Annotated in this window: 55 protein-coding genes, 1 tRNA gene and 1 pseudogene (1 of these 57 running past the window's edge); 21 read left to right on the forward strand and 36 right to left on the reverse strand. The window is 71.4% G+C overall.

Annotated features, from left to right (window positions below):
- A protein-coding gene (locus tag AC0665_RS13975) for a DEAD/DEAH box helicase (protein ID WP_478603483.1) crosses the window boundary here: on the forward strand, nt 1-887 show its final stretch. 1,681 nt of this gene lie to the left of the window's left edge; 887 of the gene's 2,568 nt are visible here — the last part of the coding sequence; its start codon lies off the left edge, out of view; its stop codon occupies nt 885-887.
- Between the two features lie 40 nt (nt 888-927).
- On the opposite strand, the pseudogene AC0665_RS13980 reads toward AC0665_RS13975, so the two are convergent.
- The 7 genes and pseudogenes from AC0665_RS13980 to ssd all read right to left on the reverse strand — a co-directional run.
- A pseudogene (locus tag AC0665_RS13980) lies at nt 928-1,278 on the reverse strand (Rv3654c family TadE-like protein); the annotation flags it as partial.
- Between the two features lie 83 nt (nt 1,279-1,361).
- Complete coding sequence (locus AC0665_RS13985) at nt 1,362-1,721, reverse strand: TadE family type IV pilus minor pilin (protein ID WP_468634983.1); 360 nt, start codon at nt 1,719-1,721, stop codon at nt 1,362-1,364.
- Nucleotides 1,708-1,917 (reverse strand): DUF4244 domain-containing protein, encoded by a 210-nt coding sequence (locus AC0665_RS13990; RefSeq protein WP_363117696.1) that lies wholly within the window; start codon nt 1,915-1,917, stop codon nt 1,708-1,710. The genes AC0665_RS13985 and AC0665_RS13990 overlap by 14 nt, the downstream gene beginning before the upstream one ends.
- Before the next feature lie 81 nt (nt 1,918-1,998).
- Nucleotides 1,999-2,790, reverse strand: coding sequence for a type II secretion system F family protein (locus AC0665_RS13995; protein WP_478603480.1), 792 nt, complete (start codon nt 2,788-2,790; stop codon nt 1,999-2,001).
- Nucleotides 2,787-3,659: a type II secretion system F family protein gene (locus AC0665_RS14000; protein WP_478705075.1), complete on the reverse strand. Its 873-nt coding sequence runs from the start codon at nt 3,657-3,659 to the stop codon at nt 2,787-2,789. The genes AC0665_RS13995 and AC0665_RS14000 overlap by 4 nt, the downstream gene beginning before the upstream one ends.
- Entirely contained in the window at nt 3,643-4,875 is a 1,233-nt protein-coding gene (locus AC0665_RS14005; RefSeq protein ID WP_468408562.1) for a TadA family conjugal transfer-associated ATPase, read from the reverse strand. Before AC0665_RS14005 ends, AC0665_RS14000 begins: the two co-directional genes overlap by 17 nt.
- Nucleotides 4,872-5,984 (reverse strand): septum site-determining protein Ssd, encoded by a 1,113-nt coding sequence (gene ssd, locus AC0665_RS14010; protein WP_478603474.1) that lies wholly within the window; start codon nt 5,982-5,984, stop codon nt 4,872-4,874. The genes AC0665_RS14005 and ssd overlap by 4 nt, the downstream gene beginning before the upstream one ends.
- A 573-nt stretch (nt 5,985-6,557) precedes the next feature.
- On the opposite strand from ssd, the gene AC0665_RS14015 reads away from it, so the two are divergent.
- Complete coding sequence (locus AC0665_RS14015) at nt 6,558-7,391, forward strand: HAD family hydrolase (RefSeq protein WP_363117560.1); 834 nt, start codon at nt 6,558-6,560, stop codon at nt 7,389-7,391.
- Between the two features lie 336 nt (nt 7,392-7,727).
- Here AC0665_RS14015 and AC0665_RS14020 read toward each other — a convergent pair whose 3' ends face one another.
- Both AC0665_RS14020 and AC0665_RS14025 read right to left on the reverse strand, forming a co-directional pair.
- Nucleotides 7,728-8,552 carry a Fic family protein gene (locus AC0665_RS14020; RefSeq protein ID WP_478508249.1) on the reverse strand — a complete coding sequence of 275 codons (825 nt, stop codon included), beginning with the start codon at nt 8,550-8,552 and terminating at the stop codon, nt 7,728-7,730.
- 90 nt (nt 8,553-8,642) lie between these two features.
- Entirely contained in the window at nt 8,643-9,908 is a 1,266-nt protein-coding gene (locus AC0665_RS14025; protein ID WP_468634972.1) for a polysaccharide deacetylase family protein, read from the reverse strand.
- Between the two features lie 291 nt (nt 9,909-10,199).
- On the opposite strand from AC0665_RS14025, the gene AC0665_RS14030 reads away from it, so the two are divergent.
- From AC0665_RS14030 to AC0665_RS14055, 6 genes are all read left to right on the forward strand, one after another.
- Complete coding sequence (locus AC0665_RS14030; protein ID WP_478603469.1) at nt 10,200-12,569, forward strand: bifunctional SulP family inorganic anion transporter/carbonic anhydrase; 2,370 nt, start codon at nt 10,200-10,202, stop codon at nt 12,567-12,569.
- Between the two features lie 486 nt (nt 12,570-13,055).
- Entirely contained in the window at nt 13,056-15,011 is a 1,956-nt protein-coding gene (acs, locus tag AC0665_RS14035; RefSeq protein ID WP_478603467.1) for an acetate--CoA ligase, read from the forward strand.
- Nucleotides 15,012-15,208: 197 nt separating this feature from the next.
- The gene (gene nhaA / locus AC0665_RS14040) at nt 15,209-16,645 is read left to right on the forward strand and encodes a Na+/H+ antiporter NhaA (RefSeq protein WP_478603465.1); all 1,437 of its coding nucleotides are present in this window, start codon (nt 15,209-15,211) and stop codon (nt 16,643-16,645) included.
- 121 nt (nt 16,646-16,766) lie between these two features.
- The gene (locus tag AC0665_RS14045) at nt 16,767-17,255 is read left to right on the forward strand and encodes a phage holin family protein (protein WP_363117554.1); all 489 of its coding nucleotides are present in this window, start codon (nt 16,767-16,769) and stop codon (nt 17,253-17,255) included.
- On the forward strand, nt 17,252-18,190 hold the full coding sequence (locus AC0665_RS14050; RefSeq protein ID WP_478508252.1) for an alpha/beta fold hydrolase: 939 nt from the start codon (nt 17,252-17,254) through the stop codon (nt 18,188-18,190). The genes AC0665_RS14045 and AC0665_RS14050 overlap by 4 nt, the downstream gene beginning before the upstream one ends.
- A 128-nt stretch (nt 18,191-18,318) precedes the next feature.
- Complete coding sequence (locus tag AC0665_RS14055) at nt 18,319-18,501, forward strand: hypothetical protein (RefSeq protein ID WP_468408546.1); 183 nt, start codon at nt 18,319-18,321, stop codon at nt 18,499-18,501.
- Between the two features lie 62 nt (nt 18,502-18,563).
- Here AC0665_RS14055 and AC0665_RS14060 read toward each other — a convergent pair whose 3' ends face one another.
- The 3 genes from AC0665_RS14060 to nth all read right to left on the reverse strand — a co-directional run bounded on the left by AC0665_RS14060 (nt 18,564) and on the right by nth (nt 21,763).
- On the reverse strand, nt 18,564-19,763 hold the full coding sequence (locus AC0665_RS14060; RefSeq protein WP_478705076.1) for a MarP family serine protease: 1,200 nt from the start codon (nt 19,761-19,763) through the stop codon (nt 18,564-18,566).
- A gap of 13 nt (nt 19,764-19,776) precedes the next feature.
- Nucleotides 19,777-20,472, reverse strand: coding sequence for an NUDIX hydrolase (locus AC0665_RS14065; RefSeq protein ID WP_468408542.1), 696 nt, complete (start codon nt 20,470-20,472; stop codon nt 19,777-19,779).
- A 223-nt stretch (nt 20,473-20,695) separates the two neighbouring features.
- Entirely contained in the window at nt 20,696-21,763 is a 1,068-nt protein-coding gene (nth, locus tag AC0665_RS14070) for an endonuclease III (RefSeq protein ID WP_478603462.1), read from the reverse strand.
- Between the two features lie 401 nt (nt 21,764-22,164).
- On the opposite strand from nth, the gene AC0665_RS14075 reads away from it, so the two are divergent.
- Both AC0665_RS14075 and AC0665_RS14080 read left to right on the forward strand, forming a co-directional pair.
- Entirely contained in the window at nt 22,165-22,839 is a 675-nt protein-coding gene (locus tag AC0665_RS14075; RefSeq protein WP_010031945.1) for a Crp/Fnr family transcriptional regulator, read from the forward strand.
- 163 nt (nt 22,840-23,002) lie between these two features.
- Complete coding sequence (locus tag AC0665_RS14080; protein WP_478603459.1) at nt 23,003-23,833, forward strand: nucleotidyltransferase; 831 nt, start codon at nt 23,003-23,005, stop codon at nt 23,831-23,833.
- Here AC0665_RS14080 and AC0665_RS14085 read toward each other — a convergent pair.
- The 4 genes from AC0665_RS14085 to AC0665_RS14100 form a co-directional block, all read right to left on the reverse strand.
- Nucleotides 23,830-24,660 carry an MBL fold metallo-hydrolase gene (locus tag AC0665_RS14085; RefSeq protein ID WP_363117547.1) on the reverse strand — a complete coding sequence of 277 codons (831 nt, stop codon included), beginning with the start codon at nt 24,658-24,660 and terminating at the stop codon, nt 23,830-23,832. The genes AC0665_RS14080 and AC0665_RS14085 overlap by 4 nt on opposite strands.
- Entirely contained in the window at nt 24,657-25,526 is an 870-nt protein-coding gene (locus AC0665_RS14090; RefSeq protein ID WP_363117545.1) for an NUDIX hydrolase, read from the reverse strand. Before AC0665_RS14090 ends, AC0665_RS14085 begins: the two co-directional genes overlap by 4 nt.
- A gap of 82 nt (nt 25,527-25,608) precedes the next feature.
- Nucleotides 25,609-26,070, reverse strand: coding sequence for a RidA family protein (locus AC0665_RS14095; RefSeq protein ID WP_363117543.1), 462 nt, complete (start codon nt 26,068-26,070; stop codon nt 25,609-25,611).
- Nucleotides 26,070-26,228 carry a Sp36 family protein gene (locus AC0665_RS14100; RefSeq protein ID WP_093708112.1) on the reverse strand — a complete coding sequence of 53 codons (159 nt, stop codon included), beginning with the start codon at nt 26,226-26,228 and terminating at the stop codon, nt 26,070-26,072. The genes AC0665_RS14095 and AC0665_RS14100 overlap by 1 nt, the downstream gene beginning before the upstream one ends.
- 129 nt (nt 26,229-26,357) lie before the next feature.
- Between AC0665_RS14100 and bagA the strand changes: the two genes are divergently transcribed.
- Nucleotides 26,358-27,335 carry an ATPase BagA gene (gene bagA, locus AC0665_RS14105; protein WP_468408534.1) on the forward strand — a complete coding sequence of 326 codons (978 nt, stop codon included), beginning with the start codon at nt 26,358-26,360 and terminating at the stop codon, nt 27,333-27,335.
- Nucleotides 27,336-27,384: 49 nt separating this feature from the next.
- Entirely contained in the window at nt 27,385-28,833 is a 1,449-nt protein-coding gene (bagB, locus tag AC0665_RS14110; protein ID WP_478508257.1) for an ATPase BagB, read from the forward strand.
- A 128-nt stretch (nt 28,834-28,961) separates the two neighbouring features.
- On the opposite strand, the gene wblA is transcribed toward bagB, so the two are convergent.
- Complete coding sequence (wblA, locus tag AC0665_RS14115; RefSeq protein WP_352115483.1) at nt 28,962-29,300, reverse strand: transcriptional regulator WblA; 339 nt, start codon at nt 29,298-29,300, stop codon at nt 28,962-28,964.
- 754 nt (nt 29,301-30,054) lie between these two features.
- Here wblA and AC0665_RS14120 point away from each other — a divergent pair.
- Complete coding sequence (locus AC0665_RS14120) at nt 30,055-32,355, forward strand: transglycosylase domain-containing protein (RefSeq protein ID WP_478603455.1); 2,301 nt, start codon at nt 30,055-30,057, stop codon at nt 32,353-32,355.
- 78 nt (nt 32,356-32,433) lie between these two features.
- Here AC0665_RS14120 and AC0665_RS14125 read toward each other — a convergent pair whose 3' ends face one another.
- The gene (locus AC0665_RS14125) at nt 32,434-32,898 is read right to left on the reverse strand and encodes a GatB/YqeY domain-containing protein (protein ID WP_468408528.1); all 465 of its coding nucleotides are present in this window, start codon (nt 32,896-32,898) and stop codon (nt 32,434-32,436) included.
- Nucleotides 32,899-33,083: 185 nt separating this feature from the next.
- Between AC0665_RS14125 and AC0665_RS14130 the strand changes: the two genes are divergently transcribed.
- The 3 genes from AC0665_RS14130 (at nt 33,084) to AC0665_RS14140 (ending at nt 35,011) form a co-directional block, all read left to right on the forward strand.
- Nucleotides 33,084-34,022 carry a metallophosphoesterase gene (locus tag AC0665_RS14130; protein ID WP_478603453.1) on the forward strand — a complete coding sequence of 313 codons (939 nt, stop codon included), beginning with the start codon at nt 33,084-33,086 and terminating at the stop codon, nt 34,020-34,022.
- A gap of 100 nt (nt 34,023-34,122) precedes the next feature.
- Nucleotides 34,123-34,890, forward strand: coding sequence for a Pr6Pr family membrane protein (locus AC0665_RS14135; RefSeq protein ID WP_478705077.1), 768 nt, complete (start codon nt 34,123-34,125; stop codon nt 34,888-34,890).
- A gap of 47 nt (nt 34,891-34,937) precedes the next feature.
- A tRNA-Pro gene (locus tag AC0665_RS14140) sits at nt 34,938-35,011 on the forward strand.
- 77 nt (nt 35,012-35,088) lie between these two features.
- Here the strand turns inward: AC0665_RS14140 and AC0665_RS14145 are convergent.
- The 11 genes from AC0665_RS14145 to AC0665_RS14195 all read right to left on the reverse strand — a co-directional run bounded on the left by AC0665_RS14145 (nt 35,089) and on the right by AC0665_RS14195 (nt 41,478).
- Nucleotides 35,089-36,255, reverse strand: coding sequence for a site-specific integrase (locus AC0665_RS14145; RefSeq protein WP_478705078.1), 1,167 nt, complete (start codon nt 36,253-36,255; stop codon nt 35,089-35,091).
- Complete coding sequence (locus AC0665_RS14150) at nt 36,255-36,443, reverse strand: helix-turn-helix domain-containing protein (protein ID WP_366708916.1); 189 nt, start codon at nt 36,441-36,443, stop codon at nt 36,255-36,257. The genes AC0665_RS14145 and AC0665_RS14150 overlap by 1 nt, the downstream gene beginning before the upstream one ends.
- A complete protein-coding gene (gene repSA / locus AC0665_RS14155; protein ID WP_478705079.1) occupies nt 36,440-37,816 on the reverse strand; it encodes a replication initiator protein RepSA in 1,377 nt (458 codons plus the stop codon). The genes AC0665_RS14150 and repSA overlap by 4 nt, the downstream gene beginning before the upstream one ends.
- Nucleotides 37,809-37,994, reverse strand: coding sequence for a hypothetical protein (locus AC0665_RS14160; RefSeq protein WP_478705080.1), 186 nt, complete (start codon nt 37,992-37,994; stop codon nt 37,809-37,811). Before AC0665_RS14160 ends, repSA begins: the two co-directional genes overlap by 8 nt.
- Before the next feature lie 88 nt (nt 37,995-38,082).
- The gene (locus AC0665_RS14165; protein ID WP_478705081.1) at nt 38,083-38,406 is read right to left on the reverse strand and encodes a SpdD-like protein; all 324 of its coding nucleotides are present in this window, start codon (nt 38,404-38,406) and stop codon (nt 38,083-38,085) included.
- Between the two features lie 25 nt (nt 38,407-38,431).
- The gene (locus tag AC0665_RS14170) at nt 38,432-38,587 is read right to left on the reverse strand and encodes a hypothetical protein (RefSeq protein WP_107059969.1); all 156 of its coding nucleotides are present in this window, start codon (nt 38,585-38,587) and stop codon (nt 38,432-38,434) included.
- 9 nt (nt 38,588-38,596) lie between these two features.
- Nucleotides 38,597-38,788, reverse strand: a complete 192-nt coding sequence (locus tag AC0665_RS14175; protein ID WP_031108984.1) for a mobile element transfer protein — start codon at nt 38,786-38,788, stop codon at nt 38,597-38,599.
- A gap of 1 nt (nt 38,789) precedes the next feature.
- On the reverse strand, nt 38,790-38,984 hold the full coding sequence (locus tag AC0665_RS14180; protein WP_478705082.1) for a hypothetical protein: 195 nt from the start codon (nt 38,982-38,984) through the stop codon (nt 38,790-38,792).
- Nucleotides 38,985-39,003: 19 nt separating this feature from the next.
- Complete coding sequence (locus tag AC0665_RS14185; RefSeq protein WP_478705083.1) at nt 39,004-39,684, reverse strand: DUF2637 domain-containing protein; 681 nt, start codon at nt 39,682-39,684, stop codon at nt 39,004-39,006.
- An 82-nt stretch (nt 39,685-39,766) separates the two neighbouring features.
- Complete coding sequence (locus tag AC0665_RS14190) at nt 39,767-41,122, reverse strand: FtsK/SpoIIIE domain-containing protein (RefSeq protein WP_478705084.1); 1,356 nt, start codon at nt 41,120-41,122, stop codon at nt 39,767-39,769.
- 2 nt (nt 41,123-41,124) lie between these two features.
- Entirely contained in the window at nt 41,125-41,478 is a 354-nt protein-coding gene (locus AC0665_RS14195; RefSeq protein ID WP_261681690.1) for an SCO3933 family regulatory protein, read from the reverse strand.
- Nucleotides 41,479-41,638: 160 nt separating this feature from the next.
- Here AC0665_RS14195 and AC0665_RS14200 point away from each other — a divergent pair, with 160 nt between their 5' ends.
- Both AC0665_RS14200 and AC0665_RS14205 read left to right on the forward strand, forming a co-directional pair.
- Nucleotides 41,639-42,370, forward strand: coding sequence for an XRE family transcriptional regulator (locus AC0665_RS14200; RefSeq protein ID WP_478705085.1), 732 nt, complete (start codon nt 41,639-41,641; stop codon nt 42,368-42,370).
- Nucleotides 42,371-42,462: 92 nt separating this feature from the next.
- Nucleotides 42,463-42,933: an NUDIX hydrolase gene (locus tag AC0665_RS14205; RefSeq protein WP_261681688.1), complete on the forward strand. Its 471-nt coding sequence runs from the start codon at nt 42,463-42,465 to the stop codon at nt 42,931-42,933.
- On the opposite strand, the gene AC0665_RS14210 is transcribed toward AC0665_RS14205, so the two are convergent.
- Together AC0665_RS14210 and AC0665_RS14215 are read right to left on the reverse strand one after the other, a co-directional pair.
- Nucleotides 42,921-43,481, reverse strand: coding sequence for an HD domain-containing protein (locus tag AC0665_RS14210; RefSeq protein ID WP_478705086.1), 561 nt, complete (start codon nt 43,479-43,481; stop codon nt 42,921-42,923). The two genes, AC0665_RS14205 and AC0665_RS14210, sit on opposite strands and share 13 nt — an antisense overlap.
- A 433-nt stretch (nt 43,482-43,914) precedes the next feature.
- Complete coding sequence (locus AC0665_RS14215; protein ID WP_478705087.1) at nt 43,915-44,622, reverse strand: hypothetical protein; 708 nt, start codon at nt 44,620-44,622, stop codon at nt 43,915-43,917.
- 1,151 nt (nt 44,623-45,773) lie between these two features.
- Here AC0665_RS14215 and AC0665_RS14220 point away from each other — a divergent pair.
- Entirely contained in the window at nt 45,774-46,301 is a 528-nt protein-coding gene (locus tag AC0665_RS14220; protein ID WP_478603405.1) for a hypothetical protein, read from the forward strand.
- 73 nt (nt 46,302-46,374) lie between these two features.
- Here AC0665_RS14220 and AC0665_RS14225 read toward each other — a convergent pair whose 3' ends face one another.
- From AC0665_RS14225 to AC0665_RS14235, 3 genes are all read right to left on the reverse strand, one after another.
- Nucleotides 46,375-46,785 carry a Pycsar system effector family protein gene (locus AC0665_RS14225; protein ID WP_363117534.1) on the reverse strand — a complete coding sequence of 137 codons (411 nt, stop codon included), beginning with the start codon at nt 46,783-46,785 and terminating at the stop codon, nt 46,375-46,377.
- 64 nt (nt 46,786-46,849) lie between these two features.
- The gene (locus AC0665_RS14230) at nt 46,850-47,560 is read right to left on the reverse strand and encodes a TIGR03943 family putative permease subunit (protein ID WP_478705088.1); all 711 of its coding nucleotides are present in this window, start codon (nt 47,558-47,560) and stop codon (nt 46,850-46,852) included.
- Nucleotides 47,557-48,555, reverse strand: coding sequence for a permease (locus tag AC0665_RS14235; protein WP_478705248.1), 999 nt, complete (start codon nt 48,553-48,555; stop codon nt 47,557-47,559). Before AC0665_RS14235 ends, AC0665_RS14230 begins: the two co-directional genes overlap by 4 nt.
- A 334-nt stretch (nt 48,556-48,889) precedes the next feature.
- Here AC0665_RS14235 and AC0665_RS14240 point away from each other — a divergent pair, with 334 nt between their 5' ends.
- On the forward strand, nt 48,890-50,776 hold the full coding sequence (locus AC0665_RS14240; protein WP_478603677.1) for an NAD-binding protein: 1,887 nt from the start codon (nt 48,890-48,892) through the stop codon (nt 50,774-50,776).
- 449 nt (nt 50,777-51,225) lie between these two features.
- On the opposite strand, the gene AC0665_RS14245 is transcribed toward AC0665_RS14240, so the two are convergent.
- Nucleotides 51,226-53,094 carry a S9 family peptidase gene (locus AC0665_RS14245; protein WP_478603398.1) on the reverse strand — a complete coding sequence of 623 codons (1,869 nt, stop codon included), beginning with the start codon at nt 53,092-53,094 and terminating at the stop codon, nt 51,226-51,228.
- Nucleotides 53,095-53,229: 135 nt separating this feature from the next.
- On the opposite strand from AC0665_RS14245, the gene AC0665_RS14250 reads away from it, so the two are divergent.
- Nucleotides 53,230-54,048 carry an SURF1 family protein gene (locus AC0665_RS14250; protein ID WP_478603395.1) on the forward strand — a complete coding sequence of 273 codons (819 nt, stop codon included), beginning with the start codon at nt 53,230-53,232 and terminating at the stop codon, nt 54,046-54,048.
- A 334-nt stretch (nt 54,049-54,382) separates the two neighbouring features.
- On the opposite strand, the gene AC0665_RS14255 is transcribed toward AC0665_RS14250, so the two are convergent.
- On the reverse strand, nt 54,383-55,420 hold the full coding sequence (locus AC0665_RS14255) for a hypothetical protein (protein WP_478603393.1): 1,038 nt from the start codon (nt 55,418-55,420) through the stop codon (nt 54,383-54,385).
- Nucleotides 55,421-55,479 lie beyond the last annotated feature (59 nt).

A 55,479-nucleotide genomic window follows, 5' to 3' on the forward strand; every position in this document is an offset into this window, starting at 1 on the left:
CCGGCACGGGCCGGCTGCTCGGCACGGTCGACGCCGGCGCCGCGCACTCGACGGTGCACGAAGGGGCGGTCCACCTCCACCAGGGCCGCACCTACCTGGTGCGGTCGCTCGACCTGGAGGACTCCGTCGCCCTCGTCGAGGAGGCCGCCCCGCCGTACTCCACCGTCGCCCGGGACACGACGTCGATCTCCGTCCTGGAGACGGACGTGGAGATCCCCTGGGGTGACGGCCGCCTCTGCTACGGCTCCGTCGAGGTCACCAACCAGGTCGTCTCCTTCCTGCGCAGACGGCTCATCACCGGCGAAGTGCTCGGTGAGACCAAACTCGACCTCCCTCCCCGTACGCTGCGCACCCGCGCCGTGTGGTGGACCGTCACCGAGGACCAGCTGGACCGGGCCCGGATCAACCCGGAGATCCTCGGCGGCTCCCTGCACGCCGCCGAACACGCGTCGATCGGCCTGCTGCCCCTCTTCGCCACCTGTGACCGCTGGGACATCGGCGGCGTGTCGATCCCGCTCCACCCCGACACGCTGCTGCCCACGGTCTTCGTCTACGACGGCCATCCGGGTGGCGCGGGCTTCGCGGAGCGCGCCTTCCACACCGCCCGCACCTGGCTGACCGCCACCCGCCAGGCCATCGCCTCCTGCGAGTGCGAGGCCGGCTGCCCGTCCTGCATCCAGTCCCCCAAGTGCGGCAACGGCAACGACCCGCTGCACAAGAGGGGGGCGGTGCGCCTCCTCACGGTGCTGCTGGAGGGGGCTCCCGGGGAGAAGGAGGACGCTCCGGAGGAGCAGGGCGCTCCTGTCGTGGAGCGGACGGCGGACGGAGCGGCAGAGCAGCCGACGGAAGGCCCGGCGGAGCCGTCGGAGGACCCGCCCGCGCCCTGACCTGCGCCGTGAACGGGCCCCGTCCCGACGCCGCCGTCACGTCCGAGATCTCCCCGGTGATCTCACACCGCACGAGCCGCACGCCCTGCGCCCGGGCCACCCGGCCGGCCCGAGCGCAGGCCGCCGAGCCCCCTTCGGCCCAGTGGTCCGCCGCGGCGAGCGCCGCGAGATCCGCACCGCCCGCCGCCCGGTGCCGGATCACGACGGCCTGCCCCAGCGCGAGGACCACACCGAACACCACGCACAGCACGGCGATCGCCCCCACACTCCAGACGGTGGCGGACCCGCGGTCCGAACCGGCGCTCCCGCGCACGGCCGCCCACCTGCGGATACCGGCTCCGGCCCCGGCCCCCGCCCGGCGGCGCCTCACACGCCCACCGCCGCTATCCATCCCGGGCCGGGCTCTCGCCCGGCGGCACCACACATGCCCACCGCCGGTACTCACCCCGGCCCCGGCCCCCTCCCGGCGGCGTCTCACGTGCCCACCGCCTCCTCCACGGACGCCACCGCCTCCTCGCGCACGGCGAAGGACAGACCGCGCAGCACCGGTGGCTCGGCCACCACGACCACCCGGACGTGTTCCGCGTCCCGGCTGACCGTCACCTTCGCACCGGGCGGTGCCGCCTCGCGGGCCAGCCGCACGACCGCGCCGGGCGGGTCCTGGCGTGCCGCCGCACGCGCCCCGGTCCGCGCCGCGTCCACACACTGGATCTGCGCGGCCACGACCAGCAGCCCCCACACCAGGGCCATCGCGAACATCACCAGGACGGGCAGCACCACCGCCGACTCCGCCGTGACGAACCCCCGGTCCGTGCCCCGCTCACATCCGCGCATTGAGGGCCCCCTTCACCACGGCTTGCAGCTCCGCGCTGACCGGCCCACTCGTGACGACCTTGTACAGCACCACCGCGAACGCCACGGCCGCGACGATTCCCATCGCGTACTCGGAGGTGACCATCCCCCCGTCCCGCCGCGCCGCACGCAACCCGCACACCAGGGCACGCAGCCGTGCCCGAACCGCCTGATACATCTCAACCCCCGTAGGAAAGAGTCCGAACTTCTGTTTGTTTTCGCTCGCTTGTCGCTCACTCGCTTCCGGTCCGTCCCCGCGTCAGCCGTCACCCCCTCCGAGCACCCCGCCCGCGAGCCCGATCACCACCGGCAGCACGCCGACCGCGATGAACGCGGGCAGAAAGCACAGCCCGACCGGCGCGCTGACCATCACGCCCGCGCGGCGGGCCCTGGCCGTCGCGGCACGGTTCCAGTCGGCGCGCGACTCGGCGGCCAGCCGTGCGGCCGGTCCGGCGGCCGGCAGGCCTGACACGTCGGCCCGTTCGAGCAGCCGGGCCAGACCTCCGGCGCCCGGCAGGGCGTCCAGCCTCCGCCAGGCCGCCCCCGCCTCACCGCCCAGCCGCACCTCCGCGGCGCCCCGGGCGAGCGCCTCACCGACAGGACCACCGAGGGCCTCGCCCACCGCCTGGGCCGCGATCACCGGGCCGGCGCCCGCCGCGACGCAGGCCGCCAGCAGGTCGGCGGCGAGGGGTAGTTGGCGCGCCGCCTCGACGTGGTCGGGTGCCCGCGGGTCCTCTCCCGCAGCCGCCTGCCGCAGCCGCCACCGCCACAGGCCCAGCGCACCGGCCAGTCCCACGGCGGCCCCGGGGAGGCCCCCGACCAGCGCCCAGACGGCGCACGCCACGCCCACCGGGGCCAGCCAGGCGCGTGCGATCCCACGCAGGGCATGGCGTGGGGCAGGAGCGGTGGCCTCCCGGACCCCCGACAGCTCGGCCAGCCGTCGGCGCGTCCTTCGGCGACGCCGCGACTCCACCAGCCACCGCGCCGACCAGGCGCAGACCGCCACGATCCCCAGGGCCACCCCCAGCCTGTGGACAACGTCCCCGCTCATGCCGCTTCCTCCGCGCCCCGCACGATCCGCCGCACCCACCACAGACCCAGGCCCTCCAGCACCCCGCCCGCCGCCAGACAGCCCAGCCCCGCCCCGGTGTGCAGCAGGACGCGGAGGGGATCGGCGCCGAGGGCGATGCCGATGGCGAGGCCCAGGGCCGGCAGAGCGGCGAGCATCACCGCTGTGGCTCGGGCGCCCGCCAACTGAGCCCTCAGATCGGACCGTTGGTCCCGCTCGGCCCGCAAGGCGGTGGCGAGCCGGTCGAGCCCGGCGGCGAGCCCCGCTCCCTGGTCCACCGCAACCCGCCAGCACGCCGCGAGTCCCCGCAGTCCCTCGGCGCCCGGTTGCCGTGCCGCCATCGCGAGCGCCTCCGGCACGTCACCGCCGAATCGCGCCGCCGCCAGCACCGTCGCCCGTGTGCCCGCGAGCCCGCCGCAGTCCCGCGCGGCCCGCAGCAGCGCCTCACCCGGCTGACGTCCGGCCCGCACCTCCCCGGCGAGCGACCCGCACAACGCGATCACCGCGTCGGCCCGGCGCTCCCGCTCCCGCCGCGCCCGGCCGGCCAGCCGGGCCCGCCGCAGCAACGGCACCCCGGCCGCCCCCAGGACGACCGGCAGCACCGACGCCCCGAGCACCGCCGGCACCAACCCGGCCACCGGCGCCCACCACTCGGCCCCCAGCCGCGCGCGGACGCGCCACAGCCCATCGGTCAGCCGCCGCCACCCGGGCGGCGCGTGCGCGACGGCTCCGCCGTCCGTGAGCAGCAGCCGCGCCCGCCGCGCCACCTCCTCCCGCTCGCCCAGCAACCAGACGGCCGCCCCCATGCAGACCACCGCCGTGCCCGTCGACATCTCAGCCACCCCCGTCATGCCTCGCCTCGCCCCCTTCCACCGCGGCCTCCTCCGGGCCGCTCCCGCTCTCCCCGCCCCGGAGCAGCCCCCTCAGCCGCTCCCACCCCCGCTCACGCACGAAGGCCCGCTCGCCCCATCGCAGTGCCGGCACCGTCCGCACGAGCCCCGACGGGTCCCGCTCCAGCACGTGCACCTCGGCGATCCGCCGCCGCCCGGACCGGTCGCGCACCAGGTGCAGCACCACGGAGAGCGCGGCCGCCAGCTGGCTGTGCAGCGCGGCCCGGTCGAGCCCGGCGGCCGTGCCGAGCGCCTCCAGCCGGGCCGGTACGTCGGCGGCGGCATTGGCGTGCACGGTTCCGCAGCCGCCCTCGTGGCCGGTGTTCAACGCGGCCAGCAGATGCACCACTTCGGGCCCGCGCACCTCACCCACCACCAGCCGGTCAGGCCGCATCCGCAGCGCCTGGCGCACCAGGTCCTCGAGGGTGACCAGGCCCGCCCCCTCCTGGTTGGCGGGCCTGGTCTCAAGGCGTACGACGTGTGGATGGTCGGGTCGTAGCTCCGCCGAGTCCTCGGCGAGGACGATCCGCTCGCCCGGTCCCACCAGTCCCAGCAGGGCGCTCAGCAGCGTGGTCTTGCCGGTGCCGGTTCCTCCGCTGACCAGGAAGGACAGTCGGGCGTCGAGCAGCGCGCGCAGCACGCGGTCTCCGCCCGGAGGAACCGTGCCCGCCGCGACCAGTTCGCCGAGTGTGAAGGCACGCGGACGCACGACCCGAAGCGACAGGCAGGCACATCCCACGGCCACCGGCGGCAGCACCACGTGCAGCCGCGTCCCGTCGGGCAACCGGGCGTCCGCCCAGGGCCGGGCGTCGTCCAGACGGCGTCCGGCCACGGCCGCGAGACGCTGGGCGAGCCGGCGTACGGCCGCGGCGTCCGCGAAGCGCACCGGCGTCAGCTCCAGTCCGCCACCCCGGTCGACCCAGACCCGGTCGGGGGCCGACACCAGCACGTCCGTCACCGACGGGTCGGCGAGAAGCGGCTCCAGCGGTCCGCTGCCGACCAGTTCGGACCGCAAGTGCGCGGCCGCCCCCAGCACTTCGGCGTCCCCGAGGACCCGCCCCTGCTCCCGCAGGGCCTGCGCCACGCGGGCGGGGGTCGGCTCGCCCCCGCTCTCGGCCAGCCACCGCCGCACCCCGTCGAGCAGCGCCGCGCCCTCGAGTCCGGCCAGGGTGCTCATGCCGTACCCGCCTCGACGAGCGCCCGCTCCCAGAACTCCGCGCAGAACCGGGCGAGCGGTCCGCGCGGGACGGCGCCCGGGGGCGCTGGCGCCTGGTCCGGGCGCGACAGCCCCGGCTCGTCCGGTACCTCGCCGACCAGGGACAGCCCGAGCAGGCGGGCCACCTCGCGGTCGTCGAGCCCCGGCGGGTACGGCCCGCGGACCGCCACCCGCAGATCCCGCAGGACCATGCCGACCGCGGACGCCACCCGTCCCGCGGCCGCGACGGCCCGCAGCTCGGCGGGCACCACCAGCACGCCCAGATCGAGCTGCGAGAGGACCTCGGCGACACCGTCGTCGATCCGGCGCGGCAGGTCGACCACGACCGTGCCGCCTCGGCGCCTGGCCGCCGCCAGCACGGCGCGCACCGCCTGCGGCGGAACGGCGATGCGGTCGCCGCGGTCCCAGCTGAGCACCCGCAACGCGTGCAGCTCGGGCAGCGACTCCTCCAGGGCTCCCCCGCCGACCCGTCCGCGGGAGGAGGCGAACGCGGGCCAGCGCAGACCTTCGGCCGTCTCACCGCCGAGGAGTACGTCGAGTCCGCCGCCCAGCGGATCGGCGTCCACGAGGAGGGTGCGCAGTCCCTCCCGCGCGGAGGTGACGGCCAGGGCGCAGGCGAGCGTGGACGCTCCGGCCCCGCCCCGCCCGCCGATGACCCCCACGGTGAGGGCCGGCCGGCCGACGCCCTCGGCGACGTCGGCGATCCGGTCGACCAGCCACTGCTCGCCGTCGGGCAGCATCAGGACGTGCTCGGCGCCGATCTCGACGGCCCGCCGCCACACGCCGGAGTCGTCCTGGTCCCGGCCGACGAGGACGACACCCCTTCGGCGCGCGGCCCCGCGCACCCTCCGGGCGGCGTCGTCGCCCACCAGGACCAGCGGCGCGGCCTCCCAGCTGCCTCTGCGCTCGGGCAGACCGTGGTGCACCTCCGGTGTGGCGCCCGCCGCCGCGCACAGGCGCAGCAGATCGTCGAGGAGTTCGGTGTCCTCGGTGAGGATCAGTGGTCCGCCCTGCCGCCCTCCGGCGGCCGGCGGCGGGTCGTGTGTGACGGTTCCGGCCACGGCTTCCATCCCCCTTCGCTGCGTGACTCGCGCGGCTCCTGCGGCCCCGCGATTGCCAAACCTGGGAGAACCGGCGAGCGGCCTCCCTGTGAACGGCCGGACAGAAACCGGCCGAACGCCCCCCACTGCTCGGAACCGGCCATGAACTCGCCGCGAGCGGGACGCGTTGGAATCACGGTGCAGCGATCCCGGAAATCGTGTGGATCTTGGTGGATAACTGTGGACGTGCCGGGGGTTGTGAATATCACCGTCACCCATACCGGTGAGCTGCTCAGGCCCTCTGTGCGACTTCCACAGAGCAGTCCGACGGCTACACAGCGTTACAAATCATGAGCATGCCAAAACGACCCACAGTGCGCATCTCAGCGGCTGTCAGGCCGTAAAAAGAGGGAGAAAACCCACCCGGACATGCGACGACCCCCGCCGGGGGGGAGAGCGGGGGTCGTCCCCACGGCCGACTCGGGGGGGGAGGAGTCGGGCCGGGTTAGCACGGTCGCGAACGATCCGTGACTTCCATGGTGTACCCGAGAGCCTTCTCAGGCAAACCCACGCGCCCCACCTTACGCCGAATGGGCTGCCCCTATGCTTCGGGGCGTGGAAAACCACTCGTTGCCCCGCACAGCCGCCTTCTTTGACCTGGACAAGACGGTCATTGCGAAGTCGAGCACGCTCACGTTCAGCAAGTCGTTCTACCAAGGCGGTCTGATCAACCGCAGGGCCGTCTTGCGTACCGCATATGCCCAGTTCGTCTTCCTCGCCGGCGGCGCCGACCACGACCAGATGGAGCGCATGCGCGCATATCTGTCCGCCCTGTGCCGCGGGTGGAACGTGCAGCAGGTCAAGGAGATCGTCGCCGAGACGCTCCACGACCTGATCGACCCGATCATCTACGACGAGGCCGCCTCGTTGATCGAGGAGCACCACACCGCCGGCCGCGACGTGGTGATCGTGTCCACGTCGGGCGCGGAGGTGGTCGAGCCGATCGGCGAGCTGCTCGGCGCGGACCGGGTGGTCGCCACCCGCATGGTCGTGGGCGACGACGGCTGCTTCACCGGGGAGGTGGAGTACTACGCGTACGGCCCGACCAAGGCCGAGGCCGTCAGGGAACTGGCCGAGTCCGAGGGGTACGACCTGAGCCGCTGTTACGCCTACAGCGACTCGGCGACCGATGTGCCGATGCTGGAGTCCGTCGGCCATCCGCACGCCGTGAACCCGGACCGGGCGCTGCGCCGCGAGGCGCTGACGCGTGGTTGGCCGATCCTGGACTTCCACCGCCCCGTCCGGCTCAAGCAGCGCATCCCCGCGTTCTCCGTACCGCCGCGCCCGGCCCTCGTGGCGGTCGCCGCGATAAGCGCCGCGGCGGCGACGGCGGGACTCGTCTGGTACGCGAACAGGCGCCGGGCGACGGTCGCTTGACCTGGAACGACGGCTCGCACTAGGTGAATCCGAAAGTAAAGAAGTGCAGCCTGGACTTCCGCTTGTTGCGGGGCAGGAGTACAAAGGACTCAACGGCCCGCGAGACCAAGGACATCCGAGAGGATCACCTTTTTAACGCATTTGGCCCCACGGACCGAGCATGAACACCGGGCACCCACGCGACGTCGACCCGTCGAATACGGGCCAGCCGCACCAGGTCACGGGCAAAGCTCCCGGCCTGATGGGCATATATCGAGGACGCTTGGTAACCCGATGCTCATGCCAGCGGCGGTACGAGAACTCGTACCGCCGCATCACTTTTCCCGGTGAAGGATTTCAGGCCGCTCCGCGTTGCAGCGCCTCGCACACCGCCATCGACTCGCGGGCCCCCAGTTCGACCGCCCTGCCGCAATGGACGATCCAGGCGGCGACACCCTCAGGGGTCCCGGAGACGTACCCGCTCAGGGCCTCCAGGTAGGCGTCGCGTCCCAGCTCCGCATGACCGACCTCGGCCGCGCAGACCGACTTCGGGTCCAGCCCGCTGCCGACCAGGACGATGCGCTCGGCCGTGCGCGCGACCAGGCCGTTGTGGGACGTGAAGGGGCGCAGGGCGAGCAGCTCGCCGTGTACGACGGCGGCCGTCACCAGCGCCGGCGCGGAGCCCCCCGCGATGATCAGTTCGGCCAGCCCGTCCAGTCGGCCGTGCGTCTCGGCGGCGCTCGGCAGCGGTAGAGCGACGACCGGTTCGTCGACCGACTCGCCCTCCTTGCGGGGCCGCCCCACCTGGTCGCCCTTGTCCGCGGCCGCCACCAGATGCAGCCGGGCCAGCACCCGCAGGGGGGACTGCCGCCAGATCGACAGCAGCTGACCCGCCTCCGCGGTCAGCCGCAGGGCGGCGCCCACGGTGCGGGACTCGTCGTCGCCGCTGAAGTCCGTACGCCGGCGCACCTCCTCCAGGGCCCAGTCCGCGCCGGACAGCGCGGCCGAGCCGCGGGCGCCGCGCAGGGCGGCCTCGGAGGTGATCGCGTTGCTGCGCCGCCGCATGACCCGGTGCCCGTAGACCCGGTCCACGGCCTTGCGTACGGACTCCACGGATTCGGCCACTCCGGGCAGCGCCCCCAGGGCCGCGAGGGGATCGGCGCTCGCGCCTGCAGTACTCATGAGTACGACCCTACGCACCCCGGGGCACCCTCCCACGGCGGAGTGGCCTTCTTCACGCGCGCGTGCGCCGGGCCACGTCCTCCCGAAGGACTACCCCTTGGCCGCCGGAGCGCCGGGCACGCCCTTGGGTGCCGGGGCCGGCCGGTCCGACAGGAAGGACGCCCAGCCCCCCTTGGGCGCCTGGCCGACCGGCAGGGTGCGCAGCTTCTCCAGCGTCTTCGGGTCCTGCGCGTCGAGCCAGTCCACGAGCTGCCGGAACGACACGCAGCGCACCTCCTTCTTGGTGCACACCGTCTCGATGACCTCCTCGACGGCACGCATGTAGGTGCCGCCGTTCCAGGACTCGAAGTGGTTGCCGATGATCAACGGCGCGCGGTTGCCGTTGTAGGCCCTCGAGAAGCCCTTGAGCAGGCCGTCGCGCATCTGGTCGCCCCAGTAGTCGAACTTGGCGGGATCGCCCTGGGTGGCGGTGCCCGACTGGTTGACCATGAAGTTGTAGTCCATGGTGAGCTGCTCGAAGGAGTGGCCGGGGAACGGCACCAGCTGCATGGACACGTCCCACAGGCCCTGCTTCTTCTTCGGCCAGACCTGGTCGTTGACGCCGCTGGTGTCGTAGCGGAAGCCCAGGTCGCGGGCGGCCCTCATGAAGTTGCGCTGGCCTTCGAGGCAGGGCGTGCGGGCGCCGATGAGCTCCTTGTCGTAGTCGAAGGGCAGCGGGGCGGCGTTCTTCAGGCCGGTATTGGTCTTCCAGGTCTTCACGAACCGCTTGGCCTGGGAGATCTCGTCCTTCCAGTCCTGCACGGACCACTCGCCGACACCGCCGCCGCTGCCGCAGAAGTGGCCGTTGAAGTGGGTGCCGATCTCGTTGCCCTCCAGCCACGCCAGCCGCAGCTGCTTCACGGTGGCGGCGATGCCCCGGCGGTCGTTGAAGCCGATGTCGGAGCGGCCCGGGGAGTGCTGCGGCGGCCGGTACCGGTCGCGCTCGTCGTCCGGCAGCATGTACACGCCGCTCAGGAAGTACGTCATGGTCGCGTTGTTCTTCCTGGCGACCTCGCGGAAGTGGGAGAACAGCTTCTGGCTGTCCTCGCCCGCGCCGTCCCAGGAGAAGACGACGAACTGCGGGGGCTTCTGGCCGGGTCGCAGCCGTTCGGCTCGCGGCAGATGGGGCTGGGCTCCGGTGTAGGCGGTCGAGCCGTCTCCGATCAGCCGGACCGCGCTCTTCGGCGCCTGCGCCGGGGTGGCCTTCTGCGGGTCGGGGCGCTCCTGCCGGGGGGTGCCGGTCGCGCAACCGGCGAGCGATGCGGCGCAGACCGCGGCGATCACGGAACCCGCGGCGATCCTGTGGGTGGCGGCCATGTTCCGCCCACCTTCTTCCTTCTCTCGGGTGCGGACAGCGCCGCCAAATTCGCACGAGACCGAGAAGGAATTAGTACGACAAGCCGATCAAATAGCCACTTCACTCTTCAGAGTGATCTATTCACCCATTTGCCCGTAAAGTCTATGCTCGTCCTTTACTCTGCATTACGATCCGTTTACCGAGCGTTGATTCATCCCGCCGATTTACGCCGTGACCGCCGCGACCGAACCCCGCCCGAGGCGGGACCCCCCAGTTACGCGACCGCGCAGCCCCGGAGGAGACGGGAAACCATGTCAGCCTGCGTCCCCACACGCGCCGCCGATCCGAACCGAACCGAACGAACCCATCCGCCCCACAGTCCGCCGCCGGCCGGGCCCCGCCGATTCCGCATCGCGGGTGCCGACGTGTCGGCCTCGATCGCGGTCTTCCTGATCGCCCTGCCCCTGTCCCTGGGCATCGCCCTCGCCACCGGCGCCCCCCTGCAGGCCGGCCTCGTCGCCGCCGCCGTGGGCGGACTGGTCGCAGGGCGGCTCGGCGGCTCCCCGCTCCAGGTGAGCGGACCCGCCGCGGGACTCACCGTGGTCACCGCCGACCTCATCCAGCGCTACGGCTGGCGGACGACCTGCGCCATCACCGTCCTCGCCGGCCTCGCCCAACTCGGGCTCGGGTGCCTGCGCGTGGCCCGTGGCGCCCTCGCCGTCAGCCCCGCCATCGTGCACGGCATGCTCGCCGGGATCGGCGTCACCATCGCCGTCGCCCAGCTGCACATCGTGCTCGGCGGCACACCGCAGAGCTCCGTCCCGGACAACCTGCGCGCGCTGCCCGCCCAGTTGGCGCAGATGCGCCCCGAGGCCGTGTCGGTGAGCGTGCTGACCCTGGCCCTGCTGCTGCTCTGGCCGCGCCTGCCCGGCCGGGCCGGAATGCTGCTGCGCAAGGTCCCGGCCGCGCTCATCGCCGTCGCCGGGGCCACCGCGGTCGCCGCCCTCGCCGGTCTGCGCCTGCCCAAGGTCGACCTGCCGTCCTGGAGCAACCACGCCCTGGCCGGGCTGCCCGAGGGCCCCGTGCTCGGCCTGGTCGCCGCCGTCCTCACCACCACGCTGGTGTGCAGCGTGCAGTCGCTGCTCGGCGCGGTCGCCGTGGACAAGCTGGTCGCCGGCCGCCAGGGCGCGTCCGCCCGGGTCGGACGCTCCAACCTCGACCGCGAACTGCTCGGTCAGGGCGCCGCCAACATCGTCTCCGGCTCGCTCGGCGGTCTGCCCATCGCCGGTGTGGCCGTGCGGAGTTCGGCGAACGTCCACGCGGGAGCGGTCAGCCGGAACTCCACGATGCTGCACGGCGTTCTCGTAGTGATCGCCACGCTGCTGATGGTCCCGATCCTGGAGTTCATCCCCCTCGCCTCGCTCGCCGCCCTGGTGATGGCCGTCGGCATCCAGATGGTGTCCCTGAACCACATCCGCACGGTGACCCGCCACCGCGAAGTGTGGGTCTACGCCGTCACCACCCTCGGCGTGGTCTCGCTCGGCGTCCTGGAGGGCGTGGCGCTCGGCATCGCCACCGCCGTCGGTGTCGCCCTGCACCGCCTCACCCGCACCCGCATCACGCACGAAGACAGGGAGGGAGTCCATCACGTCCATGTCAGAGGCCAGTTGACGTTCCTGGCGGTGCCACGGCTCAGCCGGGCCCTGCACCGCGTGCCCCACGGCGCCGACACCGTCGTCGAGCTGGACGGGTCGTTCATGGACCACGCGGCGTACGAGACGTTGCAGGACTGGCAGAAGACGCACACCGCGCAGGGCGGGACCGTGGAGATCACCGGCCGGAATCCCGGAACCCGTATCTCCGAACCGCAGTCCCTCACCGACTGCCGTTGCCGGCCCTGGACGCCCTGGCGCAACCACCGGTGCGACGGCCCCCAAGCCATGCCCCTCGCCGAGAAGACGGCGGAAGGGGCGGACCGCTCCGAGCCGGACCCGCAGGGCACCGGCGGATCCATGGGGAGCGAACTGGCGCGTGGCATCAGCGCGTTCCAGCGCAACACCGCGCCCCTGGTGCGCAGCGAGCTGGCCCGGCTGGCGCGAGAGGGGCAGCGGCCCTCGCAGCTCTTCCTGACCTGCGCCGACTCACGGCTGGTCACCTCGATGATCACTTCCAGTGGTCCGGGCGACCTGTTCGTCGTGCGCAATGTGGGCAACCTCGTCCCCCGCCCGGGTGAGGAGAGCGGCGACGACTCGGTGTCCGCCGCGATCGAGTACGCCGTGGACGTCCTGCGGGTGCGGTCGATCACGGTGTGCGGGCACTCGGGGTGCGGCGCCATGCAGGCGTTGCTCAACGCCGAGCCCGGGGGCGCCCGGACCCCGTTGAAGCGGTGGTTGCGGCACGGCCTGCCGAGCCTGGAACGCATGGCCGACGACAGCCGGTCCTGGGCCGGGCTGGCCGGGCGGTCCCCCGAGGACGCGGTCGAGCAGCTCTGCCTGACGAACGTGGTCCAGCAGCTGGAGCACCTGCGCGCCCACGACTCGGTGGCCCGGGCCCTGAGCGAGGGCTCCCTGGAGCTGCACGGGATGTACTTCCACGTGGGCGAGGCCGAGGCGTACCTGCTCACGGAGTCGGAGACCGGAGGCGTCTTCGACCGCGTACGGGAGCCGGACCTGACGGCATGACCCCGGCGCCGGGTCGGGGCGTGCTCCCGCCCGGCACCGGATGAGGGTGTGCCCCCGACCGACAGCGGGGGCACACCCTGTACGTCAGCGGGCCGGGCCCGGGGTTCATCGGGCCGGACCCGGCCCGCTGACCCTCAGGCCCGCCCTGGAGCTCGGGCCGAACCCGCCCTGGAGCTCGGGCCGAACCCGCCCGGGGCTCCGGCCGGACCCGGCCTGGAGCTCGGGTCCGAACGGCCCGGCCCGACCCCGGGGTCCCGACCGTCCCCCGGGCCCCCTCAGCCCCCTCCCCTCCGACGCGAGCCGAGTGAAGGGCTGCGTCCACGGTGAACTTTCCCTGGTCGGCGTCCGTGGGTACGGATGACCCCGGCCGCCGGCAGACCGCCGGAAAGGTCTAAACCAATCGGCGGTCGGCCCTTGTCATCGCACCCCCGGGTCTGATGAGCTGTGGCCTGGGACACAACGGACACCCTGGGAAAGGCAGATGCCGTGAGCAACGAGAGCCTGGCCAACCTGCTCAAGGAAGAGCGCAGGTTCGCACCCCCCGCCGACCTGGCCGACAACGCCAACGTCACCGCGGAGGCGTATGAACAGGCCAAGGCTGACAGGCTCGGCTTCTGGGCCGAGCAGGCCCGCCGACTGACCTGGGCCAAGGAGTTCACCGAGATCCTCGACTGGTCGAACCCGCCGTTCGCCAAGTGGTTCAAGGACGGCGAACTCAACGTCGCCTACAACTGCGTCGACCGGCATGTGGAGGCGGGCCACGGCGACCGGGTCGCCATCCACTTCGAGGGCGAGCCCGGCGACAGCCGCGCCATCACCTACGCCGAGCTCAAGGACGAGGTCTCCAAGGCTGCCAACGCCCTGCTGGAGCTGGGCGTTCAGGCCGGGGACCGGGTCGCGGTGTACATGCCGATGATCCCCGAGACGGCGATCGCCATGCTGGCCTGCGCCCGCATCGGCGCCGCCCACTCGGTGGTGTTCGGCGGCTTCTCCTCCGATGCCCTCGCCACCCGCATCCAGGACGCCGACGCGCGCGTGGTCATCACCTCCGACGGCGGATACCGGCGCGGCAAGCCGTCCGCGCTGAAGCCGGCCGTGGACGAGGCCGTCGAGAAGGCGGGCAACGTCGAGCACGTCCTGGTCGTGCGGCGCACGGGCCAGGAGGTCGCCTTCACCGAGGGCCGCGACGTGTGGTGGCACGACCTGGTGGAGCGGCAGAGCGCCGAGCACACCGCTCAGCCCTTCAACGCCGAGCACCCGCTGTTCATCCTCTACACCTCGGGCACCACGGGTAAGCCGAAGGGAATCCTGCACACCTCCGGCGGCTACCTCACCCAGACCGCCTACACCCACCACGCCGTCTTCGACCTCAAGCCGGAGACCGACGTCTACTGGTGCACGGCCGACGTCGGCTGGGTCACCGGCCACTCGTACATCGTCTACGGCCCGCTGGCGAACGGCGCGACGCAGGTCATGTACGAGGGCACGCCCGACACCCCGCACCAGGGCCGCTTCTGGGAGATCGTCCAGAAGTACGGCGTGACGATCCTCTACACCGCGCCGACCGCGATCCGCACGTTCATGAAGTGGGGCGACGACATCCCCGCCAAGTTCGACCTGTCCAGCCTGCGCGTGCTGGGCTCGGTGGGCGAGCCGATCAACCCCGAGGCGTGGATCTGGTACCGCAAGAACATCGGCGCCGACCGCACCCCGGTCGTCGACACCTGGTGGCAGACCGAGACCGGCGCGATGATGATCACCCCGCTGCCGGGTGTGACCGCCACCAAGCCCGGCTCGGCCCAGACGCCGCTGCCCGGCATCAGCGCGACGGTCGTCGACGACGAGGCCAACGAGGTGCCGAACGGCGGAGGCGGCTACCTGGTGCTCACCGAGCCGTGGCCGTCGATGCTGCGCACCATCTGGGGCGACGACCAGCGGTTCCTCGACACCTACTGGTCGCGCTTCGAGGGCAAGTACTTCGCCGGTGACGGCGCCAAGAAGGACGACGACGGGGACATCTGGCTGCTGGGCCGGGTCGACGACGTCATGCTCGTCTCCGGGCACAACATCTCCACCACCGAGGTGGAGTCCGCTCTGGTCTCCCACCCGTCGGTCGCCGAGGCGGCCGTGGTCGGTGCGGCGGACGAGACGACCGGGCAGGCGATCGTCGCGTTCGTGATCCTGCGCGGTACGGCCTCCGAGACCGAGACGCTGGTGGACGAGCTGCGCGCGCACGTCGGCAACGCGCTCGGCCCGATCGCCAAGCCCAAGCGGATCCTGCCGGTGGCCGAACTGCCCAAGACCCGCTCCGGCAAGATCATGCGCCGGCTGCTGCGGGACGTCGCCGAGAACCGCCAGCTGGGTGACGTCACCACGCTGACCGACTCCACGGTCATGGACCTCATCCAGGCCAAGCTGCCGGCCGCGCCCAGCGAGGACTGATCGCGCACCGGCATGGCGGAGGCCGCGCAGGGCACCCGGTGAGCGGATACCGGGTGCCCTGCGCGCGTCCCCACCGCAGATCAGGGGGTGCGGGCGGCCACTCCCTTAGCTAAGCTAAGCAATACAAGTGCTCCATGGTGCGCCGGGAAGTCTGGTCGGCATGTGTTCCGTCCTGCCCACCGACCGGAGGTTCGCCCGTGACAGCGCCCCGCCCCACCACCCCCCGCAAGGTCCTCGGCCGACTGTCGCTGCCGGAGCGGACCTACGTGGCGGACGCACTGCGCACCGAGACCGTCGGCGGGGTACTGCTGCTCGCCGCCGCGGTCACCGCGCTGCTCTGGGCGAACATCCCCCCGCTGCGCGACAGCTACGAGAGCGTCTCCCACTTCCACCTGGGCCCCGCCGCCCTCGGCCTCGACCTGTCCGTCGCCCACTGGGCCGCCGACGGACTGCTGGCCGTCTTCTTCTTCGTCGCCGGGATCGAACTCAAACGGGAACTCGTGGCGGGCGACCTGCGCGACCCGAAAGCCGCCGCGCTGCCGGTCGTGGCCGCGCTCTGCGGCATGGCCGTGCCGGCGCTCGTCTACACCGTCACCACCGTCGCCGGCGGAGGCTCCCTGGCCGGCTGGGCCGTGCCGACCGCCACCGACATCGCGTTCGCGCTCGCCGTGCTCGCGGTCATCGGCACCTCCCTGCCGAGCGCGCTGCGGGCCTTCCTGCTCACCCTCGCCGTCGTCGACGACCTCTTCGCGATCCTGATCATCGCGGTGTTCTTCACCGCCGACCTGAACTTCGCCGCACTCGGCGGCGCCGTCGCCGGACTGGTGCTCTTCTGGCTGCTGCTGCGCAAGGGCGTCAGGGGCTGGTACGTGTACGTCCCGCTCGCCCTCGTGATCTGGGCGCTGATGTACAACAGCGGCATCCACGCCACCATCGCCGGTGTCGCCATGGGCCTGATGCTGCGCTGCCACCGCCACGAGGGCGAGGACCGCTCCCCCGGCGAGCACATCGAGCACCTCGTACGCCCCCTGTCGGCGGGGCTCGCCGTCCCGCTGTTCGCGCTGTTCAGCGCGGGGGTCGTGGTGTCCGGCGGGGCGCTGGCCGACGTGTTCACCACGCCCGAGACCCTCGGCGTCGTCCTCGGTCTCGTCGTCGGCAAGGCGCTCGGCATCTTCGGCGGCACCTGGCTGACGGCCCGTTTCACCCGCGCCGAGCTCAGCGACGACCTGGCCTGGGCGGACGTGTTCGCGGTGGCGAGCCTCGCCGGCATCGGCTTCACCGTGTCGCTGCTCATCGACGAACTCGCCTTCGCCGGCGACCGGACGATGACCGACCAGGTCAAGGCGGCCGTCCTGCTGGGCTCGCTCATCGCCGCGACACTCGCGACCGTCCTGCTGAAGATCCGCAACGCCAAGTACCGGCGGCTGTGGGAGGACGAGGAGCGCGACGAGGACGCCGACGGCATCCCGGACATCTACGAGGAGGACGACCCGGCGTACCACCTGCGGCTCGCCGCGCTCCACGAACGCAAGGCCGCCGAACACCGCAGGATCGCCCAGGAGAAGGCAGCCGCGCGCCACGGGCTTGCCGAAGTACCGGGCGGGGCAGGCGAGGACCACCACCGTCCGGCATGATCTGACGAGACGGTACAAAAGACGGGACCGTACGCAGTCATGCCGGACGCAGTCGGACGACTGCGCGCGAGTCAGGCAGAAGACACGGACATCGGACCGTACGCAGAAGAGGGAGACCGCGATGAGCGCACCCGACGGCAGCCCGGTCGGCGCCGAACGCAGCATCGGCCAGCTGTTCGCCTCGGCGACGGCGGAAATGTCGGCGCTGGTGCACGACGAGATCGCGCTGGCCAAGGCGCAGCTCAAGCAGGACGTCAAGCGCGGCGCGACCAGTGGCGGTGCCTTCTCGGCGGCCGGCGCCGTGCTGATCTTCTCCCTGCCGATGCTGAACTTCGCGCTGGCGTACGGCATCCGCACCTGGAGCGACTGGAACCTCGCGGTCTGCTTCCTGCTGTCCTTCGCGGCGAACGTGCTGGTCGCGGGCGGCCTCGCGCTGATCGGCGTGGTCTTCGCGAAGAAGGCCAAGAAGAGCAAGGGCCCGCAGAAGGTCGCCGCCTCGATGAAGCAGACCGCGGTCGTGTTGCAGAAGGCCAAGCCGCATCCGCGTCCGGAGCTCGCGCAGGACCGGGTCCCCGAGGCCATCGAGGCTGTGGCACGCTCGTCGTCATGACGGACCCCGCACCGCCCCCGGCCCAACCGGCCTCGGCCGTCCTCCTGGACGGCCCCTGGAGCCACCGCGACGTCGCAGCCAACGGCGCCCGCTTCCACATCGCGGAGCTGGGTGAGGGGCCGCTGGTCCTGCTGCTGCACGGCTTCCCGCAGTTCTGGTGGACCTGGCGGCACCAGCTGGTGGCGCTCGCCGACGCCGGTTTCCGGGCCGTCGCCATGGACCTGCGGGGAGTCGGCGGCAGCGACCGGACGCCGCGCGGTTACGACCCCGCCAACCTCGCGCTCGACGTCACCGGCGTCATCCGCTCCCTCGGCGAGCCGGACGCCGCGCTCGTCGGCCACGACCTGGGCGGATACCTCGCCTGGACGGCCGCCGCGATGCGCCCCAAGCTGGTGCGGCGGCTCGCGGTCTCGTCCATGCCGCACCCGCGGCGCTGGCGCTCGGCCATGCTCCGCGACGTCAAGCAGAGCCGCGCCGGTTCACACATCTGGGGGTTTCAGCGGCCCTGGATCCCGGAGCGGCAGCTCACCGCCGACGACGGGGCGCTCGTCGCCGAGCTGATCCAGGAGTGGTCCGGGCCGAGGCCGCCCGAGGACGAGGCGCTGGAGAACTACCGCCGCGCCATGTGCATCCCCTCCGCCGCGCACTGCGCGGTCGAGCCGTACCGCTGGATGGTGCGCTCCCTGGCCCGCCCGGACGGCATTCAGTTCAACCGGCGGATGAAGCGGCCCGTGCGCGTGCCGACCCTGCATCTGCACGGCTCGCTGGACCCGGTGATGCGCACGCGCAGCGCGGCCGGGTCCGGCGAATACGTCGAAGCCCCCTACCGCTGGCGCCTGTTCGACGGGCTCGGCCACTTCCCGCACGAGGAGGACCCGGTCGCGTTCTCCTCGGAACTCATCAACTGGCTGCGGGATCCCGAGCCCGACCGGTGACCGGTCGCTCCCGCCCGGTCACCGGCACGGGAACGATTGTCTGACGAACGGCCAATTGCCTGGCGCATAGGCCAATTGGAGGCTCCGGGAGCGGTTATCGACCATGGGGCGGGGGCACACGTCGGGGTATGGGCTGGACGCACGACTACAGTGACGCAACCCGCAATCGCCGCTCGGCGGGCGGTGCGAATTCCCACCGGCGAAGCGGCGGACCGCAGATGGCGACCGCGGACCCCCGGGTCGGGATTCCGCTGATCCTCCGCCGCCGGGCCCGCTGGGTCTCCGTACGCCTGCGTCACACACGCGACTGAGGCGTCACTCGCGCGAGTGACGCCGCGCCACCTCCCGCACCGAGAACGCTCCTGAGCCGGCCTCAAAGGGCGCAGCTGTCGCTGCCCACCTGCTGGTCGGCGGCGCGTCCCTTGGTGATGTCCTGCTGGATCTCGTCCACGGTCAGCGCGTATCCCGTCTGGGCGTCGTCGAGCGACTTGGCGAAGACGACGCCGTAGACCTTGCCGTCGGGCGTGAGCAGCGGGCCGCCGGAGTTGCCCTGGCGGACGGTGGCGTAGAGGGAGTAGACGTCACGGCGGACCGTGCCGCGGTGGTAGATGTCCGGGCCGTTGGCCGTGATGCGGCCGCGTACGCGCGCGGCCCGCACGTCGTACGCCCCGTTCTCCGGGAAGCCCGCCACGATCGCGCTGTCGCCGCTGGTCGCGTCCTTCTCGGTGAACCGCAGCACGGGCGTCTTGAGGTCCGGCACGTCGAGGACGGCGATGTCGCGCCGCCAGTCGTAGAGCACGACCTTGGCGTCGTACTTCCTGCCCTCGCCGCCTATCTGCACGGTCGGCTCGTCGACTCCGCCCACCACGTGCGCGTTGGTCATCACGCGGCGGTCGGAGAAGACGAAGCCGGTGCCCTCCAGGACCTTGCCGCAGCTCGGGGCGGTGCCCATGACCTTGACGATGGAACGCTGTGCGCGGTGCGCGACCTCGCTCTTCGCGAGCGCCGGATCGGGCGGCCGGACATCGGTGATCGGCTCGTTCGAGAACGGGCTGAAGACCTGCGGGAAGCCGTTCTGCGCGAGGACGGAGGAGAAGTCCGCGAACCAGGTGGCCGCCTGGTCGGGCAGGGCCCGCGACACACCCAGCAGCACCTTGGAGTTACGGACCTCCTTGCCGAGCGTGGGCAGCGTGGTGCCCGCGAGCGCGGAGCCGATCAGCCAGGCGACCAGGAGCATCGCCACGACGTTGACCAGGGCGCCGCCGGTGGCGTCCAGGGCCCGGGCCGGGGACCAGGTGATGTGCCGGCGCAACTTGTTGCCGAGGTGGGTGGTGAGCGCCTGGCCGACGGAGGCACAGACGATGACGACGACGACCGCGACGACGGCGGCGGTCGTGCTCACCTCCGCGTTGTCCGTCAGCGCGTCCCAGATGACGGGCAGCACGTACACCGCGACGAGGCCGCCACCCAGGAAGCCGATCACCGACAGGATGCCGACGACGAACCCCTGGCGGTACCCCACGACCGCGAACCACACGGCGGCGACCAGCAACAAGATGTCCAGCACGTTCACGAAGGCCACCCTGTCATGCGCGCCAGTCGAGCGGGACCTGCTTCTCCTGGTCCCAGGGCCGCTCCCAGCCCGCGAAGTGCAGCAGCCGGTCGATGATTCCGGCCGTGAAACCCCAGACAAGGGCTGATTCGACCAGAAATGCCGGACCTCGATGGCCGCTGGGGTGGACGGCGGTCGCCCGGTTGGCGGGCTCCGTGAGATCCACCACGGGGACGGTGAAGACCCGGGCGGTCTCGTTCGGATCGACGACCCCGACCGGGCTCGGCTCGCGCCACCAGCCCAGCACCGGCGTGACGACGAAGCCGCTGACCGGGATGTACAGACGGGGCAGGACACCGAAGAGCTGGACACCGGAGGGGTCGAGGCCGGTCTCCTCCTCCGCCTCGCGCAGGGCGGCCCGCAGCGGGCCGTCGCCGGACGGGTCGCCGTCCTCCGGGTCGAGGGCGCCGCCCGGGAAGGAGGGCTGGCCGGCGTGCGAGCGCAGGGAGCTGGCGCGCTCCATGAGCAACAGCTCCGGCCCCCGCGCGCCCTCGCCGAACAGGACGAGCACGGCCGACTGGCGCCCCCGGCCGTCCTCGGGCGGCAGGAACCTGCTGAGCTGTCTCGGCCGGACCGTCTCCACGGCGTGCACCACCGGATCGAGCCAGCCGGGCAGCCCCTCCTTGCTGAGCACCACCGGGCCGCCCTGTGTGTCGCTCGCCCGCGTCATCGCCACCCCCGTCGTCCTGCCGCGTCCAACGCGCGACGGGCCCGGGATCGTTCCACGGACGCCCGGGATCCCCTGAACGAGCGGCGCGCCGAGCCCGTCGGGGGGCGCGCCGGGCCCGTGGAGGGGCGCGACGAGCCCGTCAACCGGCGCGCCGGACGGCTCGGACGGCGCGCCGGACGGCTCGGACGGCGCGTCGGGCAGCTCGGGCGGCGCGTCGGGCGGCTCATCCGGCCCCCAGCGGCGGAGCCGGTGTGCCGCCCGCGTCCAGATACGCCTGCGGGGGCTTCAGGCGCTGGCCGGGGAAGCCGCCCTTCTCGTACTTGAGGAGCTTCTTCGCCTTCTCCGGATCGGTCTCGCCCTCGCCGTAGGCAGGGCAGAGCGGGGCGATCGGGCAGGCGCCGCACGCGGGCTTGCGGGCGTGGCAGATGCGGCGGCCGTGCCAGATCACGTGGTGCGAGAGATCCGTCCAATCGCTCTTCGGGAAGAGCGCGCCCACCGCGGCCTCGATCTTGTCCGGGTCGGTCTCGGCGGTCCACTGCCAGCGGCGCACCAGGCGCTGGAAGTGCGTGTCGACGGTGATGCCCGGGCGCCCGAAGGCGTTGCCGAGCACGACGAACGCGGTCTTGCGTCCGACGCCGGGCAGCTTGACCAGATCCTCCAGCCGGCCGGGCACCTCCCCGCCGAACTCCTCCACCAGGGCCTTCGACAGCCCTATGACCGACTTGGTCTTGGCCCGGAAGAAGCCGGTCGGGCGCAGGATCTCCTCGACCTCCTCGGGGTTGGCGGCGGCCAGGTCCTCCGGCGTCGGGTACTTGGCGAAGAGGGCGGGCGTCGTCTGATTGACGCGCAGGTCGGTCGTCTGCGCGGACAGGACGGTGGCGACGACCAGTTGGAAGGGGTTGTCGAAGTCCAGCTCGGGGTGCGCGTACGGATAGACCTCGGCGAGCTCGCGGTTGATGCGGCGGGCCCGGCGGACCAGGGCGGTGGGCGACTCGTCGCGCGGCGGGTGGACGACGGCCTTGGCGGGGGCGGCGCCCTTGACGCGGGCGGTGGCCTTCTTGGGCGCGACCGCGACCTTCTTGGCTGCGGGCGCCTTCTTCACGAGGGCGCGTTGCGAGGCCTTCCCGGCACCGGAGGTCTTGGAAGCGGCCTTCTTCGCGGACGGGGCCGCCGCCTTGGAAGCGGCCTTCTTCGCCGGCGCGGCCTTCTTAGCGGGCGCCGTCTTTCCCGTCGACGCTGCCTTGCCCCCGGAGACGGCCTTCTTCGCAGTGGCGGCCCTCTTCGAAGACACCGTCTTCTCCGCGGACGTCGCCTTCTTCGCAGACGTCGCCTTCTTCGCGGAAGCAGCCTTCTTCACTGGTTCCGTCTTGTTCTCTTTCGCCGTTTTCCTACCGCCATCGGGGCTCTGTTCGCCCACAGCGGAATCGCGACGTACAACCACCCGCGCAGCCCCCTCGGCCTGTGCTCTCACCGGCGATTTGGACACCCGGCCAGCCTAAGGCCCGGCACCGACATCCGCCCCGGCCCCTGAAGATCGGCGCCCAATTGGACCCCTGCCGCGTACCCCAGGACACGTGTGCGGCATCCTTGTGACAGATCACACTGTTTGGACCGCCCGACAAAATGGGCACAACGGTCCCTCGGTACACGGGGGAGCAAGATCCCCTGAGCAGGTCGAATAGGAGAGAACTCGTGGACGACGTTCTGCGGCGCAACCCGCTCTTCGCGGCGCTCGATGACGAGCAGGCCGCGGAGCTCCGCGCCTCCATGAGTGAGGTGACCCTCGCCCGCGGTGACTCGCTGTTCCATGAGGGCGACCCCGGTGACCGCCTGTACGTGGTCACGGAGGGCAAGGTGAAGCTCCACCGCACGTCCCCCGACGGCCGCGAGAACATGCTGGCCGTGGTCGGCCCCGGCGAGCTCATCGGCGAGCTGTCGCTGTTCGACCCGGGCCCGCGCACCGCGACCGCCACAGCGCTGACCGAGGTCAAGCTGCTCGGCCTCGGCCACGGCGATCTCCAGCCCTGGCTGAACGCCCGCCCGGAGGTGGCCACGGCACTCCTGCGCGCCGTCGCGCGCCGGCTGCGCAAGACCAACGACGCGATGTCCGACCTCGTCTTCTCGGACGTGCCGGGCCGTGTCGCCCGCGCCCTGCTCGACCTCTCCCGCCGGTTCGGCGTGCAGTCCGAGGAAGGCATCCACGTCGTCCACGACCTCACGCAGGAAGAGCTGGCCCAGCTGGTCGGCGCGTCCCGTGAGACGGTCAACAAGGCCCTCGCGGACTTCGCCCAGCGCGGCTGGCTGCGGCTGGAGGCCCGCGCGGTGATCCTGCTGGACGTGGAACGCCTCGCCAAGCGCTCCCGCTGAGCGCACTCCCGGCCGTACGCGCCGTACGCCATGAGCGTTCCGGCTGAGCGCACTCCCCGGCCGTACGTCATCGGGCCCCGTCTCCGCGCGAGACGGGGCCCGACGTCGTCAAGGGAACCGAAAACGCGTCCCGCACGGGCCCCGCTCGCGCCACAGTGAGCGCATGACCGGCAGCACAGTCCACCGTCCGGGACTCGACGCGCGGGGGTTCCTCACCCGGGAGGGATCCCTGGCGCGTGTGTCGCACGCCTTCCGCCCGGTCGTCGCCGCGACACGCGACCGGCTGACCGACGTCTTCGGGGACCGGCTGCACAGCGCGTACCTCTACGGGTCGATACCGCGCGGCACCGCGCGCGTGGGCCGCAGCGACCTGGACCTGTTGCTCGCCCTGCACGAGGAGCCGACCGCAGCGGACCGGGACGACGCCCTGGCGCTCGGCACGGCACTGGACGCGGAGTTCGGGCAGATCGACGGGCACGGCACCCTGCTGTTCAGCCGGGCACGGCTGCTCAGCGACCTGGAGAGGTACGACCTGGGATGGTTCGTCGCCTGCCTGTGCACCCCCCTGCTGGGCGAGGACCTGGCCGCGTGCCTGCCGCGCTACCGCCCCGACTCGCTGCTGGCCCGCGAGACCAACGGCGACCTGGCCCTGCTGCTCCCCCGCTGGCGCCGGCGGATCGCCGGGGCAGGCGGCACCGAGGAGGCCCTACGGCCCCTGGTCCGCTTCATGTCCCGGCATCTGGTCCGTACGGGCTTCACGCTCGTCATGCCCCGCTGGAACGGCTGGACCAGCGATCTGCGCGAGATGGCCGAGGCCTTCGCCGGGTACTACCCGGGACGAGGCGAGCAGCTGCGGGCCGCTGCCGTCCTGGGGCGGGAACCGGTCGGGGACGCGGCCGTGCTCGCGGCGTACGTGGACGATCTCGGCCCCTGGCTCGCCGGGGAGTACGCGCGCGTGCACGGTGTCAAAGCGCCGCGCCCTGAGGGGCCCTAGATGAGCCCGTGTTCTTCCAGATACTCCATCTGCGCCCGTACCGACAGCTCCGCCGCCGGCCACAGGGAGCGGTCCACGTCGGCGTAGACGTGGGCGACGACCTCGGTGGGGGTGCGGTAGCCGTCCTCGACGGCCGTCTCGACCTGGGCGAGGCGGGTGGCGCGGTGGGCGAGGTAGTACTCGACGGCGCCCTGGGCGTCGTCCAGGACCGGGCCGTGGCCGGGCAGGACGGTGTGGACGCCGTCGTCGACGGTGAGGGAGCGCAGGCGCCGCAGGGAGTCCAGGTAGTCGCCGAGACGGCCGTCGGGGTGGGCCACGACCGTCGTGCCGCGGCCCAGGACGGTGTCGCCGGTGAGGACCGCCCGGTCGGCCGGGAGGTGGAAGCAGAGGGAGTCGGCGGTGTGGCCGGGGGTCGGTACGACGCGCAGTTCGAGTCCGCCGGTGGTGATCACGTCTCCGGCGGCCAGGCCCTCGTCGCCCAGGCGCAGTGCCGGGTCGAGGGCGCGCACGCGCGTGCCGGTCAGTTCGGCGAACCGGCCGGCGCCCTCCGCGTGGTCGGGATGGCCGTGCGTCAGCAGGGTGAGGGCGACGCGCTTGCCGGCCTGCTCGGCCGTGGCGACGACCCGGCGCAGGTGCGCGTCGTCCAGCGGACCCGGGTCGATGACGACGGCGAGGTCCGAGTCCGGCTCGGCGACGATCCAGGTGTTCGTGCCGTCGAGGGTCATCGCCGAGGCGTTGGGCGCCAGGACGTTCACGGCCCGCGCGGTCGCGGGCCCCGAGAGGACGCCGCCGCGGGGTCGGCCGGGCAGGGCTGCTGCGTCCGTCATGCGGTGGCTCCCCCGGTCGGGATGTGCTTGGTGAACTCGTCGTGGCCGGGCCAGGAGAGCACGATCTCGCCGTCCACCAGGCGGGCGCCGGCCAGGACGGGCGTGAGATCGCGCTCTGGGGCGGCGTCGAGCGCCCGGGCGGCCGTCTCGTACGGCGCCAGCTGGCGCAGGGTCGCGATGGTCGGCGGCATCATCAGCAGCTCGCCCTTGTCGTAGCCGGCCGCCGCCTCGCGCGGGGTGATCCACACCGTGCGGTCGGCCTCCGTGGAGGCGTTGCGGGTGCGCTGCCCCTCGGGGAGCGCGGCGACGAAGAACCAGGTGTCGTAGCGGCGGGCCTCGAACTCCGGCGTGATCCACCGGGTCCAGGCGCCGAGCAGGTCCGAGCGCAGCACCAGGCCGCGGCGGTCCAGGAACTGCGCGAAGGACAGGTCCCGGGCGACCAGGGCGGCGCGGTCCGCCTCCCAGTCGGCGCCGGTGGTGTCGCCGACGACCGAGTCGGGCGCCGGTCCGGCGAGCAGCACGCCCGCCTCCTCGTACGTCTCGCGCACGGCGGCGCAGACGATCGCCTGGGCCGCCGTCTCGTCGACGCCGAGCCGCTTTGCCCACCACGCGCGCGTGGGACCCGCCCAGCGGACGTGGTGATCGTCGTCGCGCGGGTCGACTCCGCCGCCGGGATACGCGTACGCGCCTCCGGCGAAGGCCATGGAGGCGCGTCGGCGCAGCATGTGGACGGCGGGGCCGTCGCCGGTGTCCTTCAGGAGCATGACGGTGGCCGCGCGCTTCGGGGTCACCGGGGTGAGGGTGCCGGCCGCGAGTGCGCGGATGCGGTCCGGCCACTCCGGGGGGTACCACTGACCGTTCGCCATGGGCGCGAGGCTATCCCGTGACGGGCGGATGTTCGAGTGGCCCCGGGGACGGATTCCGCAGCTGGGGCCGTCGAAGGGCGGGTCAGGCGAGCTCGACCTGGATCTCGACCTCGACCGGCGCGTCCAGCGGCAGCACGGCCACGCCCACCGCGCTGCGCGCGTGCACGCCCTTGTCTCCCAGCACCTGGCCGAGCAGCTCGCTGGCGCCGTTCAGCACCGCGGGCTGGCCGGTGAAGTCCGAGGCGGAGGCCACGAAACCGACGACCTTGACCACGCGCGCGATGCGGTCCAGGTCACCGGCGACGGACTTGACGGCGGCCAGGGCGTTCAGCGCGCACGTGCGTGCCAGTTCCCTGGCCTCCTCCGGGGTGACCTCGGCGCCGACCTTGCCGGTGACCGGAAGCTTGCCGTCCACCATCGGGAGCTGCCCGGCGGTGTAGACGTACGGGCCGGACTGCACGGCCGGCTGGTACGCGGCGAGCGGCGGGACCACGTCGGGAAGGCTCAGGCCGAGCTCGGCGAGCTTCGCCTCGACGGCGCCCACTACTGCTTCGCCCGCTTGAGGTAGGCCACGAGCTGCTCGGGGTTGTTCGGCCCGGGCACGACCTGGACGAGCTCCCAGCCGTCCTCGCCCCAGGTGTCCAGAATCTGCTTCGTGGCGTGGACGAGCAGCGGCACGGTTGCGTATTCCCACTTGGTCATACGGCCGACTCTAGCCGCTGCCGGAGGGGGCCACGCGGCCACCCGCGGCCCCGGTCGTCCACAGGCCACGGCCACGGTTGTCCACAGCCTCCCGCGTAGCCCGGGCGCGGACTGGTTAGGCTCGAATACGTGAGCAGGCTCCAGGTCGTCAGCGGCAAGGGCGGTACCGGTAAGACCACGGTGGCCGCCGCACTAGCACTGGCTCTCGCCACGGAGGGGAAGCGGACGCTTCTCGTCGAGGTCGAGGGCCGTCAGGGCATCGCGCAGCTCTTCGAGACGCAGGCGCTGCCCTATGAGGAGCGGAAGATCGCCGTCGCTCCCGGGGGCGGGGAGGTGTACGCCCTGGCCATCGACCCCGAACTGGCCCTTCTGGACTACCTCCAGATGTTCTACAAGCTGGGCAGCGCGGGACGGGCCCTGAAGAAGCTCGGCGCGATCGACTTCGCCACCACCATCGCGCCCGGCCTCAGGGACGTCCTCCTGACCGGCAAGGCCTGCGAGGCGGTGCGGCGCAAGGAGCGCAGCGGCCGCTTCGTCTACGACTACGTCGTGATGGACGCGCCCCCGACCGGGCGGATCACGCGCTTCCTGAACGTGAACGACGAGGTGGCGGGTCTCGCCAAGATCGGCCCGATACACAATCAGGCGCAGGCCGTGATGCGGGTGCTGAAGTCGCCCGAGACGGCCGTGCACCTGGTGACGCTGCTGGAGGAGATGCCGGTCCAGGAGACCGCGGACGGCATCGCCGAGCTGCGTTCGGCCCGGCTTCCGGTGGGGCGGATCATCGTGAACATGGTCCGGCCGGAGGTGTTGGACGAGACCGACCTGGAACTCCTGCGGACGGTCCCGCGTTCCACTGTCGCGCGGTCCCTGTCGTCCGCGGGGCTGGGCGGGGCACGGCGCGGTGGGCACGCCGAGCGGCTGGTGGACCCGCTGCTCGCGCAGGCCGAGGAGTACGCCGAGCGGTACACGCTGGAGACCGAACAGCGCGCGGTCCTGGCCGAGCTGGGCCTGCCGCTGCACGAACTGCCGCTGTTCGCCGAGGGCATGGACCTGGCGGGGCTGTACGAGCTGGCCCGCGAGCTGCGCGAGCAGGGCGTGTCATGAGCCGGGGCAGACAGTCAAGGCCCGTCACGAGTCGGAAGCAGGGGATGTCATGAGTCGTCCGGACCCGGCCCACACCCACGACCCGGCCCGCCCTCATCTCGCCCCCGCGCGGCTGCTCGACATCGATCCGCTGCTGGAGGACCCCGAGACCCGGATCGTGGTGTGCTGCGGCTCGGGCGGGGTCGGCAAGACCACCACCGCGGCGGCCCTGGGTCTGCGCGCCGCCGAGCGGGGCCGCAAGGTGGTCGTCCTGACCATCGACCCGGCCCGCCGGCTGGCCCAGTCCATGGGCATCGACTCGCTGGACAACACCCCGCGCCGGGTGAAGGGCATCGACGACTCCGCGGGCGGCGAGCTGCACGCGATGATGCTCGACATGAAGCGCACCTTCGACGAGATCGTCGAGGCGCACGCGGACCGCGAGCGGGCGGCCGCCATCCTGGGCAACCCCTTCTACCAGTCGCTCTCGGCGGGCTTCGCGGGCACGCAGGAGTACATGGCGATGGAGAAGCTCGGGCAGCTGCGCGCCCGGGACGAGTGGGACCTGATCGTCGTGGACACGCCGCCGTCCCGCTCGGCGCTGGACTTCCTGGACGCGCCGAAGCGGCTCGGCTCGTTCCTGGACGGCCGGCTGATCCGGCTGCTGACGGCACCGGCGAAGCTGGGCGGCCGGGCCGGGATGAAGTTCCTGAACGTCGGGATGTCGATGATGACCGGCACCCTCGGCAAGCTGCTCGGCGGTCAGCTCCTCAAGGACGTCCAGACGTTCGTGTCCGCGATGGACACGACCTTCGGCGGCTTCCGCACCCGCGCGGACGCGACGTACAAGCTGCTCCAGGCGCCCGGCACGGCGTTCCTCGTGGTCGCGGCCCCGGAGCGGGACGCGCTGCGCGAGGCCGCCTACTTCGTGGAGCGGCTGGCCGCTGAGGACATGCCGCTGGCCGGTCTGGTGCTCAACCGGGTGCACGGCAGCGGCGCCGGCGGACTGTCGGCCGAGCGGGCGCTCGCCGCCGCGGAAAATCTTGAAGAGCCCGGCATTGTGGATCAGGAGGGCGGGAAAGCAGTACTTCGTAACTCCCCCGACGCACACGACAGTTCAGACTCTCCCACGCCCGGAACACCAGCTTTGGCATCGGCGCCGGCTCCCGAGGATGGCTCCCCCACCGAAGTCGCCGGACACACCGAGGACGCCGAGCACGCTGAGGACACCGAGCGGTCCGTCGACCAGCTCGCGGCAGGCCTGCTGAGGCTGCACGCCGATCGCATGCACCTGCTGGCCCGTGAGCAGCGCACGCGTGACCGCTTCACCGCGCTGCACCCCGAGGTGGCCGTGACGGAAGTGGCCGCGCTGCCCGGCGATGTGCACGACCTGGCGGGACTGCGCGCCATCGGCGGCCGGCTCGCGGCCGACGAGCGTGCGCTTCCCGACCCCGTCGACCAGCCCGGAGTCGACCAGGCCGGACGCGACCGGCCAGAACCGCCCGAGGCGAGCGCCTGAGGGACAACCAGGCGAGCGCGCAGGGCGGGTGAGCAGCGGCGCGGGCGGCGCCGGGCTCACCGGTGACGGCGAAGAGCCCGGCAACGGGCCCTCAGACCTGGACCTGGGGAGCTCCCGGAGGGGAGTCCTCAGCTCACCGCCGCGTAGTTCTCATAGATTTCGTCGTCGTCGAGGGGCATGACACCGCACCCCCGCTCGTACTCCGTGCGCGCCGTCTCCAGCAGCCGGCGCCAGGAGGTCACAGTGGGACGCCTGCGCAGCAGTGCGCGGCGCTCCCGCTCCGTCATGCCTCCCCACACGCCGAACTCGACGCGGTTGTCGAGCGCGTCGGCCAGGCACTCCGTGCGCACCGGGCATCCGGTGCACACCGCCTTGGCCCTGTTCTGCGCTGCTCCTTGAACGAACAGTTCATCCGGATCGGTAGTGCGGCAGGCCGCCTGCGCACTCCAGTCGGTTACCCAGCCCATACCGGCGCCGTCCTCTCCCGAATCGAGGCTCCCCCACGGCGGCAGCGGCATATTCACCGCCGCCAGTTGAGGACGTTACGGAAGGCGGGCACAGCGCAACACCCCCTTCGGGCCCAATCTTGAATGGCCCGAACGGACTATGGGTAAGCGGCAGATCACCCGGAGGAGTGAGCTGGCGACATACGTGACCTTCCCGGCAAACCGGGACGGTTCAGTTGCGTCACAACGGACGCCGTATGACACACAAGGCGGATTCGGACACGCCCCCAGCAAAAAAGTCGGGGAACACCCAGAACGATTCGGGGTCGCCGGACGTATTGATACGTGACCTCACTGCTGTGACAGTTGCGAGCAGCTTAGGCCAAGGCCTATACGCCTGTCCGGCGAATGGGAACGTAGGCCGCTCACGTCGCCATGCCGTCAGGTCCGGGGGCCGGGTCCCGCGCCCGGGGCGCGGTCGTGATGCCGTCGATGCCACCCGCCGGCGTCCGACCGGGAGGCGCCGAGGGCGTCAGGAGGCCGTCCGGCGCTGCGTGACCGCCCCGCCATCCGCGGCTCGACCGCGGCGCCGAGGGCGTCAGGAGGCCATCCAACTCCGCGTGACCGCCCCGCCACTCGCGGCTCGACCGCGGCGCCGCTCCACGGTGAGGCCCCGACAGTCCGGCCGCACCCGGATGTCACGGTCTGGTACTCGAACGCTCCGAGCACCCCCTGCTCCTGCGGATCGCTCAAACCTACGGATTAGGCTGCCCTCATGCCAAAGAAGCGCTCGGGCGGTGGTCTGTCTCCCACGCAGCAGGCCGCCAAGTTCCTCGGTGTCAGTGTCCTCGCGGGAGCCGTGCTGGCCGGCATCGCCCTCCCCGCGGTGGGGGCGCTGGGCCTCGCCGCCAAGGGATCGGTCGAGAGCTTCGACGAGCTCCCCGCCACCATGAAGACCCCACCGCTGAGTCAGCGCACCACCATCCTCGACTCCGACGGCGGCCCGATCGCCACCGTCTACTCGCGCGACCGCACGGTGGTCCCCCTCAAGGACATCTCGCCGTACATGCAGAAGGCGATCGTGGCGATCGAGGACTCGCGCTTCTACGAGCACGGCGCCGTCGACCTGAAGGGTGTCCTGCGCGCCCTCAACAAGAACGCGCAGACCGGCGGGGTCTCCGAGGGCGCCTCCACCCTGACGCAGCAGTACGTGAAGAACGTCTTCGTCGAGGAGGCGGGCGACGACCCGACCAAGGTCGCGCAGGCCACCCAGCAGACCATCGGCCGCAAGATCCGCGAGCTCAAGTACGCGATCCAGGTCGAGGAGGAACTGGGCAAGAAGAAGATCCTCGAGAACTACCTGAACATCACGTTCTTCGGCCAGCAGGCCTACGGCGTCGAGGCCGCCGCCCGGCGCTACTTCTCCAAGTCCGCCAAGGACCTCAGCCTGGAGCAGTCCGCCCTGCTCGCCGGCATCGTCCAGTCGCCCAGCCGCTACGACCCGGTCAACGACGAGGCGGAGGCCACCAAGCGCCGCAACACCGTGCTCCAGCGCATGGCGGCCGTCGGCGACATCTCCAGGGCGCAGGCCGCCGACGCGATGAAGGCGCCGCTCGGCCTGAAGGTCAGCAAGCCCAAGAACGGCTGCATCACCGCGGTCAAGGGCGCCGGCTTCTTCTGCGACTACGTGCGCGAGGTCTTCCTGACCGACCCGGTCTTCGGCAAGACCAAGGAGCAGCGCGCGAAGATCTGGAACCAGGGCGGCCTCACCATCCGCACGACCATGGACCCGCAGTCCCAGAAAGCGGCGCAGGCCTCCATCAAGGACCACGTCTACAAAAGTGACGAGGTGGCCACCGCCGCCACCATCGTCCAGCCGGGCACCGGCAAGATCCTCGCCATGGGCCAGTCGCGCCCGTACGGCGTCAACATCAAAAAGGGCGAGACGACCCTCAACCTGTCCGTCGACGACGCCATGGGCGGCGGCATGGGCTACCAGCCCGGTTCGACGTTCAAGCCGATCGTGGCCGCCGCCGCCCTCGAGGACGGCATGCCGGCGAACAAGGTGTACTCGTCGCCGTACCAGATGGCGTACCCGAGCCCGGTCTCGGCCTGTGACGGCAAGCGGTGGGTGAACGACCCCAACAACCCGGCCAAGCTGGAGAACGAGAACTCCTCCGAGGTCGGCCCGTACGACATGCGGGAGGCGACCGCCAAGTCGGTCAACACCTACTACGTGCAGATGATCGGCGACATCGGCATCTGCCCGGTGACGACGATGGCGAAGAAGATGGGCGTAGTGCGGGCCGACGGCAACAAGATGCCGCAGGTGCCCTCCATCGCCCTCGGCACCCAGGAGATGTCCCCGCTGACCATGGCGAACGCGTACGCGACCTTCGCCTCGCGCGGCATGCACTGCACGCCGGTCGCCATCGAGTCGGTCAGCCGGCGGGTCGGCGACAAGACCACTTCGCTCCAGGTCCCGAAGTCGACCTGCTCGCGCGCCATGTCGGAGAACACCGCCGACACCATCAATACGCTGCTGAAGGGCGTCGTCGAGGACGGCACGGGCAAGAAGGCCGGCCTCGGCAGCCGCCCGAGCGCCGGCAAGACCGGTACGACGGACGAGCGCTACGCGGCCTGGTTCGTGGGCTACACGCCGAACATGGCCGGTGCGGTGTGGGTCGGCGACCCCGCGCACAAGCGGAAGATGGTCGGCATCACCATCGGCGGCCGGTCGTACGGCAAGGTCTTCGGTGGCGAGGTCCCCGGCCCGATCTGGGGCGACATGATGTCCGGCGCGCTGGAGGGCAAGCCCGTCGAGAACTTCAACACCGTCCACATCCCCGACAGCAAGCCCCGGGACCGCGGTGACGGTGACGGCGGCGGCCGTGACGACGGCGGCAACGGCGACAACGGGGGCGATGGCGGGAACGACGGCTTCCTCGGCGGCCTGGTCGGCGGCAACGACGGCGGAGGGGGCGGCGGCGAGCCCACGCCTTCGTTCTCCATCCCGGAGGGCTTCTTCCGGGGCCAGGGCAACGGCGGAAACGGCAACGGCGGCCGGTTCGGCTGAGCCGCGGCCGCCAGATGGGGACGGCCCCCCTCTCACCCGCGCGGGTGGGAGGGGGGCCGTCCTCGTCCGGTCGGCAGGTCAGCCGGCCAGCAGCTTCTTCACGGCGGCGGCGACGCGGCCGCCCTCGGCCTGGCCGGCCACCTTCGGGTTCACGATCTTCATGACCTGGCCCATGGCCCGCGGCCCCTCGGCACCGGCGGCCTTGGCCTCCTCGACGGCCTGGGCGACGATCTCCTGGAGCTGCTCGTCCGACAGCTGCTTCGGCAGGTACGCGGCGAGCACCTCGCCCTCCGCCTTCTCCCGCTCGGCCTGCTCGGGACGACCGCCCTGCGCGAAGGCGTCGGCCGCCTCCCGCCGCTTCTTCGCCTCCCGGGTGATCACCTTCTGGACCTCGTCGTCGGAAAGCTCGCGCTTCTCCTTGCCCGCGACCTCCTCCTTGGTGATCGCGGCGAGCGTCAGCCGGAGCGTCGAGGAGCGGAGCTCGTCGCGCTCCTTGATCGCAACGTTGAGGTCATCCTGCAGCTTCGACTTGAGCGTGGTCATGGGGTCGATTGTCGCAGGTGCGGGCGGAGTGACGCCCCTCGATTTCAGGGGCGCCACGGAAGGACCTCCCTCCCGGACCGCCGCCGGAGGACCGGTGCCGCGAGGCAATCAAGGACCGGTGCCGCCAGGGGATTTCGGGCAGCGCCCCGGCACGGGCGACCGCCCGGGTCTGACACGATGGTCGTATGCGCGCGCGATACAAAGTCCCCCTGGGAATCACGGCGGCCGGTGCCGCCGGACTGTTGTACGCCGCGGGCTTCGAAGCCCGCTCCTTCCGCCTCCGCCGGGTCACGGTCCCGGTCCTGCCTCCGGGCATGCGTCCCCTGCGTGTGCTGCAGGTCTCCGACATCCACATGGTCGGCGGCCAGCGCAAGAAGCAGCGCTGGCTGCGGTCCCTGGCGGGCCTGCGCCCCGACTTCGTGATCAACACGGGCGACAACCTCTCCGACCCGGAGGGTGTCCCGGAGGTCCTGGACGCGCTCGGCCCCCTGATGCAGTTCCCCGGCGCCTACGTCTTCGGCTCCAACGACTACTACGGCCCCAAGCTGCGCAACCCCGCCCGCTACCTCCTGGAGAAGGCCCAGGGCCGCCACGGGCTCAACGGCAACGCGCCGGCCGAGGGCGTGGTGCACAACCCGTGGGAGGACCTGCGGGACGGTTTCGACGCGGCGGGCTGGCTGAACCTGACGAACGCGCGCGGCGAGCTCAAGCTCGAGGGCGGCTCGGTGGAGCTCACGGGCCTGGACGACCCGCACATCAAGAAGGACCGCTACGCCCGGGTGGCCGGCGGCCCGTCCGACGCGGCCGACTTCTCGATGGGCGTGGTCCACGCCCCGTACCTGCGCACGCTGGACGCCTTCACGGCCGACGGCTACCCGCTGATCCTGGCCGGGCACACCCACGGCGGCCAGCTGTGCATCCCCTTCTACGGCGCCCTGGTCACCAACTGCGACCTGGACACGGACCGGGTGAAGGGCCTCTCCAGGCATAAGGCGGAGGGCCGTACGTCCTACCTGCACGTGTCGGCGGGCTGCGGCACAAACCGCTACACGCCGGTGCGGTTCGCCTGCCCGCCGGAGGCGACGTTGCTGACGCTGGTGGGGCGTGAGGAGGCGGTGAGGTAGGCGAGGGGGCGGTGAGGTAGGGCGAGGGGGCCACGGGCGGAGTAACCCACACAGCCCCGCCCGGATCGCCCCTTATGCCCCCTCCTGTCAGCGTGGGGGCATGACCGCCCCGATACCCCGGGAAATCCCGGATCTCCCAGCGATACCGTCCCCGCCGGCGCTGAAGCCCGCGCCCGTGCCCGCCACGGCCGTCGTCACCCCGGTCCGCCGCCCCGCGGCCGCGGCCTACCGCCTGCTGATCGCCGTGGTGGCGGCCGCGGGGGTGACGCTGGAACTGCTCCTCGGCGACCCGTCCCGGGCCCTCAGCCACTTCACGATCCAGAGCAACCTGCTGCTGGCGCTGGTCATGGCCCTCTCCGCCCGCCGCGCCTGGACGGCCAGCCGGCCCCTGCCGGGTGCGGTGCTGGGCGCGACGCTGCTCTACGTGGTCATCTCGACCCTGGTGCACCACCTGCTGCTGGCGAACGAGGCGAGCCCCTTCTCCCTGACGGGCGAGGCGACCCCCACGGGCTGGCAGGCCGTGTCCCACGGGGTGCTGTACACGGTGACGCCGATAGCGGCGGTACTGGACTGGCTCCTGCTCACGGCCCCCCGCCGCCTGCACCTCCGCCAGGCCAGCACCTGGCTCCTCTACCCCCTGGCCTACCTGGCCTTCTGCCTGGTCCGGGGCGAGCTGCTGCTTCCGGGCACCCCGGGCCGCTACCTCTACCCGTTCCTGGACGTCGGCCAGGAGGGCTTCAAGCGGGTCCTGGGCAACGCCCTCCTCCTGGGCCTGTCCTTCTACGCCCTGGCCGTGCTGCTGGTGGCCCTCGACCACGCCCGCCCGAACCCCATCCGGCACCGCGGGAAAACCGGATTTCGTCTCTAGCCACCGGTGGGCTAAAGTAAACGTCGTCGCCGCGACAGCAGCGACATCGGGGTGTAGCGCAGCTTGGCAGCGCGCTTCGTTCGGGACGAAGAGGTCGTGGGTTCAAATCCCGCCACCCCGACAGCTAAGTAGCAGATCAGAGGGCCCTTACCGATTCGGTAAGGGCCCTCTGGCGTTGCTGCGTGTCTATCTGCGTGACTACCGTTCTGAATCCCTCTTGAAGATGCCGTCCATGACCACCGCACCGGTCTGGATCACGGGCCGGATCTGCTTCCGGTACACCTCCTCGGTCACGGCCGTTCCGGAGTGGCCGACGAGACGAGAGATCTCCTCCAGCGGGACGCCACGGTCGGACAGCAGCGACACAAAGCTGTGCCGAAGTTCTCTCGGCGTCCACTCGTCGGCGTTGATCCCCTCGGCGTCCTTGAGCGCCTGGCGGAAGGCCCGCCGGACGTTGGTCGCGTCGAGCGGCTTGCCGACGGCCGAGGAGAAGACCAGTCCGTGTTCCTCCCAGCTGTCGCCAGCGGCGAGCCGCTCCCAACCCTGGTCCTCGAACTGCTGCCACAAAACCTCGACGCAACGCGCCGGCAGAGCGAGCGTTCGCCGGGACTTCCGGGTCTTGGTGTCCCCGCCGCGCCGGACCGAGCGCCACACGGCGATGTGCGGGGGCTGCGGCGGATCGGCGTCCGGCCTGCCCTTGAGGAAGACGTGGTCCCAGGTCAGCGCCCGCAGCTCCTCAGTGCGGGCACCGGTCAGCAGGGCGACGACGATGTACGCGTGCATCGAGGTTCCCTCGGCCGCCTTGAGTACCGCCTCGGCCTGGGCCAAGGTGAGCGCCTTGGACGGTCGCCCAGCCTGGCCCTGGGGCACGGAGCACAGCTCGACGACGTTGCGCTTCACCTTGTCCCGCGCCATGGCCCGCTTGACCGAGCGGTTCAGGCAGGAGTGGACGGACTGCAGCGTGCGGGTGCTGAGAGTCTTGGCCTTGGTGGCTAGCCAGCGATCGACGTCCTCCGCACTGAGGTCGCGGAGCTTCCGGGCGCCCAGAGCGGGGATCACGTGGTTCCGGCTCAGGATGGTGCAGGTCTCGACGGTGCCCGGGTCACGACCCGCCAGGCCGAAGGCAAGCCAGTCGTTCACGGCGTCGGCGACGGTGTAGCCCGTGGGCGCGATCGCAAGACCGTCTTCGTGGTCCCGCAGCACCTCCTTGAGCTTGTTCTTCGCCTCTGTCTTGGTCCTGCCACTCCCCCGCTTCACGATCCGCTTGCCGCTCGGATCGAAGCCGAGGTTCGCAGTGGCGATCCAACGCTGTCTCTTCTCGTCCCAGTGGAGCCCACCGTCGCCGCGGCTGCGTCGCTTGGTCATCAGGCGGCCTCCTCCAGCTGGTGCTGGATGAAGTCGCGTACGGCGTCGGCAGGTATTCGACGAGCTCCGTCAATCTTGATGGAGGCCAGCCGGTGAGTACGGATCAGGTCGTAGACCTTGGAGCGTCCGACCTTGAGCCGTGTCATGACGTCCGACACCGTCAGCAGTTCAGGGGTGGCAGTGGTCATGCTGCGGCTCCTTCCAGGGCGAGTTGGTCGCGTAGGGCTTCGCGGGCGGTTTCGCGGTTGAGCTGGAGGTCGCGGGCGATGGTGGCCGCCAGGGCGGATTCGCCCGGGGTGTGGCCGTGTCCGGCGTACTGCCAGTCGGCCAGGACCAGGACGGTGTCCGGCTCGCGGTCCTCCAGGCCGAGGGCCGCGTGTTCCTGGGCGGCGCGGTAGTCGGCACGGGCCTGGCGCAGCGCACCGAGGGTGGTGGAGTAGCGGCGGGACTTGGAGGAAAAGTGGCCGCGGAAGCCGAGCATGTGAGCCCACGCCCACAGACGCCGTTCCGGGTAGAGCGGGTCGAGCACTTTGCAGGCCTCGATGAGGCGGCGGGTGTGGTCGGGGACTTGGTGGCGGTCGAGTTCGGCGAGTTCGCCGATGCGGCGGTCGAGGGTGCCGGTGTTCTCGGCGGCCTTGGTGGCGTACTTGGCCACGTAGGAGGCGACGGCCTGTTCGGTGATGTCGGAGCCGTCGCCCAAGGCCTTCACGGGCCGGACGTCGAGCTGCGTGCCCCAACGGAAGGTGCGAGCCGGATGGTCCTCGGCGGCCGGGACCGAGACCGAGGTGTAGGAGTGCGCGGCAGCTGCTCGGATCGCGTCGGCGAGGAGGCCGACCGTGGCCCAGGACGGCGGTGCGGTCTCGGGTCCGTCGGGGCCGTCGATGCGGATCACGGCGTGGAAGTGCGCGGCGCCGCGCTTCTGGAACTCGGCGACCTTGCCGTACGAAAGACGGGCGCACTCTTTCAGGTCCCGCTGTGTGATGCCGGCGCGGGCGGCGATCTCGCGGCGGAGCCGGTTGGTGAAGCGCTGCCAGAGCTGCCCGGCATGGTTGTTGAACAGCACGGCACCCGCGTAGTCGTACGTCGCCGGGTCCAGGGCGGTGCCCAGTTCCGGGGCGTTCGGGGCATGGCGGGTGCCGCAGCGGCATGCGCCGGGGTCGGGCCGGTTGTGGACCGGGCCGAACGAGGGAGCGGTGAGGGTGGCGAAGACCCGAGGGTGATCCCGAACGGTGGCGGGGATGTCGCGTCGGTCGTCGCCAGCCAGGCCCGCGCGGATGAGGTGGTAGGTGTCGCCCGCGTAGGTCCAGGCGCAGGACGGGCAGCGGGAGGCGCGGCGGTTGCCGCAGGCGACACGGAGACGGCCGCCCGGCTCGTTGGCGGTGGAGTAGTGGTGCAGGGTCTCGCCGGTGGTCTTGTCCTTGGTGAGGGTCCAGCCGCTGAGGTGGATGGGGTCGGCGCAGCCGCCGGTGCGGCGGACCTGCTCGTGCCAGCGGTCGTAGTCAGAGGCCGAAGCCACCCTCAGCAGGTCGCCGAGGGTGGTCGGGTCGAGCAGGTCAGACACGCGCAGCCTCCCGGACGCGGGCGGGGACGGTGCCCTGGCCGTGGCAGGCCGAGCAGTCGGCGGTGATGGTGCGCAGGTGGCCGTGCCGGTCGCGGCTGCCGGTGGTGATGGCGGCGGAGGCGAAGCCGTCGCAGTTGGGGCAGATGCGGGGCGTCGGCGTGGTGGTGGGGTGCGTCATGCTGGGGGTTCCTTCCGGTTGTGAGATCGGACAGGGACGGCGCCCGGAGCGGACGAGACTTGGCGGTTGACGCCGCTCCGGGGGCCGGTCAGCGTCGCTTCGTCTCCGAGGCGAGGAGCGAGCGCAGGACGACGGCGCAGACGGCGACCGAGGCGCCGGTGATGGCGACCGCGAGGAGCATGGAGACCAGGACGGCGCCGACGACCAGGACCACGGCAGTGCCGCCGCCGACCAGGGCAAGAGCGGTGCCGGGCGTGAGCTGCACTGTCGGCCGGGACGGTGCGGGAGCCGGGGCCACCGGGGCGGGCGGCGGGGTCTGAGCGGCCGGAACGATGGTGGTCGGCTCGACCACGGCAGGCGGGCTGACGTGGCCGGTCGGCGTGGGCATGGTCGGGATCTTCGGACGGAACATCAGCGGTTCTCCCTTGCAGGGGCGGTTACTTGATGACGGTGTCGATGGCGGGGGCCAGGACGCTGTCGGCGAGGAGGAAGCCGCCGAGCAGCAGGACGGCGATGAGCCAGGCGGGCGGGCGGATGAGCTTGACGCCGAGGTAGCCGACGACGAGCAGCGCGAGCCAGAGCGGTACTTCCATGGCGGTCTCCTAGCGGACGCGGCAGCGGTGGGTGCGGGCGGCGAGCTGGGCGGCGGACTGGCTGGAGTAGTCGGAGGACCAGCCGCAGCGGTCGGCGGTGCACACGGCGGCGTACTTGGTCTGGCCGTGGCGGTCGCGGTGGGTTCCGATCTGCACCGGGCCGATCCGCATCACGGAGTGGAAGTGGTCACGGGCGGGCATGTCAGTCGGTCTCCTCTCGGGTCAGGGCCGGGTCGGGGAAGGCGGCGCGGATACCGGCGGCGGTGGCCGGGTCGGCGGTGCGGCGGGCAGCTTCCTTGGCGAGCAGGTGCGCGAGGAAGGGCCGGTTCGCGGCGGCCATCTCGCGGGCGGCGTCGAGGTGGTCGGCGGCGGTCAGGTCGGCCGGGTCACTGGTCATGGCGTGTCTCCCGTCGAGGTCAGGCGAGTTGGGCGGCGATGGCGTCGGCGAGCTGGGGCGGGACGCCGAGGCGGGCGCGCAGGGTGTCGGTGTCGATCGGCGAGCCGGTGCGGGCGTGGTGGTCGTCGGCGACCTTGCGGGCGTGGTCGACCAGCGCGGCCGGGACCGGCACAGCAGCAGCGGGCTCGGCCAGTGCGGGGTCGGCAGCCGGGAGTGCGGGAGTGTCGTCGACCGCTGGGGCCAGCTCGGGCTCACTCTCTCGTTCGGTCTCGGTGACCGGCTCGGGGGGCGGCTCGGTGGCCGGGGCTGCGGGTGCCGGCCGATCCGGCACCCCATCTGTGGCGGAATGGGCGAGGAGCGTGCCGCCCATGAAGGCCAGGGCGGGCCAGGCGGCGACGAGGATGCGCAGCCAGGCCGGGACGTCGCTCAGGTCGAGGAGTCCGGCGGTGGCGACGTTGGCCCCTAGCGAGGCGACCAGAGCGATCACGAACCAGCACCAGGCCAGCCGGGACGGGCCCTCGGAGCGCAGCCGCCGCCAGGCAGCGACCAGGAGCAGGTCCACGCTGATCGGGTAGGCCCAGGCTTTCCAGCCGTCCTGTCCGGCAGCGGCGGCCAGGTCGTGCAGGTGGGCGAAGGACAGCGCCCCGGCGATGACGGCCTGGACCAGGACGGCGTCGACGCGGAGAGCGGGGCGGGCCATCACGTCTCCTTCCGGTGATGAGGCATGGCAGGGGTAGGGACCTGGCGCGAAGCGGTCACGCCGACCGGTGAAGCGGGGAAGGTCAGGCGGTGGCGGGGGCTGTTTTGGACAGCGGCACCCGGGCCGAGGGCAGCACCGCAGCCGCGGGCCGGTAGGCCGCCAGGGCGGGCACGTCGGGAGTGCGGTCGGCGTACTTGTTGCAGAGGTTCACGGCCTGGCGCAGCGAGGTGTGCGGGGCGCGGATGCGATGCCAGCCACCGGTCGAATCCCCGGCGATCGCTAGCCCGCGTGTCTCGGCAGGTATCTGGATAGCGGCCAGGACGGCGTCCGGGGAGATGTCGCCGAAAGCCATGTTCGCCGAGGTCTCGTCGTTGACGCGGTGGGCGGTGCGGCCGGTGAGCTGGGCGCGGAGCATGGTGATGCCCTTGCCGAGTTCGGAGCCGAAGCGCTGCCCGCAGATCTCCAGATAGATGCCGGCCGCGCGGCCGAGCTGGGCGAGACGGACCAGGGCGGTGATGATCCGGTCCCGGCGCTTCTCCTCCTCTCTGCTAGCGAACAGGGCGAGTTCGGCGACCTCGTCGACCAGGACCACGACCGGGACGGGGCGGATGTCGTCGGGCAGGTCCCAGATGTCGGCGGCGATCTCCGCATCCTGAACCGCGACACTGATGCGCTGCTCAGCCCGGATCAGTTGGTAGACCTCCTCCATGTGCGACACCAGGGCTTCGAGCAGCTCCAGGGCGGTGTCCGGGTTGTCGGCGAGGGCAGAGAACCGACGCGCGAGCGGGAACAGCTCAACGCCTTGCTTGCAGTCGATACCGACCAGGGCGACATCCATCGGGGCGAGCCCGGCGACCAGGTTGCGCTGGTAGACGGACTTGCCGGACTCCGTGGCCCCGAGGGTCAGACCGTGCGGCACGGCACGGTAGTCGCGGTAGTGCACCGAGCCGTCCTCGCGCAACGCGACCGGAACCCGCATCGGACGCGTCTCGGTCTTGGCAGGCATCTGCACCTGCTTCAGCACGTCATAGCCGGTCATCCGCAGCTCAACGACGCCAGAGCGCACCTCGCGCGAGGTCACGCCGTACATCCCGAAGGAGTGGCGCAGCCGGTCCGTCGAGGCCGACACGTCGAAGGCGTCCTGTCCCGGCCGGAGCTTCAGTCGGAGAACCAGGCCGGTCCGGGTCGGGCGTAGCCGCAGGATGCGCGGCACACGGGACTCAGGAACCGGCCGGTTGGCCACCCGAGCCAGGGCCAGCCGCCAGCGCGAGGGCGGGACCGTCAGACCGCAGGCGTCCATGACCGAGGCGTAGCGAACCAGGACCCGCACAGTGGCGAGGGCAATCCCGAAGGTCAGCCAGTACCAGGCGGGGCGCCGCCACCGCAGGAGACCCGCAGCGGCGACGACCAGCACCAGAGCGACCATGAACCAGGTCATGATCAGGCAGCCTTGGACTTCGTGTCAGCGGCGGCCAGGGAGGTCACGGCGACCGCACGGAACGCGATCCCGTGGCGCTTCTGGCCGTTGAACTCGTTCTCCCACGCCGAGGCGACCAGGCCCGTCAGAGCGACCGGGGTCCCCATGGTCAGGTCCTCGGAGACGCCGGGCTGCGGAACGGTCAGCTTGAGGATCTCCACCTCATCCGGCGTGGAGAACATGACCTCCACGGTCATCAGGGTCACGCCGTCCTTGTCGAGGGCGATCTCACCGGTGCGGCGGTCCTTGACCTTCGGCTGCGGAGCCTTCGCCACCATGACGGTCGCGTTGGCGGTGTCGACGGGAATCTGACGCATGGTCTGTCTCCTGAATCTGGAGGGCTGTTCGAACCGACGGAAGCGCCGGTGAGATCAGGAGACCGCGAGAGGCAGTGGACGTATCACGGTCCGCATGGACGTTTAGGGACGTCTGAGCTATCGTCAAAACGTCCCCGAGAAGTCCTACGAGAGGGCAGCCATGGCGAACGAGCGTCTGCGCGCGGCGATTTCAGCGAAGGGCGAGACCATCCAGTCCCTGGCTCAGCACGTCGGGGTCGACCCCAAGAGCGTGGAGCGCTGGATCACGACCACCCGCACGCCCCACCGGGGACACCGCTGGAAGGCCGCTAGCTTCCTCGGTGCCGATGAGGTCTACCTCTGGCCCACCGTCGAGAAGCAGGCCGAGTCCGCCAGCACATCCGAGCTGATCACGTACTACCCCCACCGGGGCGCAGTTCCGCCAGCCCTGTGGTCATCGCTGATCGAAAAGGCGAAGGACCAGGTGGACATCCTCGTGTACGCAGGGCTGTTCCTCTTCGACAACCACCCGGACCTCCCGGACCAGTTGGCGGAGAAAGCCAAGGCCGGGGCCCAGGTTCGTGTCCTGCTTGGCGATCCCGACTCTGAGATGGTCCGCCAGCGTGGTGAAGAGGAAGGCATAGGGGGCGACCTGGCCGCACGTGCCCGGATCACGCGGCGCTACCTCGAACCGGCGATGACGGCGCCCGGTGTCGAAGTCCGGTTGCACGACACGATCCTCTACAACTCGATCTACCGGTTCGATGACGACGTGCTGGTGAACCCGCACGTACTCGGAGCACCCGCCGGGCAAAACCCCGTGCTGCACTTCCGCTACATCCCGGGCGCCCGTACGTTCCGGCACTACATGCGCAGCTTCGACTACACCTGGGAGCGCGGTCGCCCCGCTTAGGCAAGCGCCGACACGTTGGAGACCGGGGCTGCGGGTGCCGGCGGAACCGACACCTGGTCTCCGGCCGACAGCGAGCGTGCGACGCTGGAGTCATGGCCCGAGTCGACTACTTCAACGATCCGAACGCACCGAAGGCGAACAGCATCGTGCCGTCCGTAACCGCGGTGGCCCTCAACGACGCCGGGGAAGTACTGCTGATCCACAAAACGGATAACGACCTATGGGCCCTGCCCGGCGGCGGGGTCGACGTCGGCGAATCGGCACCTGATGCGGCCGTTCGGGAGACCAAGGAAGAGACCGGGTTCGACGTCGAGGTGACGGGACTGGTCGGCACCTACACCAACCCGGCTCACGTCATGGCGTACGACGACGGCGAGGTCCGCCAGCAGTTCTCGATCTGCTTCCGAGCAAGCATCGTCGGCGGCGAGCTGCGCACGAGCAGCGAGAGCAAAGAAGTGGCGTTCGTGCATCCCAGTCGGCTGGACAGCCTGAACATCCATCCGTCGATGCGGATGCGGATCGATCACGGCCTAGCCGACCGCCCTGAGCCCTACGTCGGTTGATCGCCTAGGCGAGCGAGCGTCCGCCCGACAGCGGCGCCGAGGTACGGGCGCGCCTTACTGATCGCGTTGTGCACCTCGCTACCCGGCTCGTACCGCTCCAAGATCTCATCAATGCGGCTGTCGAAGACGAAGGACTGACCGGCCGGGCCGGTCGTCATGTCGGCGTAGATCAGCGCGTCCAGGACCGAGGAATCCTCTCGGTCATACACGGCCAACTCGGCAGTCAGGCCGCGCTGCTCAGCCTCGTACACGGCTCCGGAGTGGTGAGCGACCAGGCGCACGAGTCGGGAGGGCGCACCAAGGGTCTCCAGGTACCGCGCGCCGTCGAGGGGATGAAAGCCCGTGTCCCGCAGTTCGGGGGCGTAACCGATGTCATGCAGCCACGCGGCAGCGACGAGCAGATCGCGGTCCCCCTCGGACACTGCCGCCGATGCTTCGCGGGCACGAGCGGCCACGGCCTGAGTGTGCAGCCAGCGATTCCCGAGAGGAGGCAACAGCGACTCGGCCAGCTCGGCCGCTCCTTGAGGCGTGTCTAGAGCAGAGGACATAGATCGCACGGTAGCCCAGCGCGCAAGCAGCCGACAGCCCCGGACCGGCCCCAGGGATCATGGCGCGGTAAGACTTTCCCTACTTCATCAAGTGCCCGCGCACGGCGCGGGCGCGCGCCGCCTCTGCGGCGCGGCCTGCCTCCTGTCTGCGCCCCGGCTGGCCGCGCCCGGCGGCGCGCTGGCGAGCTGCGGGCATGAAGTGGGAGACACCCCCTGTGGCTGGGGCGGTCGGCTCCACGGCTTTAGGCAGCCACTTTGGGGCGAGCCTCTAAGATCATGGCCCCAACGTCGTGCTTTAACGGGCAGGTCCACAGACTGCCCGACTCGCCGGAAGCTTACGGGGCCATGATCACTCGCCCCAAAGCAGCTCCAGCCCAAAGCCGCTCCGCCGACCTCAGCGTCAATTCACGCAACCACATACGACAACAACGACTCATCGGTCGTCATCATAGAAATAACGTGTCGAAGTGGGGATCTCATCGATAGCAACTATCAAGCGATTAACCACCTCGCGCCCACCGTCATGAACCAAATGCGTGCCTGAGGCATTCGGCGGTGCGACCTGGATCTGACTTATGTAGTCCTTCAAGCGAGACACCTCCCCGACCGCTCTAGCGTACTGATTCACAGGTCCAGCCATATTTAGCCTCAAGCCGACCTCAGCAAGCCTAGGCACCACCTGCTCACTGACAACGCGCCAGCGATCCGTGACACCGTCGAGCACTGCGTCATACTGGCGCACTTTGTCTTTAATCTCTTCGAGGAGTTGCTGCGCATCGCTCCGCTCCGGGTGAACGAAATTCGCCAGTTCACCGCGCAGAGTGCCCTGAACCACCGAGGCAACACTAAAGAATTTCTGCAATGACCGATCACTGAAACGTTTAGCAGCACGCCGCTCAGCCATCTCTGCATGGGATTCACCGATTCGGTTAAGCACCACGAGAGCGAAAGGAACGGCAAACATCAGCCCAGTCAAGCTGGATATCAAATTAGTCAGGAAGCTGAACCCTTCCCACCAGCCACGCACATCTCCAGCAACACCCGCGATGATAAGAAGCAGGCCGAGCACTGGCATGACTTTGCAAATGTTTCGAGTGATCTGCGGAGTTTCCCCCCACAGGTCACGCAGGCGTCGCAGCACTCCTGCCCCCTGTATTGACAACCCTCCGAGGGTAACGGAGAAGGCAGGTGAGATTGGTCTACAGGAAACACTTCGTGAGACGATCCCCTGCCCCCTAGGTGACAGCAGAGCACCGCACTGAGCGCCCTCCCGGGCCGTTCTCGGGCCGTGGAAGGGCGCTCAACGATGACCGACGCCGACAACTACCGACAGCTCAGCAGCAGGTCAGAGCGATGATCGAATAGGCGGCCGCAGGTCACGGCCTCTGATGATCAGTTGTGGCTGTGCAGCAGCGCAGCGCGTCATCATGAAGCATGGGGATTGATCTGGAGCTGCACTCGTCACGGCCAGCACGCAACAACTGGCGCAAGTCCCGCGCAACGCTCCTGCGTAGCTCCCACGGGCATGGCGACGCACTGGCCGATGCACTCGGCTCCCTCCAGCTCCTCGGAGTACCCGGGAGGCTCACCGCCGTCGACCCGTACGGGAACACGTTGATGAACGAGCAGGAGGCCGGAGCCACCCTCCAGGAGATCCACGGCTTGAGGCGGCGTTGCACTGATGAGCGTCAGCTCGCTGCGCTGGACGATCTCACAGCGATGCTGGAACAGTGCGCGGCTACCCCAGGCAGCTACTTGTGGTTCGCCGGCGACTGAGGCTCCGGCCAGCTTGCCGTGTGAGTGTCTAACTGCGTGACAACGCCGACGGACAGCGGCGGACAACCGCGCACACCTGCGGACCATCGCAGCAGGTGAGAGGCGCACGCCCCCAAGGTCGAAGGCCCGCCCAAGTTGCTTCGGGACGAAGAGGTCGTGGGTTCAAATCCCGCCACCCCGACAGCCGAAATACCAGGTGAGGCACCTAGGAACGTTCCTAGGTGCCTCACCTGTTTTCGGGTGCGTGTCATGTGCGTGACTGCCGCTTCCCACGTGTCTACGGCCGCAACGAACCAGCGCCGAAGATCCCGTCCATGACCACGGCGCCGGTCTAGATCACGGGCCGGATCTGCTTCGGACCGAAAGGCCCCACCGCCGCTTCTCCGTCCGGCTGATCAAGGGCGATGACAATGAGGCAGGCGGTCGCAGGCTCGGCCAGAGGTACACCCTCGACCCGGCCCTGGACGGTGACCCCATCTGCATGAAGATCACCAACTAGCCGAAGGACAGCGGCCCATGGCACTCCTGGCCGAATACAGCTGCAAGGCCACACCGGCGCGCCGCGTCGTGGAGGTGTACGACGCCGACGCCTACCTGAGCGACGACGAGGCCATGGCTGCTGCCTCCAGGCACGTGGTGGGCGGCAACGGCTATCACCTGTACATCCTCAGTCTGCAACCCGACATCAAGGTCGAAGTCGCCATCCGTGTCTGGGACACCCCGCCGGTCCCGCCCGCCGACTCGGAAGGCCAGGTCCCCGTGCGTATCGAGTCCGAGACCGGCATCCTCGTCGTCAACCAACTCACGTACGGGCCTGCGGGAGAAATGACCCTGCCGCGCCCCGGCATCTACCAAGGCCACGTCTGGTGGGAAGGCCGCAAGGCGACCGCCGACTACTACGAGCGCAGCCTCGGCCACCCCACCGACGACACCTTCGAAGACCACCTCACCCAGGCATGGGACAACTGCCCCTTCACCGAACGCTATGTCCTCGACCTCGCCTACATCGGCGAACCCGAGCCGGTCGATGAAGACGACCTCTGACATTCGTCAGCGGCGAGCTACGGGCCCTGCACGACGTCCGGCGCGATCCGGGGAATGGACTGGCCGAAACGGTCTAGGACAGCAGCCCGGTCAGCGTCCCCGCCAGGGTGAGGGTCAGGAAAGCCGCGCCCCACGCCATCGCCTGGCGTGTGCGGCGGTGCTTGGTGCAGGTGGTGCGGGTGAGGAACTGGGGTGGGGTGTCGGCGGTCGTGGACGGGTCGGGCCTGCGCACCAGGCTGAGCAGGACCAGGGAGGGGGCGCAGGCCGCGCAGCCGGTCCACAGGAGGAGTTGGGGGATCGCGGCGTACTGGGCGGGGGTGATGACGCCGGTGGTGATCGCGGTGAGGAGGGCAGCCAGGGCCGCGCCCAGGGTGGCCAGGGTCAGGGTGGCCCGGTGGTCGGCCTTCGCCAGTTCCTCGCGGACCGCCTCGGGCAGGAGCGGGCGGTCGAAGTCCGCCGTGTGCTCGCCTTGGAGTGTGGTCATGCGTACTCCTCGCTGATCAGCGGTCCCTCACGAGTACCCCGAAGGGCCCTCGCTACACCGGAGTTCAGGTGTTCCACGTCTCGTCGTACGGGTCGTGCGGGGTGGGGACCGGTCTGGCCGTCTTGACCTTCAGGTAGGGGATGGGGCCGTTGTTGACGGGGTCCTTCGTGCGGCGGGGGCTGTACGTGCCGGTGATCTCCAGCCACGTGTCCGGTCGCAGGACCGGGGGGACCTCGCCCGACAGTGCGATCTTGACCGGCTGGGCGTCCGCCGCACAGCAGTTGAGGCCCATACGGACCAGGTAGGGGGTGCCGGCCCGGTCCAGGGTGATGAACCCGGTGATCCTCAGCTCGCGGCCGCGCAGGGAGCGGCCCTCGTCGTAGACGGCGCGGCCGGCGTAGTCGGCGACGGCGAGGCGGAGGGGGGTGTCGCCGGGGGGCAGCGCCGGGAAGCCGAAGGGTTTCGTCAGGGCCGTGCCGGTGTGGGCGGCGCTGTAGGAACCGAGGGCCGGCGGGGCGACCAGGATCAGGGCCAGGACCGGGAGGGTGAGGAGCCAGGAGACACGGGGTTCGCGGTGGTGGTGGTCGTGGGCGGCGGGGGTGCGACGGTCGTGGAAGAGGGTCGCCGCTGCCGTGATGACGAGGACCGCGCCCGCCAGCAGGACCAGGGGTCGCAGGCCTTCCTTGACGTACCGCAGGTAGAGGTCGGTCGTGCCGGCGTGCAGGAGCGTCGCGCCGAGGAGGAAGAGGAGGGCCGTCTGGGCCAGGCGGTTCACAGCAGGACCGTTCCGGTCAGGGCCGACACGACGACGGCCAGGGCGAAGGTCGCGGGGGCGAAGCGCAGGGCGAAGGCGCGGCCGAAGGTACCCGCCTGCATCGCGAAGAGCTTCAGGTCGATCATGGGGCCGACGACCAGGAACGTCAGACGGGCCGTCAGGGAGAACTGGGTCAGGGACGCCGCCACGAACGCGTCCGCCTCCGAGCAGATGGACAGCAGCACGGCCAGGACCGCGAGGACCAGGACCGACAGCACGGGGTGGCCGGCGGCGAGGCCCAGCCAGTCCGCCGGGACCATCGCCTTCAGGGTCGCCGCGGCCATCGCGCCGATCACCAGGAAACCGCCCGCGTGCGTCACGTCGTGGCGGACGGAGCCCCAGAACGCCGGCGCCTTGCCCTGCCCCTCGTACGACGTCCTCTCCGGCGGGCGGAGCCAGTCGGTGCGGCCGAGACGGTGCCAGAGCCAGCCCATCGAACAGGCCACCAGCAGGCTCGCGACGAAACGGGCCAGGACCATCTCCGGGTTCCCGGGGAACGCCACGGCCGTCGCCGTCAGCACGATCGGGTTGATGGCGGGGGCCGACAGGAGGAAGGCCAGGGCCGCCGCCGGTGTCACCCCGCGGCGGACCAGAGCGCCGGCCACCGGCACGGACGCGCATTCGCAGCCCGGCAGTACGGCGCCGGCCGCGCCCGCGACCGGGACCGCCAGCGCCGGGTGCCTGGGCAGGGCCCGGGCGAAGAACGACGGCGGCACGAACACCGCGATCGCCGCCGACAGCACCACGCCCAGCACCAGGAACGGCAGCGCCTGGACCATGACCGCGACGAACACCGTCATCCAGCTCTGCATCACCGGTGCGGCCAGGGCGCCGCGGATCGGGTCCTGGAACATCACCGCCGTGAGCAGCAGGAGTGTCAGGAGGAGGGCGGAGTCGAGGTGGCGGCCCTCTTCCCGGCCGTGGTCCGGCTCGGCCGTGTCGACACCGTCCGCCATGTCGACGCCGTCCGCCGTGTCGACGCCGTCCGCCGTGCCGGCGCCGTCCGCCGTGGTTTCCCGGTCCCGGGCCGGCTCACCTTCATCGGCCCGGTCCGTCTCGGGCTCCCTGCGCTCGCCGCTGTCTCGCGGCGCGGTCTTCGTCGTGGCCACGGGCCCGGTACCTCCGGTGGTGCGCGAGGGCGTTTTTCTTCCCTCCCCTTGCGTACGGACGACAGGGGACGGGCGTTCAGGCACCACCGTCCCCTTCTGGAACCGGCCGTCCCGGTGAGGCAGTCTTCTCCTCGTGGGGAGCGTTCCGAACCAAGGTCAGCCGAGTGATCCGGCCACGCACATGATCGTGTGCGGTGACGACGGGCTCGCGCACCGGCTGGCCGCCGAACTCCGCGGTGTCTACGCCGAGCAGGTCACACTCGTCGTGCCGCCCTCGGACAGACGCGTGCGCCAGCCCGTGGTCGGGCGGGCCCGGGCCGCCTCGGCCGCGCTGCTGGACCGGGTCGTGAACGCGGCCGTCAACCGGACCGGCGCGAGCGGCGAACCGGCCTCGAACGAGCAGGTCGTGGAGGCCGCCGAGGTCACCGAAGCGGTGCTCACCGAGGTGGGCGCCGACCGGGCGGCGGCGCTGGCGCTCGTCTACGACGACGACGAGACCAACATCCGGGCCGCCCTCACCGCCCGCAGGCTCAACCCGCGTCTGCGTCTCGTACTGCGGCTCTACAACCGGCGGTTGGGCCAGCACATCGAGGAACTGCTGGACCAGACCGCCGCCGTCGCCTCCGGGGACGGTCCCGGCGCGGGTCTCGACGCGTCCACGACGGTGCTGTCCGACGCCGACACGGCCGCGCCCGCCCTGGCTGCCACCGCCCTGGTGGGCACCAGCAAGGTCGTCCAGACGGAAGGGCTGGTGCTGCGTGCGGTGGAGCGGCAGCCGCCCCGGCCGGGCGAGGTGGCCGACCCGGGATTGTGCACGCTGGCGTTGCTGTCCGCGACGAGCAACGACCCGGCCGGAGCCGACGGTTCCGAGGGCAGCGGGGAGCACGGGCCGCAACTCCTGCCGGACGAGGCGGCGGTGGCGTCGGCGACCGGGCGCGGGACGGTGGTCCTGGAGCAGGTGTCGTACTCGGGGCCGTCCCTGCCCGCCGGGAGGGGCGGGGTGCCGCCGCTGGCCTCGCTGTTCTCGCGGCGGCTGCGGTGGTCGCTGGCCGGGCTGGTGGGGTGTGTGCTGGCGCTCGCCGTCGCGTTGACGATCGTGACCGGGGAGCATCCGCTGTACGCCACGTACGTCACGCTGCTCGATCTGTTCGGCATCAACGATCCCGCGTTCCACGAGTCGACCGGGCAGCAGGTGCTGCAACTGCTGTCCGGCCTGGTCGGGTTGCTGCTGCTGCCGGTGCTGCTGGCCGCGGTGCTGGAGGCACTCGGCACGTTCCGCAGCGCGTCCGCCCTGCGCAAGCCGCCGCGGGGGCTCGGCGGGCACGTGGTGCTGCTCGGGCTCGGCAAGATCGGTACACGGGTGCTGACGCGGCTGCGGGAGCTGCACATCCCGGTGGTGTGCGTGGAGTCCGATCCCGACGCCCGGGGCATGGCCACGGCGCGGCGGCTGCGGGTGCCGGTGGTGCTCGGGGACGTCACGCAGGAGGGCGTGCTGGAGGCCGCGAAGATCCACCGTGCGCATGCCCTGCTCGCGTTGACCAGTGCGGACACGACGAATCTGGAGGCCTCGCTGTACGCCCGGTCCCTGCGGCCGGACCTGCGGGTCGTGCTGCGGCTGTACGACGACGACTTCGCGACGGCCGTGTACCGCACGCTGCGGGCCGCGCATCCGCGCGCCCTGACGCGGAGCCGGAGTGTGTCGCATCTGGCCGCCCCCGCGTTCGCCGGGGCGATGATGGGGCGGCAGATCCTCGGGGCGATCCCGGTGGAGCGGCGGGTGCTGCTGTTCGCGGAGCTGGAGGTGGCCGGGCATCCGCAGCTGGAGGGGCGAACCGTGGCGGAGGCCTTCCGGGCCGGGGCCTGGCGGGTGCTGGCGCTCAATACGTCACCTCGCGGCGCGCGGCGGGACGAGCACGTCCCTCCGGGGGAGGAGCGGACTTCGGGGCTGGTGTGGGACCTGCCTTCCACGTATGTGCTGGGGTCCGCCGACCGGGTGGTGCTGGCCGCCACGCGCCGCGGCCTGGCGGAGCTGCTGGGGCGCAGGCGGCGGCAGTGGGCGGGGGCCTGAACGCCGGGGCCTGGCGGAGCTGCCGAGGCGCAAGTGGCCGCAGCGGGCGGGGGCCTGAACGCCGCTCCCCGCCTGAGCCGCTGGGGCTCAGGCGGCGGCAGCGGACGGGAGTCTGAACGCCAGTGCGTGCCGGAGCGGCTGGGGCCCAGGCGGCCCCAACAGGCGGGGCCTGAGCGTCGGCCGGACCTGCCGAAGCTGCCGAAGCTGCCGGAGCTGCTGGAGCTGCCGAGGCGCAGGCTGCGGCAACGGACGGGTACCTGAACACCGGCCCCCGTCGGAGCTGCCGGGCCCAGGCGCCCGCGACGGACGGGTGCGTGAATGCCGGTTCCCGCCGCACGAACGAGTGGCCCCCGTCGTAGCCAGCCAGGCCCGCGCCAGTGGGCCCGCGCCCCGGGGACCGCGCGATCGGCCACCACCCACCCGCGGCCGTCCAGCCCCCGCCTCCCGGGCTACCGGGCGCCCGGCGCCCCCTTGAGGTGTCGTTCCGCGAACTCCAGCTCCAGCCGTACCTGCTTGATCCGCTCGTCCACCACCAGGGAGCCGTGCCCGGCGTCGTAGCGGTAGACCTCGTGGACCGCGTCCCTCGCCTCCAGGCGCTTGACGTAGTTCTCGATCTGGCGGATCGGGCAGCGCGGGTCGTTGACCCCGGCCGAGATGTAGACCGGGGCCGTGACCTTGTCGACGTAGGTGATCGGGGACGACGCCTCGAAGCGGTCGGGGACCTCTTCGGGGGTGCCGCCGAGCAGCGTGCGGTCCATCGCCTTCAGCGCTTCCATCTCGTCGTGGTACGCCGTGACGTAGTCGGCGACGGGGACCGCCGCGATGCCGAGGGTCCACGCGTCGGGCTGGACGCCGAGGCCGAGCAGGGTGAGGTAGCCGCCCCAGGAACCGCCGGTGAGGATCAGGCGCTCGGGGTCGGCGAGGCCGGAGCCGACGGCCCATTCGCGGACCGCGGCGATGTCCTCCAGCTCGATGAGACCGACGCGGTGCTTCAGGGCGTCCGTCCAGGCCCGGCCGTAGCCCGTGGAACCGCGGTAGTTGACACGGATCACCGCGTAGCCGTGATCGACCCAGGCCGCGGGGCCCGCGGCGAAGGAGTCGCTGTCGTGCCAAGTGGGGCCGCCGTGGATGTCGAAGACCGTGGGGAAGGGGCCGGTGGCGCCCGCGGGCTTCTGGACGAGGGCGTGGATGCGGCCTCCCGGGCCCTCCACCCACACGTCCTCCACCGGCACCGAGCCGGGCGACTTCATGCCGGGCGGGTCGAGCACGACGCCGCCCGTGGTGGAGCGGACCGCCGACGGCTCCGCCGACGAGGACCACAGGTACTCCACGCTGCCGTCGGGCCGGGCCGTCGCGCCGGAGACCGTGCCGGGCGGGGTCGGGATCTCCGTCAGGCCGCGGCCGGCCAGGTCGTAGCGGAAGAGCTCGCTGCGGGCCTCGAAGCTGTGCACGATGAGCAGGCCGGTGCCGTCCGGGTACCACTCGGCGCTGACGTCACCCGGCAGCTCCAGCGCCAGGTCCGTCTGCTCGCCGGTGGCCACGTCCCACACCAGGGGCTCCCAGCGGCCGCGGCGCTGGTGGCCGATGAGCAGGCGGGTGTCACCGTCGACGGGGGCGAAGCCGAGGACCTCCAGGCCCAGCTCGCGGGTGCCGCCCTCGGTGTCGTCGAGGTCGGCGACCGCGGTGCCGTCGGGGCGCAGGACGCGCAGCGCCGAGTGCATCGCGTCGCCGTGCTCGGTGTGCTCGACGGCGATCAGCGAGCCGTCGTGGGAGAGGTCACCGACACCGGCCGACTCGCGGTGGCGGTAGATCTCCACCGGCTCCTCGCCGGTGCGCACGAGATGGATGGTCGTGCCGTCCTCGTCCGTGGAGCGGCCCACGACCGCCGTACGGCCGTCGCGGCCGAGGGCGAGGCCTGCCGGGTAGGAAGGCTCCAGGCCGGCCGCGGCCGGTTCGTCCGCGCCGCCCTCGAAGGGCTGGCGGCGCCACACGCCGAACTCGTCGCCGTCCTTGTCGTCGAACCACCAGATCCACGCGCCGTCCGGGGACAGCACGCCGTCGGTCGTGCCGTTCGGCCGGTCCGTGACCTGGCGCTGCTCGCCCGTCGACCGGTCCCAGGCGTACAGCTCGTACGTCCCGGTCGCGTTCGAGACGAACAGGGCGTGGTCCGGCGCGTCCTCCGCCCAGTCGGGCAGGGACACCCGGGGCGCCCGGAAGCGCTTCTCCCAGTCCGGCATCCGCTCCTGCCGCCCCGCCTGTACCGCTTGTTCGTGCTGGTCCCGCTGATCCCGCGCGTCGGACCCGTTGCTCTCAGTCATGGCCCCATACTGCCCGCCCGGGCCGACAATCCGCTGCCGAGGTCCCCAGCCTGTGGATAACCTCCACCGGTCCCGGGCCCGCCGGTTGCCGACCCCGCGGGCCCGAGCTGTCCGACAGCCCCGTACCGTGGGGGTGTGTACCGGTTTCTGCTGACGCCCCGATGGTGGGGGATCAACGTCTTCGTGCTGTTGTCCATCCCCTTCTGCATCTTCATGGGGTCGTGGCAGCTGGGCCGGTTCGAGGACCGGGTGCAGGACCATCGTGACGCGACCGAGCAGGTCTCCGAAGCCCGGCGCGAGGCGCCCCGGCCGCTGAAGGACATGCTGCCGGTGGACAAGGCGACGTCCGGGAAGCTGGTCACCGCGAGCGGGCGCTACGGCAAGCAGCTGCTGGTGCCCGGCCGGGAGCTCGACGGCAAGCAGGGCTTCTACGTGCTGACGCTGCTGCGGACCGGCTCGGGTGAGGCGCTGCCGGTGGTCCGCGGCTGGCTGCCCGGGGCCGCCGACACGGCGAAGGCCCCCGCCCCGCCGGCCGGTGAGGTCACCGTCACGGGAGCGCTCCAGGCGTCGGAGACGCCGGGGGACAACGGGGTCAGCGCGCAGGGCGGGCTGCCTGCCGGGCAGACGTCGGCGATCAGTGCGGCATCGCTGGTGAACCTGGTGCCGTACGACGTGTACGACGCCTGGGTCACGCTGACGAAGGCCGACTCGGGGATGAAGGCGGTGCCGGCCGCCGCGCCGCCGGACTCGGGGCTGGATCTGAAGGCGTTCCAGAACCTGGGCTACACCGCCGAGTGGTTCGCCTTCGTGGGCTTCGTGATCTTCATGTGGTTCCGGCTGCTGCGGCGCGAGGTCGAGTTCGCGCGCGACGCGGAGCTGGGCCTGGTACCGGACGAGGAGCCCGTCGCCGTGGACGCCACCGAAGTGAGCGGCGTGGACGCCGCCGCCAAGTAAGCAGCGTGGGCGCCACCGCCAAGTGAGCGGCATGAACGCCCCACCGCCAAGTGACCAGTACGGACGCCACCGAGCCGAGCAACGTGGTCGCCACCGCCACGTGAGCAGCGTGCGCGCCACCGCCGAGTGAGCGGCATGAACGCGCCACAGCCATGTGACCAGTGCGGACGCCACCAGGCTGAGCGGCGTGAACGCCGCCGCGACCTGAGCGGCGCCCGGGCTCCGGCGAAGTACGCGCCGACCGCCCGCTAGGCGACCCGCACCCCGCGACCACGACTACGCCTAGGACTACGCCTACGCCCTCGCGACCACGACCGCGCCTGCTCCCCCGCTGCTACGCCCCCGCCAGCACGCCCGTCCAGTACACCGTCCCCGCGCACGCGTTGGACACCGTCACCGAGGTTCCGGCCGAGCCGGTGCCCGGGGTGTAGGACACCGCGACGCTGCCGTCGACCGTGCCGTCCTCCGTGGCCAGCTGGGGAACCGCGCCCGTGTCGCCGCCGGTGGACGTGCCGGCCGTGGTCGTCGGGTCCTCCGACGGGGTGGGCTCGGGGCTGGGGTCGGGGCCGCCGACGCTGCCGCCGGGGGTCGGGCAGGTCTCGGAGGGGACCCAGGCGAACTTCACGTCGTAGCCGAGGCCCGGCTGGAGCACCAGTTGGGCGGCCTCCAGGGACGGGTCGGGCAGGAGCCCGGCCGCCGCGTCCCCGGCCGCGTGCCGGACCGCGCCGACCTTGGTGGCGTCGGCAGCGCCTTGCGGCAGCGCGCTCACCGAGCCGGGGCCGGTGACCGTACAGGCCGCGCCGGAGACGTTGACGACGCGGAAGGAGCCGGAGACCGCACCCGTGGAGTCGGGGGCGTTGCTGCTGCCGGAGGCGGGGCCGAGCTGGGCCGGGGTGCACGCCGGAATGCCGGCGGCGGTGGTGGAGGAGGGACCGGTGCCCTGGGAGGAGCCGGTGGAGGCGCCGGATCCCTTGTCCTTGTCCTTCTCCTTCTTGTCGCCCTTCTCCTTGCCCTCGGGCTTGCCGGCGGAGCCTCCCGAGGTGCTCTCGCCGCCGTCCGGGCCCTTGCCCTCGCCCGCGCCGCCCTGGGTCTCGGAGGCGTGCCCGGCGACGGACGGGTTGGCGTCGGAGCCGGTGGCGTTGGAGACGTGGACGAGGGCGGGGACGGCGGTACCGATGAAGAGGGCGGCGGCCGCCATGCCGACGACGGCCTGCCGCTTGCGGGTCCGCCGCTGCGGTACCGCCTTGCGCAGGTAGTCCAGGGTGCCGTCGCGCGGCTCCACTTCCCGCACCGCCTGGTGCAGCATCGTGCGCAGGTCCAGCTCGTCCGAGTCGAACCCGTCGGGGCTCTGGTCGTCGGGGCCGTGGTTCACAGTTCCGTTCCCAGCGTGCGATTGCTTCGGATCTTGCCCGTGTCGCCTTGTCGGCGCCT

The sequence above is a fragment of the Streptomyces sp. NPDC043685 genome (genome assembly GCF_056436585.1).

Bases quoted from the DNA above. Each gene is read 5' to 3' on its own strand.
- AC0665_RS13985 (WP_468634983.1), bottom strand. From the start codon at position 1,721: ATGCGCGGATGTGAGCGGGGCACGGACCGGGGGTTCGTCACGGCGGAG.
- AC0665_RS13990 (WP_363117696.1), bottom strand. From the start codon at position 1,917: ATGTATCAGGCGGTTCGGGCACGGCTGCGTGCCCTGGTGTGCGGGTTG.
- AC0665_RS13995 (WP_478603480.1), bottom strand. From the start codon at position 2,790: ATGAGCGGGGACGTTGTCCACAGGCTGGGGGTGGCCCTGGGGATCGTG.
- AC0665_RS14000 (WP_478705075.1), bottom strand. From the start codon at position 3,659: ATGACGGGGGTGGCTGAGATGTCGACGGGCACGGCGGTGGTCTGCATG.
- AC0665_RS14005 (WP_468408562.1), bottom strand. From the start codon at position 4,875: ATGAGCACCCTGGCCGGACTCGAGGGCGCGGCGCTGCTCGACGGGGTG.
- ssd (WP_478603474.1), bottom strand. From the start codon at position 5,984: ATGGAAGCCGTGGCCGGAACCGTCACACACGACCCGCCGCCGGCCGCC.
- AC0665_RS14015 (WP_363117560.1), top strand. From the start codon at position 6,558: ATGCTTCGGGGCGTGGAAAACCACTCGTTGCCCCGCACAGCCGCCTTC.
- AC0665_RS14020 (WP_478508249.1), bottom strand. From the start codon at position 8,552: ATGAGTACTGCAGGCGCGAGCGCCGATCCCCTCGCGGCCCTGGGGGCG.
- AC0665_RS14025 (WP_468634972.1), bottom strand. From the start codon at position 9,908: ATGGCCGCCACCCACAGGATCGCCGCGGGTTCCGTGATCGCCGCGGTC.
- AC0665_RS14030 (WP_478603469.1), top strand. From the start codon at position 10,200: ATGTCAGCCTGCGTCCCCACACGCGCCGCCGATCCGAACCGAACCGAA.
- AC0665_RS14045 (WP_363117554.1), top strand. From the start codon at position 16,767: ATGAGCGCACCCGACGGCAGCCCGGTCGGCGCCGAACGCAGCATCGGC.
- AC0665_RS14050 (WP_478508252.1), top strand. From the start codon at position 17,252: ATGACGGACCCCGCACCGCCCCCGGCCCAACCGGCCTCGGCCGTCCTC.
- AC0665_RS14055 (WP_468408546.1), top strand. From the start codon at position 18,319: ATGGGCTGGACGCACGACTACAGTGACGCAACCCGCAATCGCCGCTCG.
- AC0665_RS14065 (WP_468408542.1), bottom strand. From the start codon at position 20,472: ATGACGCGGGCGAGCGACACACAGGGCGGCCCGGTGGTGCTCAGCAAG.
- AC0665_RS14080 (WP_478603459.1), top strand. From the start codon at position 23,003: ATGACCGGCAGCACAGTCCACCGTCCGGGACTCGACGCGCGGGGGTTC.
- AC0665_RS14085 (WP_363117547.1), bottom strand. From the start codon at position 24,660: ATGACGGACGCAGCAGCCCTGCCCGGCCGACCCCGCGGCGGCGTCCTC.
- AC0665_RS14090 (WP_363117545.1), bottom strand. From the start codon at position 25,526: ATGGCGAACGGTCAGTGGTACCCCCCGGAGTGGCCGGACCGCATCCGC.
- AC0665_RS14100 (WP_093708112.1), bottom strand. From the start codon at position 26,228: ATGACCAAGTGGGAATACGCAACCGTGCCGCTGCTCGTCCACGCCACG.
- bagB (WP_478508257.1), top strand. From the start codon at position 27,385: ATGAGTCGTCCGGACCCGGCCCACACCCACGACCCGGCCCGCCCTCAT.
- wblA (WP_352115483.1), bottom strand. From the start codon at position 29,300: ATGGGCTGGGTAACCGACTGGAGTGCGCAGGCGGCCTGCCGCACTACC.
- AC0665_RS14120 (WP_478603455.1), top strand. From the start codon at position 30,055: ATGCCAAAGAAGCGCTCGGGCGGTGGTCTGTCTCCCACGCAGCAGGCC.
- AC0665_RS14125 (WP_468408528.1), bottom strand. From the start codon at position 32,898: ATGACCACGCTCAAGTCGAAGCTGCAGGATGACCTCAACGTTGCGATC.
- AC0665_RS14130 (WP_478603453.1), top strand. From the start codon at position 33,084: ATGCGCGCGCGATACAAAGTCCCCCTGGGAATCACGGCGGCCGGTGCC.
- AC0665_RS14135 (WP_478705077.1), top strand. From the start codon at position 34,123: ATGACCGCCCCGATACCCCGGGAAATCCCGGATCTCCCAGCGATACCG.
- AC0665_RS14145 (WP_478705078.1), bottom strand. From the start codon at position 36,255: ATGACCAAGCGACGCAGCCGCGGCGACGGTGGGCTCCACTGGGACGAG.
- AC0665_RS14150 (WP_366708916.1), bottom strand. From the start codon at position 36,443: ATGACCACTGCCACCCCTGAACTGCTGACGGTGTCGGACGTCATGACA.
- AC0665_RS14160 (WP_478705080.1), bottom strand. From the start codon at position 37,994: ATGACGCACCCCACCACCACGCCGACGCCCCGCATCTGCCCCAACTGC.
- AC0665_RS14165 (WP_478705081.1), bottom strand. From the start codon at position 38,406: ATGTTCCGTCCGAAGATCCCGACCATGCCCACGCCGACCGGCCACGTC.
- AC0665_RS14170 (WP_107059969.1), bottom strand. From the start codon at position 38,587: ATGGAAGTACCGCTCTGGCTCGCGCTGCTCGTCGTCGGCTACCTCGGC.
- AC0665_RS14175 (WP_031108984.1), bottom strand. From the start codon at position 38,788: ATGCCCGCCCGTGACCACTTCCACTCCGTGATGCGGATCGGCCCGGTG.
- AC0665_RS14180 (WP_478705082.1), bottom strand. From the start codon at position 38,984: ATGACCAGTGACCCGGCCGACCTGACCGCCGCCGACCACCTCGACGCC.
- AC0665_RS14185 (WP_478705083.1), bottom strand. From the start codon at position 39,684: ATGGCCCGCCCCGCTCTCCGCGTCGACGCCGTCCTGGTCCAGGCCGTC.
- AC0665_RS14190 (WP_478705084.1), bottom strand. From the start codon at position 41,122: ATGACCTGGTTCATGGTCGCTCTGGTGCTGGTCGTCGCCGCTGCGGGT.
- AC0665_RS14195 (WP_261681690.1), bottom strand. From the start codon at position 41,478: ATGCGTCAGATTCCCGTCGACACCGCCAACGCGACCGTCATGGTGGCG.
- AC0665_RS14200 (WP_478705085.1), top strand. From the start codon at position 41,639: ATGGCGAACGAGCGTCTGCGCGCGGCGATTTCAGCGAAGGGCGAGACC.
- AC0665_RS14205 (WP_261681688.1), top strand. From the start codon at position 42,463: ATGGCCCGAGTCGACTACTTCAACGATCCGAACGCACCGAAGGCGAAC.
- AC0665_RS14210 (WP_478705086.1), bottom strand. From the start codon at position 43,481: ATGTCCTCTGCTCTAGACACGCCTCAAGGAGCGGCCGAGCTGGCCGAG.
- AC0665_RS14220 (WP_478603405.1), top strand. From the start codon at position 45,774: ATGGCACTCCTGGCCGAATACAGCTGCAAGGCCACACCGGCGCGCCGC.
- AC0665_RS14225 (WP_363117534.1), bottom strand. From the start codon at position 46,785: ATGACCACACTCCAAGGCGAGCACACGGCGGACTTCGACCGCCCGCTC.
- AC0665_RS14235 (WP_478705248.1), bottom strand. From the start codon at position 48,555: ATGGCGGACGGTGTCGACACGGCCGAGCCGGACCACGGCCGGGAAGAG.
- AC0665_RS14240 (WP_478603677.1), top strand. From the start codon at position 48,890: ATGATCGTGTGCGGTGACGACGGGCTCGCGCACCGGCTGGCCGCCGAA.
- AC0665_RS14245 (WP_478603398.1), bottom strand. From the start codon at position 53,094: ATGACTGAGAGCAACGGGTCCGACGCGCGGGATCAGCGGGACCAGCAC.